The following is a 57,671-nucleotide window of genomic DNA, read 5'->3' as shown; positions in this document are numbered from 1 at the left end:
TCATCATCGAAATGATTGCCACAGGGCCAATCGATAAGGTTGAGCTTCCACCAATGAGGGCGTAGACAATCATCGGTAAAATACTGGCATATAAACCCATGATTGGAGGTAAACCTGCAAGCATGGAATAAGCCATACCTTGAGGAACCAACATGGCAATCACGATCAGCGAAGCAAGTACATCAGATTTAAATTTCACAGTGCTGTAGTGCTGTAACCACTGCCAAGCTGGAAATTTCTGTAAGAAATGAGGTTTTAAATCTGACATAAACTTATCTAAATCACAATTTCATATATATTATGCATAAAAAATGCTAAGAAGTCTTGTGCAATAAATTTGACCGTACAATATTGCAGTACATTTGTGGGATATATAAGAAACCATCATTTTAAATGAATTAATGAAAAGTATGAGCTGATTTAAAGCTTTGGATATTCGAAATAGATATAGATATTTTGAAGAAGTATTGCGGTAAATTAAGGTATTGAATTGCTGTCCATTGCGATAATTCATCTGTAGTAGTGCAAGAACAGCATGTCTGGCTTGAAATTTTAAAATAACTGAATGTTATTTATAAGATTGGTTGCAATACAATTGGTAAAGAGTATTGAGAACTTGAACTAAATTTGCATCTTTAATTGAATAATAAATTTGCTTACCATCACGACGCGTAGTCACAACATCACTTTTGCGTAACATCATCAGTTGTTGTGAGAGGGTTGGCTGTTTAATATCAGTGATTTCTTCAATCTGAGACACATTCAATTCTTGCTGTGCTAGATGACATAAAATTAGTAGACGATCCGTATTTGCCAGCGACTTTAAAACGCCCACGACTAATTCGGCAGAATCACGCATAGTAGTGATTTCCAGATCGGTATTCATTGGATATGTCCATACGATTAACAACAGCTCAAGTATACGGATATCACGGCTTAATACATTGAATAAATAAGACAATTTCTATGGTTTTTTATGAAATCAAATATCATTAATTTTTATAAGTTTAAATTTAGTTAATCAGTTAAATTTATTGCTTGATTTTAGTGCAAGCTTTCACAAAATGCACATAAATATAAGACATTAGCTTAAAAAATCATGCACACTTTGAAAATAATTGTATCATCTAAAGATCGTATTCAATAAATACACAAGGGATAAATAGTCATGACAACAGATTCAGCTTTTCCAGCAACGAGTAATTTAGGTATCGCAGTATATGGTAATAACGCTGAAGCGATTGGTAATACACCTTTAGTTCGTATTAATCGTGCGATTCAGTCAGAAGCAACGGTCTTGGCTAAAGTTGAAAGCCGTAACCCAGCATTTTCTGTGAAATGTCGTGTGGGTGAAGCTCTCATTGCAGATGCAGAAGAAAAAGGTTTATTAAAACCGGGTATGCATATTGTAGAACCTACAAGTGGTAATACAGGGATTGCTTTGGCATTTGTTGCAGCTGCGAAAGGTTATGCAATTACATTAACCATGCCAGCAAGTATGAGTATTGAACGCCGTAAGGTGTTGAAGTCTTTTGGTGCAAATCTCGTATTGACTGAACCTGCTAAAGGCATGAAAGGTGCAGTCGAAGAAGCACAGCGCCTCGTTGCCGAACATCCTGAAACGTATTATTTACCACAACAGTTTGAAAACCCTGCAAACCCTAAAATTCATGAATTGACCACTGGCCCAGAAATTTGGGAAGCAACTGGTGGTAAAGTGGATATTTTAGTATCGGGTGTAGGTACAGGTGGTACGATTTCTGGCATTTCAAGTTATTTTGAAAAAGTGAAAAATCAGCCGCTTTATTCTGTTGCGGTAGAACCGGCTGAATCTCCGATTATCGCCCAAGCGAAAAAAGGCGAAACACTGACTCCTGGGCCGCATAAAATTCAGGGGATTGGCGCTAACTTTATTCCGGGTAACTTAGATCTAGACCTTGTTGATGAAGTGATCGGTATTGAAAGTGCTGAAGCAATTGAGTGGGCGCGTAAAACGGCTACTCATGACGGTATTTTAGTGGGTATCTCTAGTGGCGCGGCAATGGCAGCTGCGGCAAAACTTGCTGCACGTCCTGAGAATGCAGGCAAAACCATTGTGGTCATTTTACCGGATGGTGGTGAACGTTACCTTTCTTCAGTTTTATTTGAAGATATTAGTGCTGACTAATAATTCTGACATGAAAAAAAGCCCGTTCAATTGAATGGGCTTTTTTATTGATGATTTTGTTATTTATAAGTGTCTTAAGCCGCGTCTTGATCATCGTTTTTGGCGCTTTGTTGTTTTATTTTTCGTTTAGGCGGTTCATGTCCTAACTTTCGAGCGATGTATTTAAACAGGAAGCCTAAGAGTATGCATATCGTGACAGCAGGGATAACCACTTGAGTGAGCCAAACATCAATATGATCTAGACTCCAACTTAAAATTAAAAATAAAAAAGCACACAAATATGCGCAGTTAAAGCAAATGTTCGACAGTTTGTACATGCGAAAGAGAGTAATTCGTTTGGTGGTCACGAATCTCTATCTTACTGAATAATGAGGAAAGGTGTAGTTTTAATATCAGAAAAATAAACTAATTGAATAATCATTATTCAATATTATTGATTATGTTTTTAAATCTTCGCAATTCTTTATACCTTAAAGAAAAGCCTTGCTGTGAGTCAGAAAAACTTGACCTTCCCATTGTGGTAAAGTTTAAGCTATAGCCTAAAACAAGCACATATGATTGGGATGTTGCCATGACAGATTCGACAGAACACAAACTTTTTGATGGCACACTTGCTATTGAAGGGATGACCTGTGCTTCTTGTGTGGCACGGGTGGAAAAAGCCTTAAAAAAAGTCGATGGCATCACTGATGCTCAAGTGAATTTAGCCACTGAAACAGCACATGTTCAGAGTGATAAAAATGTGGATTATTCTGCTGTAATTCAGGCCGTTGAAAAGGCAGGTTTTGGTGTTGCACAGAAGCAGATTGAGCTTGAAATTGAAGGGATGACTTGCGCATCGTGTGTTGCACGTGTTGAAAAAGCATTAAAGACAGTTCCAGAAGTCATCGATGCAAAAGTGAATTTGGCAACTGAAAAAGCCACGATTACGGCATTGGCAACTGTTGAAAATTCTGCATTGGCGAAGTCTGTAGAAAAAGCAGGTTTTCATATTGCACAGCCCAATATTGAATTAAATATTGATGGAATGACCTGTGCTTCATGTGTGGCACGGGTTGAAAAAGCCTTAAATGCTGTTGATGGTGTCAATAAAGCAACGGTAAATTTAGCCAGTGAAAAAGCTTTTGTTCAGGCGCCAGTTTCAAAAACACAGGAATTGATCGCGGCAGTTAAAAAAGCGGGATACAGTGCGACCGTTGCTACACAACTACAACCGACAATGGCAGAAAAAAAAGCCGATGAAGCTCGGTTACTCAAACGTGATTTAATCATCGCATTGGTACTCGCTGTTCCTGTTTTTATCTTGGAGATGGGATCACATATGATTCCAGCTTTTCATCATTTTATTGCGCATAATTTAGGGACACAAAATAGTTGGTATATTCAGTTTATATTAACCACTTTGGTCTTAATCCTACCCGGAAGACGCTTTTATCAGCATGGCATACCAGCACTTGCGCGACTTGCCCCGGATATGAATTCCTTGGTCGCAGTCGGGACTTTATCTGCTTATAGTTTTTCTTGTGTTGCAACATTTGCTCCGCAATTATTACCGCAAGGTACCGTTCATGTGTACTTTGAAGCAGCTGCAGTAATTGTGGCGTTGATTCTTTTGGGGCGTTTTATGGAGGCGAAAGCCAAAGGTAAAACATCGCAAGCTATTCAATACTTAGTCGGCATGCAACCCAAAACAGCACGTGTTGAGCAATCTGGTAGCTATATAGATTTGCCGATTAGTGATGTTAAAACAGGTATGTTGATTGAAATTCGGCCTGGTGAACGTTGTCCGGTCGATGGTACTGTGGTGTCTGGGAATAGTTATATTGATGAATCCATGATCAGTGGCGAGCCGATTCCGGTCGAGAAAAAAGCCGGTGATGAAGTTGTCGGTGGTACGATTAACCAAAATGGGGCATTGAAAATACAAGCCACTGCGGTAGGTCAAGATTCTGTTTTGGCACAAATTATCCATATGGTTGAACAGGCTCAGGGTTCAAAATTACCGATTCAAGCTTTGGTGGATAAAGTCACGTTATGGTTTGTACCGGTGGTAATGGCGTTGGCCTTGATCACCTTTTTAGTTTGGTATGTAGTTGGATCTGAACCGAGTTTAACCTATGCCTTAGTCAATGCTGTAGCAGTACTGATCATCGCATGTCCATGTGCAATGGGTTTGGCAACACCAACGTCTATTATGGTCGGTACAGGGCGAGGTGCAGAGCTTGGAGTATTGTTCCGTAAAGGTGAAGCCTTACAACAACTCAAAAATACTCAAGTGGTTGCAGTCGATAAAACAGGGACATTGACGGAAGGTAAACCGAAACTGACAGATTTTGAAGTCACTGAAGCTTTTGATAAAGATCGCGTATTTCAGTTATTGGTCTCTGTAGAGCAGAAATCTGAGCATCCGATTGCATATGCCATTGTTCAAGCTGCAAAAGAGATGCAAGTGCAACTTTTAGAGGTTGAGCATTTTGATTCTGTGACTGGTGCTGGGATTCAGGCCGTTGTTGAAGGACAAAGCATTTTTATCGGTGCAGATCATTTGATGCATAAACTTGGTTTAGATACACAAATCTTTTCATCACTGGCGGAACGCATGGGCAATGAAGGGAAAACCCCGCTCTATGTATCGATCGATCAACAGCTTGCTGCCATTGTTGCTGTTGCCGACCCGATCAAAGCCACAACCTATACAGCCATTCAAGCTTTGCATGATTTAGGGCTGAAAGTGGCGATGATTACAGGCGATAACCGACATACTGCCACTGCCATAGCACGACAGTTGAAGATTGATCATGTGATCGCTGAAGTAATGCCAGACCAAAAAGTGCAATCTGTACAACAATTGCAAAAAGAACATGGTGTTGTTTGTTTTGTCGGCGATGGCATTAATGATGCGCCTGCACTTGCGCAAGCAGATGTGGGCATGGCGATTGGTACAGGGACAGATGTGGCGATAGAGGCTGCGGACGTTGTGCTTATGTCGGGTAATTTACAAATGGTACCGACAGCAATCGCACTGAGTACTGCGACGATGAATAATATTCGCCAAAACCTATTTTGGGCATTTATTTACAATGCAGCATTGATTCCTGTCGCTGCAGGTGTGTTATATCCATTCTTTGGCATATTGCTTTCACCGATGTTCGCAGCAGGTGCAATGGCACTTTCATCGGTGTTTGTTGTGTCAAATGCCTTACGTTTAAAAGCATTTAAAGGGCCAGTTTTTCAGGAGTCTTGAGATGAATATTGGACAAGCAGCGAAAGCATCGGGCATTTCTGCAAAAATGATCCGCTATTATGAATCGATTGGGCTGTTAAATAATACGCAGCGCACCGATGCCGGCTATCGAGTTTACTCGGAAGCCGATATTAAAACCTTGAGTTTCTTAAGACATGCGCGTGATTTAGGTTTTTCTTCTGAACAAATGAAAGATTTACTTGGGCTTTGGAAAAATCAAAGTCGGCAAAGTGTAGAAGTTAAAGCATTGGCGTTAAAACATATCCAGACCTTAAATCAAAAAATCGCAGACTTACAGGCCATGGTTGAGATCTTGCAACAGTCCGTCGATGGCTGTGCCGGTAATGATCAAGCCGATTGTACGATTTTAAATCAAATCGAAACGGGCATGGCTGAGTGCTGCCATACAGCAAAGGTTTAAATCCGCTTGACCTTACAATCGTGGCAAGGTTTATAGTGTTGTTATTAGAAAAGAAGGATGAATATCATGAAATTTCGTATTGATAATATGACATGCGGTGGTTGTGCCCGTAGCGTAACAGCAACGATTAAAGACTTAGACGAAAATGCAACGGTCACTATTGATGTAGCTACAAAATTAGTTGACGTTGAATCTAGTGCCAGTGCAGAGCAATTGATTAGCGCTTTAACCGAAGATGGCTTCCCACCTGTGATTGCATAACCTAGATATTGTTTAATGAAAAAAAAGCCGAACAATTGTTCGGCTTTTTTTTATTTATAAATCAATTCTATACGGCTGAAATTTTATCTGGCGTCATCAGCGCCTGATTAATATATAGCTTGATTAAGCGTTCACGTGAACCGATTGATTTTTGATAATGCGTTGAATTGAGGAGTAGGGATGCACCATAAGTGACCGTCCAAATATAAGATAAATAATCACGTATCGACATTGCGCTTTCAAGTGATTTTAGGTAATCACTGGTCATATCCTTAATTTCAATAATACGTTCTTCACGAACACGATAGAGCTCTTCAAATAACTCTTTTAATTTACGTTCATTATTGGTTAAGCGTTCTTCAATGACATGTAATAATATAGTTCTATTAGAATTCAACATATTATAAAGCATATATTGTGAAACATAAGTTTTAATATCATGATTATATTTTTTTGAAATTTCTAATAATCGTTTTTCATTTAAGATAATCAGTTCTAAATATAATTGGTTTTTACTTTTAAAATGTTTATAAATCGTGCCTTTGGCAATATCTAGTTCACAAGCTAACTCACTTAAGGTGATGTCTTGATTATTATCTAATAGCAGGGTTTCTGCCATGGCTAAAATTTTTTCCTTGCGAAGGATAAAATTTTGTTGGCGTACTGAACTCATGATAACTGTTCCATAAACATCTTGAGGGTGAACAAGCCTAGCTTAAGCTAAATCTTGTGAATCTTACATTCCACTATGGTCTCAAATATTACATAAATTGGTTTAAAAATAAACACATTAGTAGAGTGCGTAAAACATATAGAATTCATAGCATAAAATTAATGTCAATAAAACTGAACCCTTGAGGTCATTTTTTTGAAATAAAATTCCATTTTTATTTTTTTTAATTTATTGTCTTTTCGCTTTTACAACAAAAGCAGCATTTAACAAAACGGTCTTGGTTGTTATGTTATTAATACAACCTAAATTAAACATGATTATGGGTATTATTATGTTTGGTTTTAATCAATTACCAATTGTAAATTTAGTTAACTCAATAAATTTATTTAAGTGTAATAAAATAATGCTGCTCAAAATATCAGGTGGTTATTTTCCACTTGTCGGTAAAAACACATTATCTATATCCATTTTAGATATCTATCTGAAAAAACAGATCTTTAAAAAATCCACACAAAATTGATTTGATGATTTTGTGCGGGAGCGTGCAACTTTAAAAAAGTACTTTGTCAAAGACGCTGACAAAGCCTGTAGAAAAGGAAAGTACAATGCCAATATACAATGCGCCGTTAAAGGACATGGACTTCATCTTAAATGATGTATTCAATGCAGATGAGTTCTGGCAGTCAAATGAAAACTTAGCTCATATTGATATGGCGACTGCAAATGCCATTTTAGAAGAAATGGCTAAGTTTTCTAAAAACGTTATTCTAGACTTGAACCGTACTGCAGATGAAGAAGGTGGTGCGCAGTTTAGTAATGGTGTTGTTACTACGCCTACAGGGTTTAAAGACGCTTTTAAACAATTCGCTGAAGGTGGTTGGGTTGGGTTAGGCGCTTCTGAAGAATGGGGCGGCCAAAACATGCCGAAAATGTTGACAGTACTTGCTGACGAAATGATTTGGAGTACCAATCCATCATTTATGTTGTATCCACTACTGACTGTGGGTGCAGGTATGGCGATTAATGACCGTGCTTCGCAAGAGCAAAAAGAAACCTATCTTCCAAAATTTTATACGGGTGAATGGTCAGGCACTATGTGTTTAACTGAACCACATTCAGGGACTGATTTGGGGATCATTAAAACCAAAGCAGAGCCGAATGAAGATGGTTCATTTAATATTACAGGCACGAAAATTTTCATCACTAGTGGTGAACATGATCTGTGTGAAAACATCATCCATCTTGTGTTAGCAAAAACGCCAAATGCACCTGCGGGTTCACGTGGTATTTCATTGTTTATCGTTCCAAAATTCCATGTCAATGCCGATGGCTCAGTCGGAGAACGTAATGCTGTTTCAGCGGGTTCAATTGAACACAAGATGGGTATTAAAGGTTCTGCAACGTGTGTTATGAACTTTGATGGTGCCAAAGGTTATATCGTTGGTAAAGAAAACGAAGGTCTTGCGGCGATGTTTGTCATGATGAACTATGAACGTTTATCGATGGGTATCCAAGGGATTGGCGCCGCAGAATTTGCTTACCAAAATGCTGCACAGTATGCGACTGATCGTCTACAAGGTCGTTCTGCTACAGGTGTGAAATCTCCTGAAAAACCAGCCGACTCTATTTTGGTACATGGTGATGTACGTCGTATGTTGTTGAATGTACGCGCCAACAACGAAGCATCGCGTGCATTTGCTGTGTATGTTGGTCAGCAACTGGATATTACAAAATATTCAACTGACGAAGCTGCAGTGAAAAAAGCCAATGACCGCGTGGCTTTATTGACACCTATTGCAAAAGCCTACCTAACAGATACAGCCCTACAAGCTACTTTAGAAGCGCAAATGTGCTTTGGTGGTCATGGCTATATCCGTGAATGGGGCATGGAGCAATGCATTCGTGACTTACGTATTTCGCAGATTTACGAAGGCACAAATGGCGTACAAGCGATTGATTTAATTGGACGCAAAACCACGAAATGTAATGGTGCATTTATTGCCGAATACATTGCTGAAATTCGTGACTTTGCTGCAACCATGGCTGATTCAAAAGTTAAATCTGCAGCATTGCAAGTTTCTGACGAAGTTGAAGCATTAACGCAATTCATTATTGAACAATCTAAGACCACCCCAGACTTTAGCAGTTCGGTGGCAGTCGATTACCTGCACGCTGTTGGTTTACTCAGCTTCGTTTATATGTTTGCGCGTATTAGCAAAGCTGCGGCTGCAAAACCAGAGAGCTTCTTCCAAAACAAACTGGTACTCGCAGATTTCTATGTTGAGAAAGTTCTACCTGACCTTGCTGCCCGTGCTCAACGCATTAAAGCAGGTTCTGAACTTATCATGCAGCTATCTGAAGAATACTTCACCGCTCAATCTTAAAGTTTCATCGAAACCACTGTGAAAAACATTAAGATGGAAAATCTGAGGAACCAGTCATGGTTCCTTGGGGTTAAAAGATTTAAAACAGGATGAAATAAGAAATGATTGTAATTGTAGATGGCGTACGTACAGCGATGGGTGGTTTTCAGGGTTCACTTTCATCTTGTACAGCCCCAGACTTAGGTGCTGCAGCGATTCAGGCTGTTGTTGCACGTGCAGGTTTAGAACCTACAGATATTGACGAAGTTATTTTTGGCTGTGTATTACCGGCTGGTCTTAAACAAGGTCCTGCACGCCAAGCGATGCGTCAAGCAGGCTTACCAGATACAACGGGTGCCACCACGATTAATAAAATTTGTGGTTCAGGCATGAAGGCAGTGATGCAAGCAGCTGATGCGATTAAAGCCGGTTCGGCCAATATTGTGGTTGCAGGTGGTATGGAGTCGATGTCAAATGCGCCATATTTACTTGAAAAAGCGCGTTCAGGCTATCGTATGGGTCATGGTAAAACCACAGACCACATGTTCCAAGAAGGCTTAGAAGATGCTGAGACAGGTTTATCGATGGGTATTCTGGCACAAGATATGGCAGATAAAAAAGGCTATACCCGTGAACAGCAAGATGCTTTTGCCATCAACTCACTCAATAAAGCCGTTGCAGCGATTCAAGGCGGTTTCTTCAAAAATGAAATCGTGCCAGTTACTGTTAAAAGCCGTAAAGGTGACGTCGTTGTTGACACAGATGAACAGCCATTAAGTGCTAAGCCTGAAAAAATCCCAACACTGCGTCCTGCATTCAAAAAAGACGGCACGATCACAGCCGCCAATGCCAGCTCAATTTCTGACGGTGCATCTGCTTTGGTGGTTACATCAGAAGAAACGGCTCAAGCGCGTGGTTTAAAACCACTAGCAAAAGTCGTTGCTTATGCCACAAATTCACAGCATCCGTCAGAGTTCACGATTGCTCCAGTCGGTGCTATTGAGAAAGTGCTTGCACAAGCAGGTTGGGATGCACAAGAGGTTGACTTGTGGGAAGTCAATGAAGCATTTGCCATGGTTACAATGCTGGCGATTGATGGATTTAACTTAGATGAAGCAAAAGTGAACATTCATGGTGGTGCTTGCTCACTTGGTCACCCACTAGGTTCATCAGGTTCACGTATTATTGTGACGCTGATTCATGCCTTAAAACGCACTGGCGGTAAAAAAGGTGTCGCAGCACTGTGTATTGGTGGCGGTGAAGCAACTGCAATTGCGGTTGAACTGATTTAATTTGCCTCAATTTATATAAGTAAGCTTTTAGATAAGTACGTTTTTAGATAAGCAATAACAAACGCTATCTCAGTTCGCTGGGATGGCGAAAAAAGATGTTTATTTTGAGATATTTATTTTTTGAGATTTAATTATGAATGGTTTAGATCGCATTCGCTTACTCTCCCTTCGCGACAAAGTAATGTCTGCTGAAAAAGCGATTGAGTTAATTCAAGATGGTTCAGTGGTTGGTTTAAGTGGTTTTGGTGGTGCAGGTGAGGCAAAGACGGTTCCATTGGCACTTGCAGATCATGCAGTTTCACATCCTCTTCGTATCACGTTGGCAACGGGTGCTAGTTTAGGAAATAGTATCGATGGTCGCCTCAATGCGGCGCATGCGATAGAACGTCGTTATCCGTATCAGGCAGATCCTGGTTTACGTAAAGCCATTAACGCTGGCGAGGTCATGTATATTGACCAACACTTGTCTGAAATGGCCGATAATATTCGTCATCATAATTTACCGCGCATTAATGTGGCCGTTATTGCAGCGACTGCAATTACAGAAGATGGTCAAGTTATTCCGACAGGTTCATGTGGTAACTCAGCCAATTTCATTGAAATGGCAGATCATGTGATTATTGAAATTGATAATACGATTAACCCAGTGCTCGAAGGTGTACATGATATTTATGTGCCGAAAGCGCGACCAAACCGTGGGCCAATTCCACTGACTCAGGTCGGTGAACGTATCGGTACGATTGGGATCAATGTCAGCCCCGATAAGATTTCAGCCATTGTGTTGAATGATCTGCCAGATACCCAGTTTAAAATGGATGAACCTGATGCTGAAACCCTAGCGATTGCTCAGCATCTGATTGATTTCTTTGAAGGTGAAGTAGCAGCAGGGCGTTTGCCTGAAAATTTAGGGCCGCTACAGTCAGGTGTGGGTTCGATTGCCAATGCTGTATTTGCTGGTTTTGAGCATTCTAATTTCCATGATTTGGAAATGTATTCAGAAGTACTACAAGACTGTACTTTCCAGCTAATTGATTCTGGAAAAATGAAATTTGCCTCAGGCTGTTCAATGACGTTATCTGAGCCTTGTGCACAGCACGTGATGAACAATTTTGATCAGTACAAAGACAAAATTGTGTTACGTCCACAAGAGCTATCCAATAACCCTGAAATCATTCGACGTTTAGGCATTATTGCGATTAATACGGCGCTTGAGTTTGATATTTACGGAAACGTAAATTCGACCCATGTGACGGGTACGAAAATGATGAACGGTATTGGCGGTTCGGGAGACTTTACTCGTCATGCGCACATTGCCATTTTCGTAACCAAGTCGATTGCAAAAGGTGGTGCGATTTCATCTGTGGTGCCAATGGTGAGTCATACCGACCATACTGACCACGACGTTGACATCGTGGTTACAGAGCAGGGCTTGGCAGATTTACGTGGTCTTTCACCACGTGAGCGTGCACGTAAAGTCATTGAAATCTGTGCACATCCAGATTATCGCGCAGCATTGTTGAGCTACTTTGAACGCGCATGTGAGCTTGGTGGTCAAACGCCGCATATTTTAAAAGAGGCTTTGTCTTGGCATGCCACTTTTGAAGAAACCGGTTCAATGCGTCAAATCGTATAAATCTAAAGATTGAAAATTTTTAAATAAGCCCACGATCAAGTGGGCTTATTTTTTATGAAAGACTACAAATGTTTCAAAACATGACAAAAGAAAAACAGCAGGACTTGGTTTGCAACTTTTGCACAACATGAACGGTCTTAAGTTCTCTTCAAGGCTTTCTATAATGCAAAACTCATTGACAAAGAAGGTCAGTATTTTGAAAAAGATTCAATTTTTTTCTGCGATGTTGTTCGCAGTTCTCCTCAGTGCATGTAAACAAAGTCCAGCGCCTGATTATGCAGGAACATGGCAAAATACCGCAGTAGATCCGCAACTTGAAAATGCGCTGATTATTAGTAAAAATGGTGAAAACTATTTCATTACTAATACTTTAAAAGATAAACAAAGTGGTAAATCTGAAAAGAAAAATCCTGTACCTGCATCTGTCGCTGAATCTGGTTTACTGGCTGTAAACTCTGGGACAGGTGCTGTTGAATTTGCGATTGACGAAAAAACTGGAAATTTAGTTGGGTCTGGATCCATTTATAAAAAAGTAAAATAGATCAATTATCTATATATGCAAAAATATCAAAAGCAGCCTCTAAGTTGGGCTGCTTTTTAACTTTTAAGCGAACGCTTATTTACTTTAACTTAGTTCAGAACCGAAGAGAAATCATGGATAAAATAATCCGCTTTATTTTTGATTTGCTCAATTTCGTGCTCTGAATATGCATCATACACGGCAACGACTTCAATACCCGCAGCATTTGCAGCTTCTACACCAATGAGTGAATCTTCAAAAATTAAACATTCTTCAGGTCGAACTGCAAAATGTTCAATCGCCTGTAAATAGACTTCAGGATGCGGCTTAATATTTTTGACACTTTCACGGGTCAGGATCAGATCAAAACTATTTTCAAAATGCAGCTTTGGATAAATGTTGATATTTTTTTGATATCGATAAATATTTTGCAAGCTGGTCGTGGTGGTAATTGCCACCTGAATGCCTTGCTGAATGAGCTGTTGAACAAATAACGCTGCATGTGGTTTAAGCAAGATGATATGTTCTAAAAAATGCTGTGAAATGGCATATCGTTGCTGTTTGATTTGATCTGCTGTGTGTTGTTCAATCTTATAAGTATCTTTTAGATAGTTACAGTACATTAAGTAAGGGTCTGGTGTGTTTTTAAATAATTGCAGCTGAATGTCACGTTCACGTTGAATTAAATCCAATTGGATGGTTTGTCCAGTCAACTGTTGAATCAAATCTGCATCAACCTGATTCCACACGCCAACAGAGTCGATAAGTGTGCCATCTAAATCAAAACAAACCAGTTTTTTTCCTTGAAGCATGTTGATATCCAAATTCGTGCTGGGTCTATTATGCGGACTGATTGGAGTGTTGAAAAGCCAAATGCAACTGAGCAGGCTAAACTGGCGTTTCATCTGCAATAAAAGTAATATTTCGTTATTGGCTTTTTGTATAATTCAGCAGATGATGCACAGCATAACTTGCAATATTTAATTAGGGATTAAATCTTTCGTGTTTGAATTGGACTGTAAACTTCTTAGCATTTTTTTTCATGTTTATAAGTACAAAAATGTGTCACAAGCTGCTGAACACTTGCAGATGAGTCAGCCTACAGTCAGTAATATTTTAAATAAAATACGACAGCATTATAACGACCCCTTATTTTTACGTATCGGCAATGAAATGGTGCCTACGGAGTTATCGCGTCAATTATTTCCTTTAGTTAGCGAAGCCTTGAGTAAAGTCGAAGCCATTAATAATTTTACGATTAATTTTGATCAAGCCATTTCAGATCAACAATTTACTTTGGCCATGACCGATGTTTCGCATTTGGTTTTATTGCCTAAAATCAGCCAATATCTAAAAAAACACGCGCCACAAATACGTCTGAATGTACGCCCGATTACCACTGAAACCAGTTATCAAATGGCGAATGGTGAAATTGATTTAGCATTGGGGTTTTTACCACATTTGGAAAGCGGTTTTTATCAACAAAAACTGTTTGAGCAATATTATGTGGTGATTGCAGCTAAGGATCATCCACGATTAACGGGTGACACCATTACAACTGAGCAATATTTATCAGAGTCGCATATTGATATTGATGCTGGGATGGGGCACTACCATATTGAAAATGAGTTGCTTAACCTTGATTTAAAACGTGATATTTTGATGCGATTACCTAGTTATTTAGGTGTGGGCTTGGTTGTACAAGACACTGATGCGATTGCTACTGTGCCGTACTACTTGAGTGAAGTATTGCTTTCGCGCGGCAACTTAAAAATATTTGACGCACCGATTGCATTTCCAACCTATGGCGTGAAGCAATATTGGCATATGTCCTGCCATCATAAAACCAGCCATCAATGGCTACGTCATATGTTCCATGAAATCTTAGTGAAGTAAAAAATATCATTAAAAGATCTCGCACAGAAAATTGATTGCTAGACGTTTAGTGAATAAAAGCATAAGTATTCCACTAATCGGTAAATGCAATTTTGTGATAAATATTGTCAATTAACTTATTTTTCATCATAAAGCTGACTGATTAGTATGTGAATTAGTTATCATTTTTTATGAAAAAAATATGAGCGGCAAATCTAAACCTTTAATTATTACGGCGATCGTCATTGTGGCGATCGCTGCTTTCGTATATTTCCAAGCTAAAAAATCTACTCCTGACACTTCAACGGCTGCAATTGCGCAAAAAGATCAGAAAGCGGTAGTCATTGCCTATCAAACTGGTGTTGATCCGAGCAAAGTGGCGCAGGCCAATGGCGATTATGAAAAAGACAGTCAACAAAAAATTGAGTGGAAAAAATTTGATACGGGCGCAGACGTTGTAAATGCTTTGGTATCAGGTGATGTCGGTATTGGCAATATTGGGACAAGTCCTTTAGCTGCTGCTGCCAGCCGTGATTTACCTATTGAAGTATTTTTTGTGGCAGCCAAACTTGGTGCTTCAGAAGCCTTAGTGGTGAGCAATAAATCAGGCATTGAAAAACCTGAAGACTTAAAGGGCAAAACCATTGCTGTCCCTTTTGTTTCTACAGCACATTACAGCCTGCTTTCTGCATTGAAGCATTGGAATCTGTCAGAGTCTGACGTCAAAATTATTAACTTACGCCCACCTGAAATTTCTGCGGCGTGGGAACGTGGCGATATTGACGCGACTTATGTATGGGAACCTGCTTTAAGCAAGGCGAGTGCCACAGGTAAAGTTCTGACCGATTCTAAGCAAGTTGCAGAATTGGGCGCACCAACCTTTGATGTCTGGGTGGTTCGTAAAGACTTTGCAGAGAAAAATCCAGAGTTTTTAAAGTCCTTCGTTCAAACCTCTCTTAAGAAACTAGATGAATATAATCAAGATCCGAAAGCGTTTGAAGCGAATACAGCTTATATCAATAGCATTGCGCAATTAACCGGTTCTGATGCGAAAGATATTCCATTGCTGCTATCTGGCAATATTTATTTGAACCAGCAGCAGCAAGCTCAAAGTTTCAGCACAGATTTTGCCAAGAATATTTTAGATACAGCGACCTTTTTAAAAGCCCAAGGCAAAGTAGATAAAGTCAAAGCCGACTATAAAGGCAATGTAACAGCCTTATTTGTTCAGCCTTAAGGATGTGCAAATGAGTATCTTAAAAGCGGAAAATATTAGCCTGACCTATCCTGAAAATGAGGTGGCTGTACTAAAAAATATCAATTTGGACGTGCCTGAATCGACTTTAACAGTTGTACTTGGCGAGTCTGGCTGCGGCAAAACGACGCTTTTAAATATTTTGGCGGGTTTTCAACAGGTGAGTGCAGGCCAAGTCAAAATTGATGATGAAGTTCTAACTGGCCCAGATGCAAGACGTGCTGTAGTTTTTCAAGAACATGCTTTGCTGCCGTGGCTTAATGTGTTAGATAACGTGGCATTTTCCTTGAAATTAAAAGGCTTAAAAAGTACAGATATAAAGTCACAAGTTGCATCTATTTTAAATACCGTAGGGCTGTCGTATGTGGCAAATGCCAATATTTGGGAACTTTCAGGCGGTATGAAACAGCGCGTCGGTATTGTACGTGCCTTGATTAGTCATGCACCGTTTATTTTGCTGGATGAACCCTTTGCTGCACTCGATGCATTTACCCGAGAAAGTATGCAGGAGTTTGTGCTCAATTTATGGATTAAAGAGAAAAAAGGTTTCTTCCTCATTACCCATGATATTGAAGAGGCGCTTTTATTAAGTAATCAATTGGTACTGATGACAGCACGTCCAGGTACGATTGTTGAAACGCTCAAGCTGGATTTTGCTGAGCGCTACCGTAAAGGCGAATCTATACGTGCGATTAAATCTGATCCGCAGTTTATTCAGCTGCGTGAAATGTTGTTTGAACGCTTAAAAGCGCAAAAATTACACGCGGTGGAGTCTTAATATGAATACGCAAATTCAAAAATTAAATAAGGCTCATCTAAGCGAAAATCGTGCAGAAGCAGCAACATTAAACAGAAGTTCCTCTATTTCTAAATTTAGAAAAAATTTGCCACTTATTGTAAGCATCGGCAGCGTGCTGAGCTTGCTGGTACTTTGGTTTGTCGTAACCACTTTGAAAATTATTCCTGAGCTATTTTTACCAAGCCCAGCAGCGGTTTGGCAGAAGTTTATTGAAGTCAGCCAGCAAGGTTTTATGAAAGCCACGCTTTGGCAGCATTTGGCTGAAAGTATTGGCCGTGTGTTTAGCGCACTCATTGGTGCTATTGTGATTGGTGTGCCTTTAGGTTTATGGATGGGACTCAACAAATGGGTACGTGCTGTATTTGATCCACTAGTGGAGCTACTCCGTCCCATTCCACCGCTTGCATACTTACCGCTATTGGTGATTTGGTTTGGTATTGGTGAAACCACCAAAGTGCTGCTGATTTTCTTTTCAATTTTGGCGCCGATTATTATCAGCAGTGCCCATGGTGTGATCAGCCATCAAAAAAACCGTGAACGCGCAGCATTATCTTTAGGCGCAACGCGCTTGCAGGTTTTGCAATATGTGATTTTACCAACAGCTTTGCCGCACATATTAACGGGTGTGCGTATTGGCTTGGGTGTGGGCTGGTCAACACTGGTGGCTGCAGAATTAGTTGCTGCTGATCGCGGTATTGGTTTTATGGTGCAGTCTGCGGCTCAGTTCCTAATTACTGATACCGTGATTCTTGGAATTATTGTGATCGCGATTGTCGCAGTAAGTTTTGAGCTATTTTTACGTTGGCTGCAAAAGCAGTTGGCGCCTTGGTATGGCCAACAGCTGTAAACAGATCTAGAGATTGAAGAAGATTTAATTATGTCATTGCAAGCAAAGCAAATTAATCCAAATATTGGCGCTGTTATTGAAGGTATCGATTTAAACCATGCCGATACACCGGTGCTGCTGGAAATAAAACAAGCACTATTGCAGTATCAAGTGATCTTTTTTAGAAAGCAGGCGCTTAGTGCACAGTCGCAAGTGAGGTTGGCAAAAACCTTTGGTACTTTGCATATTCATCCGATTTACCCTGCGATGGATGATGCACCGGAAGTGATTGTACTGGATAGCCACAGACAAGATTTAAGAGACAATGATCTTTGGCATACTGATGTGACCTTTAGTCAAACACCGCCGTTGGGCTGTGTGCTGCAAGCGATTAAAATCCCTGAGTTTGGTGGGGATACGCTGTGGGCCAGCGGTACAGCTGCTTTTAATGCGCTCAGTGAAGATTTAAAACAGCAACTACGCGGTTTGACAGCGACACATGATATACGTAAGTCTTTTCCATTAGAGCGCTTTGGCACAACAGCAGCAGACCGCGAAAGGCTTGAAAATAGTTTCCGTAAAAACCCGCCAGTGGTACATCCGGTCGTACGTACACACCCTGAAACAGGTGCTGAAGTGTTGTTTGTGAATGAGGGATTTACAACACAAATTAATGAATTAAATGCACAAGAGAGCGATGCATTGCTGACATTCTTGTTTGAACATGCAGTGAAGGAAGAATTTCACTTGCGCTGGAAATGGCAAGAAGGTGATGTCGCTATTTGGGACAACCGCTGCACGCAGCACAAAGCGCTGTTTGACTATGGCGATGCGCACCGCATTATGCATCGTGCAACCGTGAATGGCTCGGTACCATTTTATAAAGTAGCAAGTTAAAAGCGATAGCAGCTGTGTGCAAAAAACACTGGAAAAGCCCAATGCTGACATTGGGCCTTTTTATTTTGAAGCAATCTAAATTAAACCTTCAAAAATACTGAACCATGATTGCACATGCACAAGGATGATGCATACCTAAGCAGATGGACAGTTCAAAAATAGCGCAATTTAAAACCAATACTGCAGCTTAAGCATCAAAAACTAACCCTAAAAGCCTTAGTATTACGTTTTACTCAAACCGTAATACCAAATTGGCACAGCCTTTGCATTTCTACATACATCATAAAGTGATCTAGGGTTCCGATACATTTCTATGTATGACTGCGACCGAGAGTTCACGGCTTCGTTTTAATTCAAAGCAAAGCTGCACGGAGGGATAAAAGCCCGGGAGGTAAATAGTTAAGAATTAGGCAGAGGCTGCAATGAGCACAACACATTATCATGAAGATAAAGCACTATGGACTGAACTTTTACCGGGTGGACACCACTGGTCAGCGCGTATTCAGCGTGGGGCAGTATTACAGCTTAAATCGCTAGGGCAAAATGCCAATGTGTCGCTGTACTGTGTAAATAGTGAAGATAAGCTTGAACGTTACAACATGCCAGATAGCCTCAAAGGGCAGCACACGGCTTATTTAAGTACAGGTCATATTTTGGCGTCGGATTTAGGCCGTGCCATGATCTCGATAGTCAAAGACGATCACGCTTGGAATGATGCGTTTTGTGCACCAAGTACCGCATCACAAATTGAAAACCAATTCGGCAGCAAAACTTTCCAAGATGCCTGTAACGATATGTACCGTAATGGCAAAGATAGCTTATTGCTTGAAATGACCAAATTTGGCTTATCTGCAACCGACTTAAGTTCAACACTTAATCTCTTCTCTAAGGTTGCGCCTGATGATACAGGTAACTTGTCTTATATCGACTCCGATAACACCGATCAAATTATTGAACTGCGCTTTGAAATGGATTGTTTAGTCTTTTTATCTAGTGCACCACATGGATTATCTCAAGCAGAAGAATATAACCCTGCTGACGTACAACTAAGTTTATTTAAGGCGTTACCTTTGGCAGACACCGATGTTTGCCGTGATTCTTGCCCGCAAAATCAACGTGCTTTTCAAAATAATAAACGCTATTACGCTTTAACGGCTTGAGGGGAATGATCATGACTGCATTAGTAAATCCAACACAACATTCTGAAAAATCAGTGTTAAGCGAAGTATGTTCTGCCGGTGAAGCATGGATGTGCGAAGTCAAAAAAGGGCAGTATTTCCGTATCGTGGATTTAGAGGGCAATCAAGCGGTGGATACGCTCTTTATCTCGGCATCAAACCCTGAAGAGCGTTATAGCGCCACTGATACCTTAGCGATTAATCAACAAATCTATTTAGAAAAAGGCACAGCTCTATACACCAACTTTGGCAACAAAATTGCCAGCATTCATGATGATAATTGCGGTCGTCACGATACTTTAGGCGGTGCATGTTCATGTGAAAGTAACACCGTTCGTTATGCACATGACAAATATCCAATGCACAGTTGCCGTAACAATTTCATGATTGCATTGTCTCAGCATCCAATTGCCAAAAAACATGGCTTAAACGTACGTCACATCGGTCCAAACATTAACTTCTTTATGAATGTGCCTGTGACTGCGGATGGTCATTTGAAATTTGATGACGGTATTTCTGCGCCGGGTAAATATGTCGAAATTAAAGCCGAAATGGATTTAATCGTCCTCATTTCTAATTGCCCACAATTAAACAATCCATGTAATGCCTATAACCCAACAAAAATTCAACTGATCATCCGTGAAGGCGAGGAGTAATAGCATGTTCAATAAAGTCCTCATTGCCAACCGTGGTGCAATCGCGTGTCGTGTGATCCGTACACTCAAAAAATTAGGCATTCAATCTGTTGCGGTGTATTCAGAAGCAGATCGTGATTCTTTGCATGTGACCTTGGCGGATGAAGCGGTATTTATTGGTGATAGTCCTGCCAGCCAAAGTTATTTAAATGTCGATAAAATTTTAGAAGTCGCAAAACAAACAGGTGCACAAGCGATTCATCCGGGTTATGGTTTCTTATCTGAAAATGCTGAATTTTGTGATCTGTGTGAAGCGCAAGGCATTGTATTTTTAGGGCCAAATTCGGCACAAATGAAATCATTTGGTTTAAAACATACGGCACGAGAACTTGCGATTCAAGCCAATGTACCTTTACTGCCGGGTAGTCAATTATTGGCAGATGAAGCCGAAGCACTGCTTGAAGCCAAGCGTATTGGTTATCCTGTCATGCTGAAAAGCACCGCAGGCGGTGGTGGTATTGGTATGCGTTTGGTATGGAATGAAGAAGAGCTGAAAGATGCTTATTCTACAGTGTCATATCTTGCCCAAGCGAACTTTAAAGATGCGGGTTTGTACCTTGAGAAATTCGTACAAAATGCCCGTCATATCGAAGTGCAAATTTTTGGTGATGGCAAAGGTTTAGTTCTAGCACTCGGCGAGCGTGATTGTTCGGTGCAGCGCCGAAACCAAAAAGTCGTGGAAGAAACGCCTGCACCGCATATCAATGATGAGCAACGTGCCTATATTCAATCGGTTGCGATTGGGTTGATGCAGTCGGTGAATTACCGTTCGGCAGGCACAGTAGAATTTGTGATGGATACCGACACACAAGAATTCTACTTTTTAGAAGTAAATACCCGCCTGCAAGTTGAACACGGCGTGACAGAGCAAGTGTTTGGTGTAGACCTTGTGGAATGGATGGTGACTCTCGGTAGTGGCGATTGGATTGCACCAACAGCAGAACTTGAATCGAGAGGTCATTCGATTCAAGTACGTTTGTATGCCGAAGACCCGATCAAGAACTTCCAGCCAAGTGCAGGTTTACTTACACATGTCGAGTTTGATAGCCATGCCCGCAATGAAACTTGGGTGGAAACAGGTTCCAATGTATCGTCATTTTATGACCCGATGATTTCTAAAATCATTGTCACAGCAGATGATCGTGCTTCTGCGATTCAAGCCATGCTTGAAACTTTGGCGAAAACCTCAGTTGCAGGGATTGAAACCAATCTTGAATATCTACAAAACATCATCGACTGCGATGTGTTTAAAGCCGGTACGCAAACCACACGTTTCTTAAATACTTTTGAGTGGAAAACCCAAAAGATTGAAGTCCTGCAAGCCGGCATTCAAACCGCGGTGCAAGATGTCACAGGTCGTTTGGGCTACTGGGATGTCGGTGTGCCACCATCAGGTGCGATTGATCCATTATCACTCAATGTTGCAAACCAGTTACTTGGCAATGCCTATAACACAGCAGGGCTTGAATGTACGCTACAAGGGCCGACTTTAAAATTCCACTGTGACAGCCAAATTGTACTTGCCGGTGGGGATATGCCATCAACACTAGATGGTGAGTCTGTACCGATGTGGCAGACTGTTAATGTCCGTAAAGGTCAGGTGCTCAAATGTGGCAAAATTGCCACAGGTTGCAGGACTTATATTGGGATTAAAGGCGGTTTGAATGTGCCCGAGTACTTAGGCTCTCAAGCAACCTTTACCTTAGGTCAGTTTGGTGGTCATGCCGGGCGTAACTTACTGATTGGCGATATGCTCCCAATTACAGCATTCACAAGCGATGAAATTAAAGCTCTTGCACCTGAACAAGTGCCTTCATTTAGCCATGAATGGGAAATTGCGGTGATGTATGGCCCACATGGTGCGCCTGATTTCTTTACCAAAAATGACATTGATACTTTCTTTGCCAATACTTTTGAGATTCACTTTAACTCAAGCCGTACCGGTATCCGCCTGATTGGGCCAAAACCTGAATGGGCACGTGAGGATGGTGGTGAAGCAGGTCTGCATCCATCAAATATTCATGACAATGCTTATGCCATTGGTGCGATTGATTTCACTGGTGATATGCCGATTATTCTCGGTCCAGATGGTCCAAGTTTAGGAGGCTTTGTTTGTCCTGCCGTGGTGATTAATTCTGAGCTTTGGAAACTCGGTCAATTGAAAGCAGGAGACAAAGTCAAATTTATCCCTGTGAGTTATCATCAAGCTAAGCTCTTAAATGAAAAATATCATACGCAATTAGAAGCAAATGATACGCAGGCTGTGGCATTTGATGAGTCATTTTATCCTGAACTTTCCACCTTAAAAAATGCAGTGCTTGATACTTTAAAAGGTGAAAATGGTGCGCCTGATGTGGTGTATCGTCCTGCGGGCAACAACTACATGTTAGTGGAATATGGTGAGTTAGTTTTAGATCTGAACTTACGTTTCCGTATTCATGCACTCATGCAATGGGTTCAAAAGCAAAATATCACAGGGATTATTGATCTCACACCGGGGATTCGTTCGCTGCAAATTCATTTTGATTCGATCAAGCTTGATCAATTGGATTTATTGCATTTACTGCAAGTCGCTGAAGCTGAACTGCCTGATGTGACCCAAATGCAAGTACCTTCACGGACTGTGTACTTACCACTCGCTTGGGAAGATTCACAAACCCAGCTAGCAACAGAGCGTTATATGCAAACGGTACGTCCAGATGCACCATGGTGTCCTGACAATATTGAGTTTATCCGTCGTATTAATGGTTTAAAAGACAAACAAGCGGTCAAAGATGTGGTTTATGACGCGAGTTATTTGGTCATGGGTTTGGGCGATGTGTATTTAGGTGCACCTGTGGCAACACCACTTGATCCTCGCCAGCGTTTAGTGACGACTAAATACAACCCTGCACGGACATGGACACCTGAAAATGCTGTCGGTATTGGCGGTGCGTATATGTGCGTGTACGGTATGGAAGGTCCGGGCGGTTATCAGTTTGTCGGTCGTACCACACAAATGTGGTCACGTTACCGTAAAAATGCCGACTTTGAGCAAGCTAAACCATGGTTACTACGTTTCTTTGACCAAATTAAGTTTTATGAAGTCTCTGAGTCCGAGCTTATGCAAATGCGTGAGGACTTTAAAGCTGGTCGCTTAAAACTCCGTGTAGAAGAAGGTGTATTGAACCTAAAAGAATACAATGAATTCTTGACTGAAAATGCAGAATCAATCTCAGCATTTAAATCCGTCCAACAAGCCAATTTTGATGAAGAACGTCGTCGTTGGCATGAAGCTGGGCTTGCAGAGTATGTTTCTGAAAGCTTAGATGCTGTAACTGATGATAGTGATGTTCAAATTCCAGAAGGTGGTTGTGCTGTGGAATCACACATGCCGGGAAGTATTTGGAAAATTGAATGCAAGTCAGGTGATATTGTTGAAGAAGGTGCAACGCTTGCGGTGATTGAAGCGATGAAGATTGAGATTCCAATTGTTGCACCTGAACGTATGAAGGTTTCTGAAATTACCATTGAAAAAGGGCAAACAGTGAAAACGGGGCAGGTGTTGTTTACGTTGTCGCCAGTGGCATAAAAATCCTCCCTAACCCTCCTTTGAAAAAGGAGGGAATTTCCCCTCTTTATTAAAGAGGGGTTAGGGGAATTTAAGAATTACATTTTTCGATATGTTTATAAATCCGCTCACACAATGCTTTCGCTTTTGGTGTCAGTTTCCAACCAGAGTTTTCATCAAAATCTTTAATAATTTCACGGCAAAAATCTAATTTGTATTTAATAGTACCGACACCTTGACCATCGGCAAACAAAGATTGTGTGGTTTTTGATGAAGGTTTTTTTAATTTAATATCTAGGAGTTTACCAATACCATATTCTTTGTGATCAAAGTAATTTTCACTCGTTATATTGTTAGTTAAAGAAATATCATAGCTATCTTTAGTTTTAGATTTCATACGCTTGAATCTTTGAGTCGCGACTCTAATAATGGAATCCTTAGGTAGAGTATTCTCTGTTTCTTTACACTCTAAAATCAGATAATTGCCTTTCTTTAATTCACTTTTTAAGACTTGAACACGATCAGCCTTACTTTGAATATCACCATCAGCAATGAGTAACATTTCACTTGCAACAGCTTTAGCGCTCAATCCCTTATCTTCTAATTGGTCAGTATAATCATCGCTAAAAGACCAATGTATTAAATTACTGCCAGCATATTCCACGAATGTATAGTGATAGTTCGGCATAAATCTACGGTATTTTTTATAAAGCTCCATATCAGCTGACTCTAGTTCAGCTAAATATTTTTCCATATATTTAGTGATATAAAGCCGATCTGTAATGCCCTCTACCCAAATGGTGCAATTTGCTAAATAGACAGAAGATGGACGTACGCCTAATGAAGCAAGTAAATCTCGATCTCTGTCACAACGGTAAATTTTAAAATCAAATTTCGTAGGATCTTCTTCTTTAGGTTGCTTTACGAACTTTTGAATCATGACTTGGTCAGATTCATCTGCCATATCTAGTAAATGGTTGGAGTGAGTAGTAAAAAAATAATAATGCGGTGTTTCATTAAGATAAAAGTTCATCAATTGACGGACCATACCTGCATGCATGTGCAGTTCTGGTTCTTCTATGAAAAAGGCATGCGTTTCTGGTTTGCCTTCTTTGTCTTTACTTTTTATATAAGCTTCATAAGTTAAGATTATCGCTTGTTGTAAGCCATCACCCAACTGTGAAATAGGGAATTGTTGATCGTTACCAATTTTAATATTTACAACATCTTGATCATGCTTAGGGATAAGTGAAACAGTCTCATTATCAAAAAAATATTGACTTAATTTTTCTTCATAATCTTTAATTAGTTCACGTTGTTCAGGTTCACCTAAAAGATGAATTTTAAGTTCATTGTATAAGCATTCACCAGTAATAATATTATTAGAGTTAAATTTATTCGTATCTGAAAAATAATCTTTTTGGGCTCGTTTAATATAAGGCTGTGTATTCTCTTGTTCTATGACAGGACGCATACCGCGTAGGATAGGGATATAAGATTTTGATTTTTCATAAACTATATTATTTTCAAAATCATTAACATATTTCTGAATTTCAGAAACTTTATATGTAAATTCTTGTGTATATTCAATTCTCACTTTACTTAATTGATCTATTGTACGCTGATAATTCTCTTTATATCTATTTCTAGGAAAAATAGGACAGTCTATGGCATCATTTATCAATTTAAATAGTGTAGTTCGATTTTCGCCTGAGCTCATCGCCCCAAGCCAAATAGTACCTTGACTTGATTCAATGATGGATTTTAATTCAGTAAAAAAATTAGATAAATTAGGAAAAGAAAAGTCTGGTATCGTATGTGTACTATTTATGAACAAGTTTCTTAAGAAACGGCTTTTACCGGCATTGTTTTTACCAATAAAAAAATTGAGCCTTTTTATCTCAATTGAATAAGGAAAATCGTTGTCAATATCGGAATTATAGCCTTCTAAATTTTCAGCCCAATAGTATAATTTTTCTGTCATAAAGCCCCCAAAATATAGAGCTAATTTAGCAATAAAACACTGCTTTTAAAAGATAATTTATAAATACATAAAGCAATTTTATCGTTATTGATTCAACACTTCATTGTCCAAATGCTCTCTCAAAATTCTTCGCAATTCTAAAATGGCATCTGGAGACTCATGGATGGAATGTCCACCATTGAAAATCTTTTCAGACACCGCACCATCTAAATGAGAACTTGTATAGGGAACAATGCCATCCGACATTTTGCTCGGTTCAGTACTTTGCGTCTGATTCCCCATAATAGAATAATAAGGAATATCTTTATTTGGCATGATGTCTGTAGTCAGCAGCATAAAACGTGATTTTTGACTTAAATCTGCTGGCCCAGACTTAATTAGGCCCATAGTTGAATTTTTTGCATTCGGGAGTTCAACATTGACATCATTTAAAAAACTTAAAGGCAACACCACGATTTTTTTTGCCAAATTGGTAAACCAGCGGTCTGCATAGTCAGTACCATGATGCGGTGCGGCAATGAAAATTGCACGACTAACTGGCTTCAAGGCTTTAAAGACAAAACGATCGCGGATAATTGGATGACGTTGTAACTGTGTATTTTGTTCATAGTTCATGAGTGGAATAGCTTGAGCGGAAATATCTGCATCACTAACCAATAAACGACTGATGATGCCGCCCATACTATGTCCGATAATGACAGCATCTTGAGCCGAAGGCGTATTGGGCTGAACAGTTGCAAATGCCTGTTTGAGTAAAGCATTGATTTGAAAGCGACTCTCAAATATTGGCATATTGGTTGAGTAAAACACTTGCCAAACTTGGTAATGATCACGTAGTTTTTGATCACCCATGATGTTATTGGTCAAACCAATCCACGTTTCAGGACTGCTGGCTAAACCGTGAACCATGACAATAATCTTTTTATTGGGTTGATACGGCTCTAACATAAACACATGTGGCATGCGCAAATGTTCTTCCTTATTCAATAGTGTCCAATAGCCAGATCGTCCTAATTTATTTTCGGCTAACCAAAGACCATAAGGCACAGAATAATTGGCTGTTAGCGTATAGGACTGAGATTCAATTTTTGCCTTTTTAAATTGATAGGGATTAAATAATTCAACCTTAAAGTCTGATTGCGGCGACAAAATTTCACTAATGCTGCTATTGGTCTTGGCAGGCTCGGCGATCGCACTAACAGATAAATAGCGTGCAGTATGGATATTCGGGTTGGGTTTATTTGAATAATATTGTTCAGGGTCTAGTACAAAAGGCTGGGCAGCAGACAGATCCGTGGCTTTTTTGACTAAGACAAATTCAGAACCAATTCCTTCCTGACGGTTAATGGTTTTTAGGCCTGAAAAATTATAATTATAGCTCGACAGTAATTTATCAATGCCCGCATTCTTGATTTCAGGATAATGCTCATAGTTAAAATGATAAAGCGATGAACCCAGCATTAAACTTTCAGGCATTTGCTGATAGTCAAAACGGGTGAATGATGAGGTGATCAGACGTGATAAAGCCACATTATAAAAGGTGCGGACTTGTCCCTGACGCAAATCAAATAAGCGTTCTTCAGGGGTTTGAGTGGATTTAAATAGATAGACATAGCTGTAACGCAGACTGAAATCAAAGTCTGCAAGCTGCTGATCCATACACATTTTTATTTTGCTTGAAGCTAATTTTCCGCTGTGTTGTTTTAAGCTTTTTTTGCATTGTGGATTTTGATCGGCGCTTAAAGCACGTGCCATGTACAGCTCACTTGCTGCTGCATAGACTTGAGCAATATCTAAAGTTTCATTATTACGCATTTTGTGAATACAGCTTTCAAGCGCATTTAAACAAGATTGGTCGCTTTCATTCACCATTAACAGGATTTGATGGCTAAATGTACTGAGCTTCTGATGGGTTAATATGCTATCTGTTTTATTATTTAGTGACGCACTGAGTTGATTTTCTTGTAATTTGACCAATTGGCATCCACTGAGCAAACTCAGGCTGATGATACACATAAAACGAGCGGGTAAATGCGTGAAAGGCATCATTGGAAAGGTCACAGGCATCTATTTTTTGTTATTTTAACCTTTATAAAATAGTAAAAATAGGGCAGGTGTTACAGCGCTCAATCCAAGAAAATTACTACGTATACATCCTTTCAAACTAAGCTAATGTACGAATACTGTGATACCGAAAAGTTGATTTGAGATTCAAACACTGTCACGTGTTAAATTTAATCTAATTGTGCTGCTGGTTTTTTAAGGTCATGTTGAGCAGTTTGTGGTGAATGAATCGTAATTTATCCAATACTGGATTCGACAATGTAAATGGATATGCATCATCTAAGCCCATGCTGCGGTTCAACGCATTTAAATTAAAGGTCAAGGTCATCCAGTGTTGCAGTAGTAGGTCAAAATCCTGAGCGCCAATCGGGTTTTCTTTCAGTTCTAAATTATTCAAATCCGACTTATTGGTTTTGACCACTAATCCTGCATAGTAGGCTGTTTCTAGGGTGTCCATCATATGCAAATAATGCGCCCATGTTTCCGCCCAATCTTCCCAAGGATGCGTACTGGCATATGAACTGACATAGTAATCCGCCCAATTTTGCGGCGCACCATCATTATAATGCCGTTTCAAAGCTTCACTATAATCTTGTCGTTCATCACCAAACAGTTCTCGAAATTCCTCAATCAGTTCAGGGTGTAAATGTTTAATCAAATCAAAATAATAATGACCGCTTTCATGTCTAAAATGACCTAGAAGTGTACGGTAGTTTTCACCCATTTTTATACGCGTTGTTTCGCGGTAAATCACATCTGCTTCACTGGCATTTAAGGTAATAATGCCATTGGCATGACCGGTCATGACAGGTGTATTTTCTGTTGGCATGAGAAAATCAAAACGCAGCCCAAAACGGTCATCTTGACTGCGTTTAGGACGCGGCATGGTATTCAGTTGCTGCATTAAATACAAAAAACGCCGTTTGGCATGTTCCAATCGTGCCCAGTACACAATATGGTCTGGGTTATCTAAGTTGGGAATGGTATGTGTCAGTAGGCAAGATTCACAATAAATTTCTTCACTGTCGGCAGGCACCATCCAGTTACATACCTGATGATGCTGATAATTATGACAAGGTTTAAAGCGTTTTCCCTTTATTTCAGGATTTAACGCAAGCCATAACGTGCTGCTATGCTTTTCAAAACAGCCCATTTGCTTTTCAGAGGCAATATAACCCAGTGCAGTCTGACAATTGACACAGTGTGAATTGGCAAAAAAGATTTGGTTAGAACATACCGCGCAGCTGAAATACTTCATAGGCGTTGAGTGATGAATAGAAAGTTTAATCAGTATAAATGATGTTCAATGTTGATGAAATAAGTTGAACTTCGAGTTTGTTGCATATCGGTCAATGCTCTTGGTTAATAAGTCTAATAAGTTTTAGAAATAGTCCATCATAAAATCACCCATCGCAGCAATAGTGCAAAGGGGGTCTCGATGAGTGCATTTATTGCACAAATAACGAACAATAAAATCTATAAGAAAGTTAAAAGAAGAAAATAATCGATCATTTTTTGTATTTCTCACTTGGCACAGATTCTGCATTTCTATCGATATTACGAAATAAATATTTTGTATTACTCAAACAGGAGATGCATATGAACCGCCATCAATCTGCAACATTTCTGCATCAATTAAAGCAATTTTTTATTGAGTTACTGAGCGCCCGTGCGGGTTTCTATATTCAGCAAAAAAAATAAGGAAAAACAGTGCCTAAACAAAAGCTGGCGCGTATCAGTATTACCGTGCCTGAAAAAACAGTCGATGCTTTGGATCAAAAAATTGTCGATCAGCATTATGAAAGCCGTTCTCAGGCCATTGTCGACATGATCAATAAGCATCTGATTGCCGATCAGGAGCAGCGCAACGAAGTGATGGTTGGCACATTTACCTTACTTTATGACGCAAGTAGTACGGCGCTACGTATTCAGCTTTTAGATTTACAGCAGCAGTTTTTAGAACAAGTGGTGAGCTCACTGCATATTCAACTCGATGACCACAAGATTTTAGAAGTCATGATTCTGCAAGGTGTCAGTTCAGAGCTCAAAGTCATCAGTCAGCATTTTTCAGCACTTAAAGGTGTGATTAAAGGACATTTGGAGTTGATGGACGCTGTAATGCCGCCAATTCCGCAAAATGCAAAGGATTTAGGAGTTTAAAATGGGCCAATTATATCGATCACAAGATCAGTTTAAAGATCAAATCACAAACCAAAAGCAAGCACATGCTAATGCGGCCAACCATAGACCAAATCGTGCAAAGCGTAATGCTCAATCTGTCAGTAATCCGAATACACCATCGTTTTTGAACACCAATACCAAATTTAACTGTAATGCCATCGGGGAAATCGAACTATGATCAAAAAAGCCTGCTTATCTGCATCCGTTGTGACCGCTATCTTACTTGGGGGGTGTGACAATACAGCCAAAATACCTGAACCAAACGCGCAAGCGGAAGGCACAGTCAATACAAAAGCCATCACGATCGGCTATAGCGACTGGCCTGGTTTTGTCGCATGGCAAGTTGCTATTGAAAAAGGCTGGTTGAAAGAAGCCGGTGTCAATGTAGACTTTAAATGGTTTGATTATTCAGCCTCACTATCTGCATTTGCGGCTAATCAGTTGGATGCTGTTTTAGTCACCAATGGTGACAACTTAGTCACAGGTTCTGGCGGCACAAAAGGCGTCATGATTATGGCGACGGACTATTCTGCGGGTAATGATGTCATCATTGCTAAAGATGGCATCAATAGTCTTGCCGATCTAAAAGGAAAAAGTGTCGCGACAGAAAAAGGCTTGGTTGATCATTTGCTTTTGACGATGGCGTTGGATGATGCAAAAATTCAAGCCTCTGAAGTAAAGTTGGTCAACACCATGACTAATGAGCTACCACAAGTATTTGCAAGTCCTGATATTGCTGCGATTGCCGTGTGGCAACCGGTTGCAAATCAAGCGCTGAAAGCAGTTGCTGGCTCTAAAATCATTTATACATCGAAAGATAAACCCGGTCTGATTTATGACACATTAACCGTCAACATGACGCATTTATCTGCCAACAAAGAAGAATGGAAAAAAATCATTCAAGTTTGGGATAAAACAGTTAAATATATCAACGACCCAGCAACGCATGCCGATGCAGTGAAAATCATGTCAACCCGAGTTGGTGTTGACCCTGCACAATATGAACAGTTTATTGGAGGCACACATTTATTGGACTTGGCTGCCAATAAACAAGTCTTTAAAAAAGGTACAGGATTTGATTCACTTTATGGCTCGAGTTATCACGTGAACAAATTTAATGTTGCCAATGGCATTTATAAAACCGAAATGGATGTCGATGGATCAATCTATCCAGCTTTGGTTGAAGAACTGCAATAAGTTGCAATATAGCTAAAAAAGCCCTGAATGTTGCAAATACTTCAGGGCAACATCAAATCAATATCAATGAAAAATAACGAATTGCAGAACTCAAGCTTCTTCATCCATCACATTGGAATAAAACTTTACCCCTAATTTGATTCGGTCACGGCCTTGGCTCATGCGCCAGCGGTTGGTATCGCGCAGTGAATAGACACAGCCGCAGTATTCCTGTTGATAAAATTCTTCTTTCTTACTGATTTCCAGCATACGCACAGCGCCGCCATTTTTACGCCAGTTATAGTCCCAATATGTAATTCCGTTATAATGTGAAGCCGAACGATGTCCGCAGTCATTAATCTGCTGCATATTTTTCCAGCGTGAAATTCCCAGTGAACTGCTAATCAGGCTAAAGCCATGTTCTGCTGCATATAATGCTGTACGTTCAAAGCGCATATCAAAACACATGGTACAGCGTATACCTTTTTCAGGCTCATTTTCCATGCCTTTGGCGCGTTCAAACCAGTTGTCTGTGTCGTAATCACAGTCGATAAACGGAATATTGTGTTTTTCTGCAAAGCGGATATTTTCCTCTTTACGGATTTCATATTCTTTTACTGGATGAATATTGGGATTGTAAAAAAAGATCGAAAAATCAATACCAGATTCAATTAAAGTTTCCATGACTTCGCCAGAACAGGGCGCACAGCAAGAATGCAATAAAAGCTTGTCATGACCTACTGGGAGAGTCAGAGTCTGACGTTCTAATTTATTAGACATGATTTTAAGAAGGTATAAGTATAAACCGAATATTTGAGCGATTCCTTAACATACCAAAGCTCGAATATGCTGATTTTTTCTAAGTACAAGTTGAGTCATATTCAGTATATTGACTAAAAAGCTGAAACGACATGAATATATGCTTATTTCATATTTTGTTTATCTATTTATGGCAAGGTTTAAGAACTTTATAGCTCAGGACAAAAGTATATTAGTGTTACAGATTCAATATTAAAACAATTAGTGATTTGATCTTTTTTCATTTTAAAGTTAGAAAAATTCACCCTAATGAATAAATCGCTAAATTTTGAGAGTTGAGATATTGAGCCAATCTGTACGATTCGACACATTTCAGATGTGTGTTTGAATGAAAAAATTTTCATTGAATTTTTTTTAAGCCCTTATTTATATTAAATAAAATTTAAATACTACCTGGGTGGCAGTTTTTTTATCGCCAGTTGAATGATGCATAGTTGAAGAAAATTCATTGTATTTAAATCTTAAACATGAATTTATCTCACTTTGAGTTGAGGTTAAATCATTTTTATTCATCTTAAGTTTCACGTATAAATTACTTCATACAGAAATTTTGATTATTTTTAATTTTAGGGTAGTGAATCTCCATGAGTCATAAATTTGCATGTTCAATCAAACGTATCCGCTTTGATGAAAACTATAAACCAGCTGACAATACACGTTTAACAACGAACTTTGCCAATTTGGCACGTGGTGAACACCGTGAAGAGAATCTGCGCCGTACTTTGGCAATGATTAATAACCGTTTCAATAGTTTAGCTACTTGTGACAACCCAAATGCAGATCGTTATTCACTTGAAATTGACATCATTTCGGCTGAACTCGATGTGGAAGGCAATGGTCAAACTTTCCCATTTATTGAAACTTTAAAGAGCACCATCATCGACCATAAAACCAATGAACGCATTGAAGGCATGATCGGCAACAGTTTTTCATCGTATGTACGTGACTATGACTTCAGCGTGGTATTACCAGCACTCGGCTGTAAGTTCAATGAAAAACCTGAAAATTTTGGTGATTTACACGGCAAGCTATATCAACACTTGATCAATTCTGACGTATTCAAAGCTGAATTTAAAAAACAGCCTGTCATCTGTTTAAGTATTTCAACGACAAAAACCTATTACCGTACTGCAAATGTGCATCCGATCTTAGGTGTGGAATACACTAATGATGATCACTCCCGTACAGATGATTATTTTGCAAAAATGGGCTTAAGCGTTCGTTACTTCAAACCTGAAAATGCGACTGCACCATTGGCATTCTATTCAGCAAATAACTTGCTCAGCGACTATACAGATTTCGAATTGATCAGCGCGATCAGCACCATGGAAAGCTTCCAAAAAATCTACCGTCCTGAAATTTACAATACCAATGCGACAGCAGGTTTAGTGTATCAACCAAGCTTAAGCTTCGGTGATTATTCATTAACTCGTATTGTGTATGACCGTGTTGAACGTGGTCAGTTGGCGGTTAAACAGGGCAAATGGACAGAAGAGAACTTTATCCAGCCATATAAAGACATTCTGAATGAGTGGGCTGCTAATTTTAGTATTGAAAATGCAGACGCAGCTTAATTTTAAATCACGCAAATAGATGAAACACGGGTGAGTTAAAACACTCGTTTTAAAGAAAATAGAGATAGAAGATCGAATATGGCCATTTTACTCCCAACTTCAACTGCTGGCAGCTTACCTAAACCATCTTGGCTGGCTGAACCTGAAAAATTGTGGTCAGCATGGAAACTTGAAGGCGAAGAATTATTAGATGCAAAACGTGATGCGTTGAAATTATCTTTGCATGAACAAATCCATGCAGGCATTGATATTGTCAGCGATGGTGAACAAACCCGTCAGCATTTTGTAACCACATTTATTGAACATCTTGAAGGTGTCGATTTCGAAAAACGTGAAACGATGCGTATTCGTAATCGTTACGATGCAAGTGTACCCTCTGTGGTTGGTGAAGTATCGCGTAAGAAAGCAGTGTTTGTTGATGATGCGAAATTCTTACGCAGCCAAACCAATCAGCCGATTAAATGGGCTTTGCCAGGCCCGATGACGATGATTGATACTTTGTATGATGGTCATTACAAGAGCCGTGAAAAATTGGCTTGGGAATTTGCTAAAATCTTGAATCAAGAAGCGCTAGAGCTTGAAGCGGCAGGCGTGGACATCATTCAATTTGATGAGCCTGCGTTTAACGTATTTTTTGATGAAGTCAATGACTGGGGTATTGCGACATTAGAGCGTGCGCTTGAAGGTTTGAAATGCGAAACAGCCGTTCATATTTGCTATGGTTATGGCATTAAAGCCAATACCGATTGGAAACAGACTTTGGGTAATGAATGGCGCCAATACGAAGAATCATTCCCGAAACTGCAACAATCGAAGCTCGATATCATCTCACTTGAATGCCAAAACTCACGTGTACCAATGGATTTGATTGAACTCATCCGCGGCAAAAAAGTCATGGTTGGCGCAATTGATGTAGCAACCAATCAGGTTGAAACAGCAGAAGAAGTAGCCAATACATTACGCCAAGCATTGCAATTTGTAGATGCCGACAAGCTATATCCTTCAACAAACTGCGGTATGGCGCCTTTACCTCGCCAAGTGGCGCAAGGCAAACTAAATGCGCTAAGCGCAGGCGCTGCCATTATTCGCCAAGAATTGACCGCATAAATTCGAGCTGACTCGGTTTCATGTAAGGGCAATAAGGAAATTAAATTTGCTATTGCCCAAACCTGAGAAAGAGATAAGCCATATAGACCATTGAGATTGAAGAGATGATTGAAGCAACTGATTTTAGAAATGCAATGTCTTTATTGACGACTGCAGTCAACGTGATTACGACTGAGGGCGAAGCAGGCATGCATGGATTTACAGCATCAGCAGTATGCAGTGTGACAGATACACCGCCAACTTTGCTGGTTTGTATGAATCAATCATCTCGTTCTCATGCGCATTTTCTTGAAAATAAAGTTCTGTCTGTCAATGTTTTGGGCGCACAGCATGAGCAGATTTCCAATGCTTTTGCTTCAAGCAAATTCAATTCGGAAGAGCGTTTTAAATTGGGTTCTTGGACTGTATTAGAAACAGGTTCACCAATATTAAAAGATGCTTTGGTCAGTTTTGACTGTCAGATTGAACAGATTCAAGAAGTGGGTACGCACAGCGTGTTTATGTGCCGTGTGGTCGCAATCAAGCAAAGTCAGCAGGAGGAAAGCTTGGTGTATTTCAACCGTGCTTATCATGCTGTGGGTCAAGTGGAGTTGGCTTAAACCAGTCAGACTTCTTCAATACATCTTTTTTAAAAGTATCTATTTCGTGGAACTCATTACTTTCTTAATTATTGGTGCATTTGCTGGTTTTGCTGCAGGGCTGTTTGGCGTTGGCGGCGGTACTATCATTGTGCCATTGCTCTATATTGTTTTTAGCCAAATGGGCTATAGCCCTGATGTGATTATGCATTTGGCGCTCGGCACATCTTTAGCTACGATTGTGGTGACGTCGATCAGCTCATTGATGGCGCACGATAAAAATGGCGCAGTGATTTGGCCTGTATTTAAAAATTTAGCTCCGCCAATGACGATTGGCTGTTTTGCAGGCGCAGGTATTGCAGGCTGGCTGTCAGGCTTACATCTGCAAATGATTGTCGGTGTGTTTTTACTTTGGGTGGCTTATACCATGTTTATAGGAGCAAAAAAGCCAGTCGATCCCAACAAAACACTGCCATCTACAGGCAAGCAAATTGCAGCAGGTTCGGGCATTGGTGTGGCATCGGCCATCTTCGGTATTGGCGGCGGCAGTATTACGGTACCGTATTTAACGGCAAATGGCGTGGTGATGCAAAAAGCGGTCGGGACGTCTGCCGCTTGCGGTTTACCTATTGCCATTGCTGGGGCATTGGGCTTTATGTTCTTTGGCATGCAACAGCAAATTGAAATTCCAAATACCATTGGCTTTATTCATATTTATGCCTTTTTGGGCATAAGTGTGATGAGTTTCTTTACGGCTAAATATGGTGCGAAAACTGCGCATGCGCTTTCACCAGCAGTACTGAAAAAATGTTTTGCTGTGCTGTTGTGTATTGTTGGATGTTTTTTTCTAGTGAAAGGCATTTTATAGAAGCCGACAGATTACAGTTGCTTCATTCGAAACGTATGCTCTAGTGTGCAACAGCAAGCTAGAGCATTTTTATCTATAGCAATTTAAGTCTTTAAAATTTCAGAGATATTATTTAAAAACTTCATTTTAAAACTGACATTTCAAAGCTCTGTGCTTTTAGAAAAAACATTAATAATCACAATACCCAATAAAATAAAGGCCAAACCAATCATGGCAGGCAGGTCTAAATTTTGTTTAAACACAATCCAGCCCACGCATGAAATAAGCACAATGCCTGCAGCGGACCACATGGCGTAGGCCAATCCCATAGGAATCGATTTAAAGGTCAAACCTAAAAAGAAGAGCGCAATGGCATAGCCCAATACGGTAAAAATAATCGGCACAAGTTCAGTAAAGCCATTACTGGCTTTTAAGGCGGATGTAGCAATCACTTCGGCAATGATTGCGATGAGCAAATATATAAACGACATTGATTTCCTATAGACATTCTATTGCATGGTGCAAGAGGTGCTGTTTTTCATTTCGTAACCAATCTGTACTTTCTGTCGTGGTATCAGTGTGATGTTGAAATGCAAAATGTGGAACATAAATATCCACCTCAAATATCAGCTGTACTGCTTGACCGTTAATAATGACGTTTTGCATCAAATGTGTTTCATCAATAACTTTAAAATGATCAAAGTTAAGTGATTGATCTTGCTGAGAGGAAGTCGTTGTAAGGTGCTTATGCAGACCATCTACAGCGATGGATACTTCAAAGCTTTGAATCACCGTTTCATACATAGTAGGTGCAGATGATATATCGATGCTGGCAACAGTTTGCTGATCTGCAGGTAAACGACTCAGTGCGAAGGCCACATGCTTATCACAAATAATTAAACCGCCATCCATCTGCAATGGTTCATGACTTTCTACATCGAGGGCTGACTGCAACCGCAGGCCTAAAAATAGCCCTTCATGAACTTGCTGACGCCAGTCTTCGACATACACATTGCTTGGAGAGAATTCTAAAATACAGTTGCCAATCGCATGTAGTTTTGCAGGTTCTGGCCATTGCACATAATTTTGATAATTTGAGTGTGCTTTAACATCCCAAGACAATAATTGCTGTTCAGCATCCCAAAGAGTATTTCCAATCCAGCCTTGACGCTCATTCACTGGCGTATTTTCTTGGCTTTTTAAACGTAGATCGATGGTAAAACTACGTGACTGAAACCAATACACAATGTTTTTTTCATCCGTTAATCCATTCGAAAAACTAATGCTTTTACGGCGAAAAGCACCATACAAATAGTCTGGAATAGGGCCTGAAACCTCTTGGCTTGCTGGAAGCTGTACTAAAGCCTGAAATAGATTCATGCGCTTGCTCCTTGTACTTCTGTATTTTCATCCATACCAAATGAGGACAAAGGCACAGCATTTCTAAGACTTAGCTCTCCTGAAGCGATACGTTTTTTGAGATAACTAAAGGTTTGCGCGGTTTGATTAAATAAATGTTCGCCACCAATTAAGGGCTGATATTTGGGCGCTTCAGTAGAATGTACTGGCTCAATAATTGTGTCGTAATTACAGGTACAGAACAGAGGGAAAGAGTAGCGTTCTTCAGAGACTTTTTTAACACGGTGCTTGGTGGCCAAATATTTGCCATTCGACAAAATTTCCATCATGTCGCCAATATTCATCACCAAGGTATTTTCAATCAATGGAATATCCATCCATTCACCTTGTTTATTTAAAACCTGCAAACCTGGTGCAGTCGGCAAGAGAAGTGTAAAGCATTCATAGTCTGTATGTGCGCCAATGCCTTCAGCATCTTTCATTTCAGGGTTATAGGGATAATGGATTAGACGCAGTTGGCTGGTCGCATGGGTAATTTTGCGATCAAAAAAATGCTCATCGACATTCAATGCTAAAGCAAAGGCCTGAAAAATCTGCTCGCTAATACTGCGTAAATGGTGGTAATAATCACTGACTGTACTTTTAAATGTGGCATCATCTGGCCATAAAGTAGGGCCAAGTAAAGGAAATGCCGTAGTTTCGCCGTGGTAATCATAATTGACGTCATAGGCTTCTTTTAAGTCATAGCTGTTGCCTGCAAACTGTTCTTCACCAATTGGCACATAGCCACTGTGATTTTTCGACAGTCCAATATAGTGTTGCATTTTACTGGCGGTATCTTGTTGGAAATAGCGCTTTGCCACCTGAATTAGTGATGTCGCAAAATCAAAATTGAACTGATCACCTTTTAAATAAAGAAAACCAACATCTTTACAGGCTTGATCCAACGCAGAGGCTACTTCTAAACGCTCTGACAATACCGTGCTTTGCATTTTTGAAATATCAACAAGTGGCAAAACATAAGATTCATTCATCTTCGATTCCTATAATGTTGGCCGTCCAACGCTGTAGTACATCATTTAGGCCGTCCTAAAGATGAAGAGGGATTAATCCAGTTATTTTTGCGTACTGACTTGGGTCATACGCGGAATTTTCGGTAGGTTTTCCATCGCTGGGTCGAGCTCGTCTTCCTGCGCATGTACCAAGAAATCCACCCGTTCGCGCAGTTGTTTAAATTCAGGACTCAGCATGAGTTCAGGATTACGGGGACGGGGTAAATCGACCTCAATTATTTCTTTAATTTCACCAGGATTGGCTTTGAGCGCCACAATACGATCCGCCAATAAAATGGCTTCATTCATATCATGTGTCACAAAAATAATAGTGATATCAATGTTTTGCCAAAGATCCATTAAATGTTTTTGCATTTTTTGACGGGTATGCGGGTCAAGCGCGCCAAACGGCTCATCCATCAATAATATTTTGGGTTCATTGACCAATGCGCGGGCAATCGCAACGCGCTGTTTCATTCCGCCAGACAGCTGATGCGGGTACTGATCTTGGTATTTTTCTAAACCAATAATATCAATCCATTCGCGGGCGCTGGATTCAGCCGAGGCATTGCTGGCACCTTTCATTAAAGGGCCAAACATCACATTTTCTTTGACCGTTTTCCATGGAAAAAGCGTGTAGCCTTGAAACACCATGCCACGCTCAGGGCTTGGGCCTTCAATGACTTGGCCATCGACCAGCAATTCACCGCTACTGTAAGGGTCAAGTCCAGCCACAATTCGGCTAAAGGTCGATTTACCGCAACCCGATGGGCCAATCACACAGATAAATTCACGTTTATGAATCTTTAAATCCAACTGATTTAAAATAGTGCGTTCAGTTTTGCCGTGCTTAAAACTTTGTGTAAGTTTTTTTGCTTCTAAAATGACAGGGCGTGCATAAATTGCATCGAAATAAGTGCTGGCATTAAACTCTGTGCTGTTCATTATTTTGCTCCTGCTTTCCATTTAAATAGACGTTGACCGAGTTTCATTAGCACCACATCGCACAGCAAGCCAATCACCCCAATGATGAGGATCGCGGCATAGACATTGTCAAAATTTTGGTAACGCGCTTGTTGAGTAATAAACCACGTAATCCCAGAGGTTGTGCCGATCAGTTCAGAGACAATAAGATAGGTCCAAGCCCAGCCCAGTAATACACGCAAGTCGCGGTAAATGTCAGGAAGCGCTGCCGGAATCACCACATGAAATAAGCTTTTCATTTTATTGGTGCCTAGCGTAAAACCTGCTTCGATCAGGCCACGGTCAACCATCCGTGTGGTATTGGCAATAATTAGAATTTGCTGAAATAGCGTACCAATCACGATAATGGCGATTTTAGGTGCGTCATTAATGCCTAAAATTGCAACGGCTAAGGCACCAAAAGCAGGAGCGGGCAAGTAGCGAAAAAACTCAACAAAGGGTTCGGTCAGTTGTGATATTTTTTGAGAAAAACCGCAAAGAATACCCAGCGGAATACCGATGAGAGAGGCAATAAAAAATGCGCTGAACACAATTTTAATACTGTGCCATAAGCTTTGATGAAACCATGGGGCATCAGGTTGGGCAGGTGGAGTTATAAAAGCCGTAACTAATGCTTTTGCTACTTCGTGCGGTGCAGGTAAATAGATTGGATTGACCAGTTTACCTTGAGGTGGTGCTAAACCTGCATTCACTGCAGATTGTGCTTCGGCATAAAACACCGCTTTGTCTACACGGCTATCGACCTGAAAATATGGCACACTGCCAGACTGCGTAATTTGCACCTGTGAATGCCATAAAAATGGCAAATAACTCACTGCACACCAAATGAGCACAGGAATTAAAAATGATCCGAAGCCGAGCAATAGCTTGCTTTTCGGACTGAGCTCTCTTGCGACATAACCCATACTGACCAAGCCCCAATATTACTTTTTTAATAAAACGTAATACTGTAAAGCAATTAGAATGCCAAAGGCCTGTATGCCGTGATTTATTGGCCTTATGCAAAGTTAGATAGGCTATAAACAGCAAAAAGCCTGCAAAAGAAGCAGGCAATATTAGTTTTTTTGATCGATACTGATGCCAAAATGTGTTTTTATGGCGCAACCAATTGCAAAAAAAGTTTTTTCATTCCTTCACTCGCACCCGCTTTAATCAATTGATACTGCTCAGGTACACGCTGATAATCTGCTTTCGGGTCGATATAAAATGCACGGCAGTTGGCAGGGATTTCGTGAATCAATCCAGCCACAGGATAGACAGCCAGACTCGTGCCAATCACAATAAAAATATCTGCCGTTTGTACACTTAAACTGGCATCTTCATAGGCAGGAACTGCTTCGCCAAACCAGACTACATGTGGCCGTAAAGGATATCCTTCAGGGCATTTGTCGGTGTCTAAGTTTAAATCTGCACCTTCAATGGGGAAAAATTCTTGCGTATATTGCGCCTGAGGGCCGGAGCTTTTTGCGTAACGAATATTGCCATGCAGATGCAGTACATTGTGACTGCCTGCACGTTCATGTAGATCATCAATATTTTGTGTGATGACTTGTACATTAAAAAAATCATCGAGTTCAGCAATCAATTTATGCGCTGCATTTGGCTCTGCGGCTAAAATATGTTTACGGCGTTCATTATAAAAACGCTGTACTAAAGCAGGGTCACGTGCCCAAGCTTCAGGTGTAGCCACATCTTCAATACGATGCTGCTCCCAAAGACCATCACTGTCACGGAAGGTATTGATGCCGCTTTCTGCACTCATGCCAGCACCTGAAAACACCACAATTTTTTGCATAGATATTTAGCCTTATATTTTAAGTTATGAGTCCATTGCCTACGGTTGCATGTATTGAACGAATAATTCAGCGAATTTACTGTACTCAAAATATAGCGATTACTTCAACTCAGCTGATGCAATTCTTGTAGCACCCAATCGACAAATTTTTGTATTTGTGGTGAACTGTCTTGTCTCGAGTGGACTAAATAATATTTTCGGCTACCGTGCAATTTTTTATTTGATGCAATCACCAATTCTTTTTTTCTCAGTTCAGCTTCAATCAGCATTTGTGGAATCAGTGCCATACCCATGCCATGACTGGCTGCCACAGAAAGCATAGAAAATAGTTCATGTCGCTGACCATCAAATGGTTTGGGATGCTGAAGCTGATGGGCTTGAAACCATTCTTGCCAAATACTTGGACGGGTGGTTTGCTGTAATAAGGGCAATTGAAGCAATTCATCATCGCTTAAATTAAAACTGTGATCATCTGTCATTTCCGCAAGTGGAAAGTTGTTTTCAATCAATTTGGGGGAGCAGACGGGAACCACTTCTTCATCCATTAAATAATGCGCTTGAATACCCGGCCAATGCTCAATTTGTTGTTGCGTTCCTGCAAAAATAGCCGCGTCAAAGACATTTTCATTAAATAAAAAAGGTTTGGTACTGGTTTCCAAATGCACGGTAATTTCAGGATGCTGTGCATTTAATTTATTTAATTTTGGCAACAGCCAACGTGTGGCAAAGGTTGGCACAACGCCCAGTTTTAAAGTACCGCCTAAGCCTTTGTGCGTCATGATATCAGAAGTGCTTTTTTCGATACCTTGCAAAAAGGGTTTAATACTTTTTGCATATTGTTTGCCTGCTTCTGTGAGATCGACACCGTGACGCGTTCGGCTAAATAGCGTGACACCTAGATATTCTTCTAGCTGTTGAATTTGGCGTGACACAGCACTTTGAGTAATAAATAACTCTTGAGAAGCGTGCGTATAACTTGCGTGTTTTGCAGCAGATTCAAAGCAAATTAAGCTTTGCAAAGACGGAATATTGCGCCGCATAGATAAAGTCCTTTTTATCGATAGGTATCACAAAATGGCATATAAGAATGATTTTCATATACCACTATAGTCTATAAATAAAGCAATCCGTAGTTCAAATCAGTGGCTAAAGTGCTTAACACGCCGTGAACAAAGCTCAGGTATGCGAAAGGCGCATATCTACATGCAAATTAATCGTTTGAATGAATCACTTTTCACACATAGCATCAAATAAAACAAAGAAAGCCCGAAAAAGCAGAGGATGCGATGAATCAAATGGTCAATGTAAAAAAAACCAAAGTACAATTTAACTGGCAAGATCCGTTTCTTTTGGAACAGCAATTAACTGAAGAAGAACGCATGATCCGTGATACTGCACACGCTTACTGCCAAGAGCGTTTACAGCCACGTGTACTCGAACAATTTCGCCATGAAAAAACTGATGCATCTATTTTCCGAGAAATGGGCGAACTTGGCTTACTTGGCCCAACGATTCCAGAGCAATACGGCGGCGCAGGTCTAAACTATGTTAGCTACGGTCTAGTTGCGCGTGAAATTGAATATGTGGATTCTGGCTACCGCTCAATGGCCAGCGTTCAAAGTTCTTTGGTGATGGTGCCCATTAATGAATTTGGCTCTGAAGCGCAAAAACAGAAATACCTACCAAAACTGGCAACAGGTGAATACATTGGCTGTTTTGGTTTAACTGAACCAGATCATGGCTCTGACCCAGGTAGCATGATTACTCGTGCAAAAAAAGTCGAAGGTGGCTATCGTCTCACGGGTGCAAAAATGTGGATTACCAACAGCCCAATTGCCGACGTGTTTGTTGTTTGGGCGAAAGAAGTATCGCCTGAAGGTAATGTTGGTGACATTCGTGGTTTTATTTTAGAAAAAGGCTGGGAAGGTCTATCCGCTCCTGCAATTCACGGTAAAGTTGGCTTACGTGCATCGATTACCGGTGAAATTGTGATGGACAATGTCTTTGTCCCTGAAGAGAATGCTTTTCCAGAAGTACGTGGTTTAAAAGGTCCATTTACCTGTCTAAATAGTGCTCGTTATGGTATCGCTTGGGGCGCAATGGGCGCCGCAGAATTCTGCTGGCATACAGCGCACCAATATACTATGGACCGTAAACAGTTTGGCCGACCATTGGCAGCGAATCAGCTGATTCAAAAGAAACTGGCAGATATGCAAACTGAGATTGCCATGGGTTTACAAGCTGCGCTTCGATTTGGACGTATGAAAGATGAAGGCATTGCTGCTGTAGAAGGCACATCACTCATTAAACGTAACAACTGTGGCAAGGCTTTAGATATTGCCCGTGTTGCGCGTGACATGATGGGTGGTAACGGCATTTCTGATGAGTTTGGTGTTGCCCGCCATCTGGTCAATCTCGAAGTCGTCAACACGTATGAAGGAACGCATGATGTACATGCACTGATCTTAGGTCGTGCGCAAACAGGCATCGCGGCTTTTAGTAACTAATTGAATTCAATATCAATAGGGCGCTCTGCATAGAGTGCCTTAGAGACTTTTTATGCAAAAATAAACTTAATCAATAAAGGATTCATCGTGAAACACTCTTGTAACTCTGTGCAATAGCCTGAGCAGTGATGAAATAAAAAGAATAAAAAAGGCAAATGTACAGACATAGGAATGCCGATGACTCATTTGGGAAAATGAGGAACAAGGAAATGAATAACGAAATGCAAAACGGAGCAGGAACGCTCAAATTGCCTTCTAACGTGGGCACGATGCATCGGATTACCAGCAACACTTGGAAAATGGCTTTTATTTTTGCCTTTATTTCCTTGGTGATTGATGGTGTAGACATCATGTTGCTGTCATTCAGTCTCACCAGTTTAAAGGCTGAATTTGGTTTAAGTACATTTCAAGCAGGTATGCTTGGTAGCTCTTCTTTAGCAGGGATGGCGCTGGGTGGTATTTCGGGTGGATGGGCGTGCGATAAATTCGGCCGTGTGAAAACCATTGCTTGGTCGGTCGTATTTTTCTCGATCATGACCTGTATCTTAGGCTTTACCCAAAGCTATGAACAATTTTTAATTTTACGTTTTATTGGCGCTTTTGGACTGGGTTCTCTTTACATGGCGTGTAATACGCTGATGGCAGAATATGTGCCAACCAAATATCGCACAACGGTACTTGGGACTTTGCAAACCGGTCAAACCGTGGGTTATATCGTTGCAACGCTGATGGCGGGTGCCATTATTCCAGATCACGGCTGGCGCATGCTATTTTATGTCACCATTATTCCTGCTGCTTTTGCCCTGATCTTTATGCGTTTTGTTCCTGAACCAAAATCTTGGCAGGAAGCAAAAATTGAGCAGATAAAACGCCGTGAATTAAAGCTTGAACCTGTACAGCAGCAAGCTGCAGCCAAGCAAAACTCACCTTCTGAAAGCATTTATAAACGTATTTTTGGACATACCAATCATCGTAAAATGTTCTTCTTTTGGATGTCGACCGCTGCATTTCTACAATTCGGTTATTACGGTGTCAACAACTGGATGCCAACGTATTTAGAAACTGAACTCAGCATGAACTTTAAAGCCATGACTGGCTATATGGTAGGTGCATATACCGCCATGATTTTGGGTAAAATTTTAGCCGGCTATGCCGCTGACAAATTTGGACGTCGTATTACCTTTGTGTTTGGTACGGTAGCTACGGCAGCATTCTTACCGATCATCATTTTCTATAACACACCAACCAACATCGCCTATTTACTCGTAACTTTCGGTTTCCTATACGGTATTCCATACGGTGTAAATGCAACGTATATGGCAGAAAGTTTCTCTACGGATGTACGCGGTACGGCTATTGGCGGTGCTTACAATATGGGACGTTTAGGCGCAGCCATAGCACCAGCAACCATTGGTATGATTGCCGCTGGCGGATCATTCACCATGGCCTTTATTGTAATGGGTGCTGCGTACTTTATTGCAGGTGTTATTCCGGGCTTGTTCATTCGTGAACGTCAATATGATCCCCAGCAAGCATCACTTTCTTCAGATGCGGAAAAAGAAAAACTGGCAAGTGTAGAAACATATGTTGATGATGCAGAACAAAAAGCATCTGAAAAAACTGCAACAGTAAAATAATTAAAAGATCTGTGCCATAGCTCAATACTATGGCACATCTGGAGTGAACTATGGGTGCATTAAAAGGAATTCGCGTATTGGACTTAAGCCGTGTTTTAGCAGGTCCTTGGTGCGGTCAAATTTTGGCTGATTTAGGTGCAGACGTAATCAAAATTGAGCGTCCAAAAGTGGGTGATGATACACGTATGTGGGGACCACCTTGGATGCCAAATCAGCAAGGTCAAGCGACGAAAGAATCAGGCTACTACCAATGTGCGAACCGCAATAAATATTCTGTAGCCATTGATATTGCTAGTGAAGAAGGGCAAGCGCTAGTCCGTGAAATTGCTAAAACGGCAGATGTCGTGATTGAAAACTACAAAGCAGGCTCACTTGCCAAATATGGTTTGGATTATGCATCGCTCAGTGCGCTAAATCCAAATATCGTATATTGCTCAATTACAGGTTTTGGTCAGGATGGTCCACGTGCGGAAGAACCAGGCTATGACTTTATTATTCAAGGCATGTCAGGTCTGATGAGTATTACTGGTGAATCTGATGATGTAATCGGTGGTGGCGCACAAAAGGTGGGGGTCGCTGTAGTCGATATTCAGACCGGACTGTACTCAACGATTGCCATTCAGGCGGCATTGTTGGCGCGGCAGCATACAGGACGCGGTCAATATATCGATATGTCATTACTCGATGTACAGGTGGCGGCTTTGGCCAATCAAGGTATGAACTATTTGACCTCGGGTAAAGCACCTAAACGTATGGGAAATAATCACCCGAATATCGTACCCTATCAAACCTTTAAAGCTAAAGATAAAGAATTTATTATTGCCTGTGGTAATGACAAACAATTTAAAGATTTGTGTATTGCGATTGGCTATAAAGAACTGCTAGATCAGCCGAACTATTTACGTAATCAAGATCGAGTGAAGCACCGTGAGGAATTAATTCCATTATTGAGTGCCTATTTTCTGACTCAAGATGCTCAAGTTTGGGTTGATGCGATTCATGCGGTAAAAGTGCCAGTGGGTGTAATCAACTCTGTAGAAGACGCATTAAATGAACCGCAAATTCAACATCGTCAAATGGTGGTAAATATTCCACATGCTTTAAATCATGATTTTAAAGTGATTGGATCACCGATGAAATTATCTGATACGCCTGTAGAATACCGTCATGCACCGCCGCAGTTAGGGCAGCACACAATCGAAATTTTGTCCCAATTTAAAACTGAAGCTGAATTAAATGAATTGGCTGCACAAGGCATCATTGATCAACTCAATCATCCTGCAGCTTAAAATTCCATGGGATTATTCTTCAAACTATTCTTCAATATCTGGTCTTAAACGCCTATGTGGAATGAGTGGAGTTAAAAGTTTAGACCGAAGGACTCCAATACTTCGGTCTTTTTCAATATCAATATTCATTTACGGAGTGCTTTTAATGTTAATTTTCTAGATAAAGTATAATTATTCATTAAAGCTTGGGCCTGCAATACGGTCTTTATTTTTCGTATGAAAGAGATGTCCATACTTTTGCGCCTTGATATTTTTTCTTTAAGCTATAACTTTAAAATTCTGGAATCCACAAACCAATTTCCGCAATGCTGCAGGCAATAAGCATTTATATACCTATTTTTCAAGTCTACTAATTGCACAGAAAGATCTCGATACCACCTCCATTGGCGAGAGTATAAGTCTTTATATCCTTAATACGCTGAGTTGTAACATCTGCATTAGAAATCGTAGAACTAAAGCCAATGATTAAACTAAAAAGTAATATTGATCCGTTTTTTATATAGATGAATCATTCTTCTAATTGTCCATTTATTTTAAGAACGGACATTAAATCAAAGCCTTCAAACGAAATAAAGCCCTGCACAATGGCAAGGCTCTATTTTAATAACATTACATTGAATTTGTTCAGCTGCTTATTATTGCTGTATAAAATTCTGCAAAGCCTGATTAAATGCATCTGGCTGTTCGATGTTTGAAATATGCGATGCATTAATTTCAAATAATTGGCTATTTGCAATGCGTTCTTGCATGAATTGACCATCTGCAACTGTAGTTACAGGGTCTTGTTGACCTGCAATAATCAATACTGGGATGTGAATAGACGAGATTTCATTGCGTAAATCCGCTTTAGCCAAAGCTTCACAACAACTTGCATAACCTTCTGGGCTGCCAGCTCCGAGGTCGTTACTCAAAGATTGTACAGTTGCCGTGTTACTTTGGATAAAGGGTTCTGTAAACCATCGTGATGCTGCTGTTTCTGCAATTGGTTTCAAACCTTGTTGACGGACTAACTGCGCACGTTCATTCCAAGCTGATTCTTGCCCAATTTTTGCAGCGGTATTGCATATAATGACATGGTTAAAGCGTTTAGGATGATGTATTGCAAGCCATTGGCCTGTTAAACCACCCATCGATATTCCACAAAATGCGGCTTGTTGAATACTTAAATGATCCAATAAATGGATGACATCTGTACCCAATTGATCAAGGCTATATGGCCCTTGGGGGGAAGAAGATGCACCATGGCCACGTGTATCATAACAAATGACAAAATAATCCTGCTGCAGCGCCTCTATCTGAGGCTGCCACATGCTGAACTTTGTGCCTAAAGAGTTAGAAAAGACAATCGCAGGTTGTGTGTGGTCACCAAAAGTTGCGTAATTAATCGTTGCATCATTGGATATAAATGTAGGCATGTTTTGAATCCTTAATTTTATAAATCCCCTAAATCCCCCTATAAGAAGGAGGACTTTTATTGAGGATTAAACACGTTCAATAATCAAAGCGATGCCTTGACCGACACCAATGCACATCGAACAGAGGGCATATTGACCTGAAATTGCCTCAAGTTGATTTAACGCAGTCGTCACTAAACGAGCTCCAGATGCACCTAAAGGATGCCCCAAAGCAATAGCGCCACCGTTTGGATTGACATGTTTAGCGCCATCTTCTAAACCTAGTTCACGGGTAACCGCTAAGGCTTGAGCCGCAAAAGCTTCATTCAGCTCGATCACATCCATTTGTTCAAGGCTTAGACCTGTTTGAGCTAATAGCTTTTTGATGGCAGGCGCAGGACCAAAGCCCATGATTTTGGGTTCAACACCCACCACCGTTGCCGCAATAATTTTGGCTCGTGGCTTTAACTTAAATTTGTTAACAGCATCATCTGAAGCAATCAGTAGTGCAGCCGCACCATCATTGATCCCTGAAGCATTGCCCGCTGTTACCGTCCCATCTGCTTTCACCACAGGTTTGAGTTTTGCCAAACCTTCTGCTGTCGTCGATGCGCGTGGATGCTCATCTGTATCGACTATCAGTGGGTCGCCTTTACGCTGAGGAGTGACGACAGGGATGATTTCTTTCTCAAAAAAACCATTGGCTTGTGCAGCGGCTGTACGGCGCTGACTTTCTAAGGCAAAAGCATCTTGATCTTCACGGTTAATATTGAATTGTTCTGCCACATTTTCAGCGGTTTGAGGCATGGTTTCCACGCCATACATTTGCTTAAGGATTGGATTGATAAAGCGCCACCCCATCGTGGTGTCTTCAATCTTTTGGCTGCGTCCATAAGCACTTTCCGATTTACCCATAACAAAGGGTGCACGGGACATACTCTCAACACCGCCGGCAATAATTAAGTCTGCTTCATTTGCCTTAATTGCACGGGCTGCCATCGCAATTGCATCAAGTGATGAACCACAAAGTCGGTTCACAGTTGTAGCAGGAACTTGAAAAGGTACACCTGCGAGTAGCGACGACATTCGTGCAACATTACGGTTATCTTCACCGGCTTGGTTCGCACAGCCGTAAATCACGTCATCAACAGACTCCCAAGCAATACTTGGATTTCGCTGCATCAGTGCCTTAATGGGTAAAGCACCTAGGTCGTCGGTACGCATTGCTGCTAAACCGCCCGCATAGCGACCGAAAGGGGTGCGGATTGCATCAATAATATAGGCATTTTTCATTTTATAAATCCTAAAAAACTCAGCTCCTCCCTTTTAACGGGAGGTTGGGAGGGATTTACAGGAAGTTAATTTTTGAATATTAATCCTCCCTAAATCCCTCCTTTAATCAAGGAGGGACTTTTTGCTTTAAGCAGTCGCATCAATCAGCTTCGCACCTGTCATTGACTGTAATTCGTCAAAGCTCAGGCCCTCAACTTTTTCAATGACTTTCATGCCTTCAACCGTCACATCAATGACGCACAAATCTGTGTAAATACGATCGACACATTGCAGGCCTGTCGCAGGGTATGACAACTCAGCGACAATTTTCGGTTCACCTTTTTTGGTCACATGGTCTGTAGTAATAAAGACTTTTTTCGCCCCAACAGCCAAATCCATTGCACCACCTACAGCAGGAATTGCATCTGGCGCACCAGTATGCCAATTTGCTAAGTCACCATTTTGGGCAACCTGAAAAGCGCCTAATACTGCAATATCTAAATGCCCGCCACGCATCATGGCAAAAGAGTCACCGTGATGAAAAAAGCAGCCACCCGTTTGCATAGTGACAAACTCTTTTCCTGCATTAATTAATTCAGGGTCTTCTTCGCCTTTAGCCGGAGGAGGACCAAAAGCCAAAAGTCCATTTTCTGAATGTAGAAATACATCTTTGTCTGTTGGTAAATAATTTGAAATTTTAGTGGGTAAGCCAATGCCTAAATTGACATAAGCACCATCTGGAATATCCTGTGCAACACGTTCTGCAATTTGATCACGGGTTAATTTGGTATAGCTCATGGTTCTTTCCTCACGTGATTTATGCAGATTGCTCAAGCTGTGCAGATTGAACAGCCACGACATGTTGTACAAAAATACCAGGGGTAATAATGTGCTCTGGGTCCAATGCACCAAGTTCAACAACTTCAGAAACTTGAGCAATTGTCACATCTGCTGCCATAGCCATAATGGGGCCAAAGTTACGCGCTGATTTGTTGTAAACCAAGTTGCCCCAGCGGTCGCCCTGATGAGCTTTGATTAAAGCAAAATCAGCTTTAATTGGATTTTCGAGGACAAAATCTTTGCCTTCATAATTGAGTGTAGGTTTGCCTTCTGCCAACAACGTACCAAAACCTGTTGGTGTATAAATTGGACCCAAACCCATGCCTGCCGCCTGAATACGGCAAGCCAAATTACCTTGTGGTACAAGCTCAAGTTCTATTTTTCCTGCACGGTATAGCTCATCGAACACCCAAGAGTCCGATTGGCGAGGGAAAGAACAGATCATCTTACGGACAGCACCAGCTTTGAGTAATTTAGCCAATCCATAGTCACCATTACCTGCATTGTTGTTGACGATGATGAGATCTTTGATGCCAAGTTCTATCAATCCATCAATCAGTTCAGCAGGCTGACCAGCCGTACCGAAGCCGCCGATCATAATGGTTGATCCATCCTTAATTTGAGAAAGTGCTTCTGTTAAGGAAGCGGTACTTTTATCAATCATGCTACGATCCTTCATCAAGAACGATAAAACTATTTACCTGACTAACCACTTCAGTCATGTAAGGCAGATAATCTTTTATTTCAAACATTTACAAACTTAAAAATGCAGATCAATGGACTTCAATCATGTGCTACACAATTGGAATCCAATCGCATCAGCTATCATCACTACGAACAGAAGAGGGATGACGATTTAAAGCCATAACTTCAATATTCATATACGGGTAAAGGGGTAATCCTTGTAAAATGTTGTGTAACTCTTCATTGCTTTCAACATCAAAAATACTGATATTTGAATATTGACCAGTAATGCGCCAGATATGGCGCCATTTACCTTGACGTTGTACATCTTGTGAATATGCCTTTTCTACAGCTTTAATTTCATTGGCTTTTTCGACTGGCATATCTAATGGAATATTGACATCCATGCGTACTTGGAAAAGCATTTCTCACTCCTAGCTAAATGTTATTTGCGACGTAAGTCATCAATTTTGTTTTCATCAATTTCAATCCCTAAACCCGCTGTGGTCGGAATCTTGAGTTCGAAATCTTGATATTGAAGTGGGGTTTTTAAAATTTCTTCAGTTAGCAGCAATGGACCAAAAAGCTCTGTGCCATAAGCTAAATTGTCAAATGTAGAAAATGCATGTGCCGATGCAATAGTGCCCACAGGGCCTTCAAGCATGGTTCCACCATATAAATCGATACCCGCAAGTTTGGCGATTTTAGAAACCTCACAACCTTCGATTAAACCGCCAGACTGTGCAACTTTGACTGCAAAAACAGATGCAGAATTGTGCCGCGCAAGTTGATATGCCGTTTGCGGGCCCATCAGTGATTCATCTGCCATAATGGCTATATCAAAACGACGAGTTAAACGGCGCATCGCGTCAATGTTATCGATCGCGCAAGGCTGCTCAATCAGATCAACACCACCATCTTGTAACAATTGAATGCCTTTAATGGCATCTAGTTCAGACCATGCACGGTTGACATCCACACGAATAGAAATGTCCGAACCTAACGCTTTTTTTATGGCTAATACATGCTCAACATCAGCTTCAACGGGGCGTGAACCGATTTTAAGTTTGAAAATATTATGTCGTTTTGCCGCAATCATTTTTTGTGCTTCGGCAATGTCTTTTTCTGTATTGCCAGACGCAAGTACCCAAAGAACAGGTAAGCTGTCACGTAAGCGCCCGCCCAATACTTCGCTTAAAGGCAAATTTAAACGCTGCGCCAAAATATCGAGTAGCGCCGTTTGAATGGCACATTTAGCAAAGCGATTGCCGTTAATATTACGTTTAATGGCTTGCATGGTTTGAGCAACATTCAAACCAGTGAGGGTTTTCAGTAAAGGACTAAAATAAGTTTCAATATTGGTACGAATGCTTTCAGGGCTTTCTTCACCATAGCCTAGACCACCAATCGTCGTCGCTTCACCCCAACCGATATAACCATCTTCGGTAGTGATTTTAATCAAAACAAGGGTTTGCGTTTGCATGGTTGCAACAGCCATCTTGTGCGGACGGATTGTTGGGATTTCCACGAGCAGGGTTTCAATCGACTTATACATCTTGCATATTTCTTATCTATCCAACTATTTATATACCCTAATTTAATGTAATATCTTTAACTAGAGCGATTTTGGTATTTTTAGATACTTAAAAGGTATATAAATGGAATTAAGGCACTTACGTTACTTTGTCACCGTGGTTGAAGAGCAAAGTATTACCAAGGCAGCAGAAAAATTATGTATTGCTCAGCCACCTTTGAGCCGCCAAATTCAAAAACTTGAAGAAGAACTGGGGATTACCTTGTTTGAGCGTGGTTCTAGACCCGTGAAAACCACAGAAGCAGGTATGTTTTTTTATGAGCATGCTGTACAGATATTGACGCATACCGCCCAGGCCACAACCATGGCACAGCGAATTAATGCCGTCGATAAAACTGTCCGTATTGGTTATGTCAGTTCGCTTTTATACGCATTATTGCCGAAAATTATTTATTTATTTCGACAACGCAACCCAGATATTCATGTTGAACTCATAGAATGTGGTACACGCGACCAGATTGAAGCTTTAAAAACCGGTCGAATTGATATTGGTTTTGGACGACTTCGCTTAACCGATCCGTCCATTAAACGTGTTTTATTAAGAAAAGAAGCGCTACGTTTAGCTATTCATAAAAACCATCATTTGGCTGAATTTAAAGACAAAGGCATTTATCTTTCTCAAATTTTAGATGAACCAATTTTTGCCTACCCTACGACACCTAAACCGAATTTTTCCACCCTCATCCAATCCATTTTTACCGAATTAGGACTTGTACCTAAACATTTAACCGAAGTGCGTGAAATTCATATGGCTTTGGGCTTGGTGGCGTCGGGAGAGGGCATTTCTCTGATCCCTGAAAGTGCCAGTGATATTGGCATGAAAAATTTGATGTATATCCCAATCTTAGATTTGGAAGCCTATAGTCCAATCTCTTTGTCGGTGCGCAATATGGATCATAGTAATTACATTCCAAAGATACTGGATTGCATTCGTGAAGTCTTTGTTGAAGAAAATATCGATCTGCGCGCCATCGATGCAGATGCATAACTAAGTCAAGGTTTCATGGTCGATGTAACACAAGATCCACTATTCAGATGATAGGGTCTTATGGAATATCAATCACTTCAGCCCAAAGCATCCTGATAAATACAAGACTGAGCTATTTCAAAAACCTTTTCATCTTCAATATTCAATTGATCATATTGCTGCATTTTTTGAATCATCCATTCAAAATCTGACGTTTGTGGCGCTTGGCTCTTGCCAAAATTTTGAATGATTCTTTTGATCCGATGAAAAGCCTCGACGTGAATCTGCTCAGAACAATCAAAACGGATGATGTGATATTGCTTTAACAAAGAAAATATTTCAGAAAAATGCGTTTGTTGAAGCAGATCGTTTTGGGCTTTTTGGATGGCAAGATTGATTGCGTTTAAGGTATTAGGATGTTTTTCTGCCCAATCATGGGTAAAAGCTAAAACCTTATCAGGAATATGATCAATAATATCTTGGCTATTGACGATAATACGACTATAGCCTTGTATTTCAGCTTGCGTATTCCACGGCTCTCCGACACAGAATACATCAATTCGTTGCGTTGATATTGCTTCGACCATATAAGGCGGTGGTAAAGTTGAAAACGTTTGCGTTTGAGCAATTTCTGTGTCTGCAAGTGCCAGCCATTCTCTTAGAATATAATGATGAATCGAATGCTGAAAAACATGCGCCAACTGAATCGTTTGATTCTGTTTTATCGCCGATGCAATTTTCTCTGCTGAATTTTTTGGTAGATCTAATGCATGGATATTTAATTCATAGCACAGCTTTTGACTCAAACTAATATAAGCACAATTAGTACTGAGCGTCATTGATGTTTGCAAAGAGATGCCGAGATGGTCTTTGCCCGTCACAGACGCAGGCAGCATGGCCGATAAACAATGGGCAGCATCTAAAAAACCAAAAGCTAGACGGTCGCGTAAACTTGCCCAAGACGGTTCTTGAGTCAGTGTGACATTTAACCCTTGTTCAGCAAAATAACCTTGATGTTCTGCCCAGAGCAAAGCAGCACAGTCAAGTAAAGGAATATAGCCCAATTGAATATCTGTTTTTTCAAGCTTTTGCATGGTTTATTCCTTAAATTGAGACTGTAACAGCGCTTGCGCATCAAGCAGTCGGCGCGCCATTTCACCCATCGTCATACGGTGACTCATGGCATTTTTTCTCAGCAAATTAAATGCTTGATCTTCGGTTAAACCATGCATTTGTATTAAAAGCACTTTGGCTTTTTCAATATCTTTTCGATCGGCCAGTTTGCACTTGGTTTCAGCCAAATCATTCAGTAGTTTTTTATGCTTTTTATATTGTTCAATCGAAATTTCTAAAATGCTATTCAAACGTGCAGGGTCAATACCATCGACAATATATGCTGTCACACCCGCATCAATCGCGCTTCGGATAATTTCGAGACTCGAATTTTTAGTGAATAGAACAGTCGGTAAGTCAAATTGGCTGACACAGCTTTCAATGACATCGCGATGCGGATGATCCATATCCAATAAAATCACATCTGCCTGAATATTTTGCAGATATGACATATTTAAATGATCAATCATAAAACTGGCGACCACATCAAAGTCATGCTGAATTAATGAGGCTTGAATAAATTCAGCGCGTTCTTGATCATCATCAATCAGGGCTATTTTTAGTTTTGGCATGCAAACACTCAGACAGAGCCAAACAAATACGTATTGAGCTTGCTAAGCAAATTAGATGCCAAATCTAAAGGCAATACAAAATTTAAATCAGCTTCTAAGTTTGAGCAAAGTTATATTCGCATTTTCAAATTGAACCATTTCCGTGCACTGATCTTGTGCAGGACTGAACCACGCTTGAACATTTAGCTGCATCTCTATAGGCACATTGACTATCTATTTACCTTAATTCGCTTAATTTCTGACAAGTCGGCGTTCAAAGCTGCAATGTAAAGATGAATTGAAGTCGAAAATAAAAACTTGGCATGGCTCGTGCTTAATACTTGTTGAGTCAATGAAGACTCTAAAAATTTGTTAGACGGCCAACGACGTCCGTTCTGATCGACTCTGTTATGTGTTAGCGACATAACCGAGTAATTCATGCGTTCAGTTCAGTCAGGAGAAGGTTATGTCTTCAAATTTAAATGCCAAAAAAGCCACAAAAATAAGTCTATTTAATTTTTCTTCAGCAGCAATGCAGGCCTTCCACATGAGTTGGCTCGCATTCTTTGTTTGCTTCTTTGCATGGTTTGCCTGTGCGCCTTTGATGCCAGTGATTGCAGGTGAATTTAATCTAACAAAAGACCAAATCGCTAATATTAATATTGCTGCGGTTGCAATCACCATTTTAGTTCGTCTGATCGTTGGGCCTTTATGTGATAAATACGGCCCGCGTAAAACATATACAGCATTATTAATTGTCGGCAGCATCCCAGTCTTTGGGGTTGCATCTGCGAATAGCTATGAATCTTTTCTTTTCTTCCGCTTGCTGATCGGTGCGATCGGCGCAAGCTTTGTCATCACGCAATACCACACTAGCATTATGTTTGCGCCTAATGTGGTGGGTACAGCCAATGCGGCAACCGCAGGCTGGGGTAATGCAGGCGGCGGTGCAACTCAAGCCCTCATGCCTTTATTGCTTAGCGCACTCGTTATGTTTGGTGTAGAGCAAGCGATGGGCTGGCGCATTGCGCTGATTGTACCGGGTGTGATGATGTTGATCGTAGGCGCGCTGTATTGGAAATTTACCCAAGACTGCCCGCAAGGCAACTTTAAAGAACTGCGTGAACAAGGCGTTGCAGTCGGTTCAGATAAAAAAGGCGGTGTAGCCATTCTCATGCACGCTGCACGTAACTATCGCGTATGGATTTTATTTGGCGCTTATGCAGCTTGCTTTGGTATAGAAATCTTTATTCACAACATTATTGCGCTGTATTACGTCGACAACTTCCAATTTGGATTAAAAGAAGCGGGTATGGCAGCAGGGATCTTCGGTCTATTGGCACTGTTTGCCCGCGCGCTCGGCGGCATTGTTTCAGACAAAGTCGCGACTACCAAAGGCTTGGATGGCCGTACCAAAGTTCTGTTTGCGATGATTCTGCTAGAAGGACTGTTTTTAATACTGTTCTCGCAAATGAGCACGCCAATCTTCGCCATTCTTGCCATGACAGTCTTTGCGCTCTTCACCCATATGGCGTGCGGCGCAACCTATGCCTTGGTGCCATTCATTGACCGTGATGCTTTAGGCGGCGTGGCAGGCATTATCGGCGCAGGCGGTAACGTAGGTGCAGTGGCTGCAGGTTTTTTGCTTAAAGGCATGCTGGATATACAAACCACGCTAATGGTGCTTGGCGGTTTGGTGGTGATTGCAGCCAGCTGTGTACTGATGATCCGCTTCTCTGTAGAGCATAAAGAAAAAGAACAGCGTTTGTTTGAACAAGCTGTGAATGAAAGAAATCTAGCTGAAGCTCAAAACTAATACTGAAAGTTGCCTCTAAACAAAACATAGCGCTTTAGGGGCAAACAAAAAAAATATTGCGGAGTAAGAATATGAAAATCATGATGATTGGACATGGCATGGTTGGCCACAAGTTTATCGAATCTGTACTGGAACACGCAGGTGATGATGTTGAATTAACCATTTTAGCTGAAGAGCCGCGTCTTGCTTATGACCGTGTGCATTTAACTGAATACTTCAGCGGCAAGTCAGCGAAAGACTTAACCCTGTGCCGCAGCGACTTTGCTGATGCATACGGTATAGATTTACGCCTGAGCACCAAAGCGGTTGAAATTGATCAGCGTAATAAAACGGTCACGACCAATCACGGTGATATTCTTTCTTTTGACAAGCTGGTGCTCGCAACAGGTTCATATGCATTTGTGCCGCCAATTCCAGGCAATGAGCGTGAAAACTGCTTTGTGTACCGTACCATTGAAGACTTGGATGCCATCCGTGCCGCAAGCTTCAATGCTAAAACAGGTGTGGTGATCGGCGGCGGTTTATTGGGTTTAGAAGCAGCAAAAGCGCTGCGTGATTTAAACTTAGAAACCCATGTTGTTGAATTTGCACCACGCTTAATGGCAGTTCAGATTGATGATCTAGGCGGTAAAGTTTTACGCTCTAAAATTGAAAATCTAGGTGTTAAAGTCCATACGCAAAAAGCGACATCTTGCATCGAAGATGGTGCAAATGCGAAGCACGTGATGAAGTTTGGTGATGGTTCTGAACTGGAAACCGATATCATCTTATTCTCTGCAGGTATCCGCCCGCGCGATGAATTAGCGCGCCAAAGCGGTCTAGCGATTGGTGAACGTGG

Annotated in this window: 52 protein-coding genes, 1 pseudogene and 1 riboswitch (2 of these 54 running past the window's edge); of the genes and pseudogenes, 30 read left to right on the top strand and 23 right to left on the bottom strand. The window is 40.6% G+C overall.

The window, feature by feature from the left end; translation table 11 throughout:
* Both FTU34_RS07825 and FTU34_RS07820 read right to left on the bottom strand, forming a co-directional pair.
* Positions 1–268: the beginning of a SulP family inorganic anion transporter gene (locus FTU34_RS07825; RefSeq protein ID WP_078193802.1), read on the bottom strand. The gene continues 1,469 nt to the left of window position 1, outside the view; only the first 268 of its 1,737 coding nucleotides appear in the window; it begins with the start codon at positions 266–268; its stop codon lies beyond the left edge, outside the window.
* Positions 269–568: 300 nt separating this feature from the next.
* Complete coding sequence (locus FTU34_RS07820) at positions 569–886, bottom strand: helix-turn-helix transcriptional regulator (RefSeq protein ID WP_078193801.1); 318 nt, start codon at positions 884–886, stop codon at positions 569–571.
* Between the two features lie 282 nt (positions 887–1,168).
* Between FTU34_RS07820 and cysK the strand changes: the two genes are divergently transcribed.
* The 5 genes and pseudogenes from cysK to FTU34_RS07800 all read left to right on the top strand — a co-directional run bounded on the left by cysK (position 1,169) and on the right by FTU34_RS07800 (position 6,093).
* Complete coding sequence (gene cysK / locus FTU34_RS07815) at positions 1,169–2,167, top strand: cysteine synthase A (protein ID WP_180035156.1); 999 nt, start codon at positions 1,169–1,171, stop codon at positions 2,165–2,167.
* 571 nt (positions 2,168–2,738) lie between these two features.
* Positions 2,739–2,948 (top strand): annotated as a pseudogene (locus FTU34_RS18115) (cation transporter); the annotation flags it as partial.
* Between the two features lie 24 nt (positions 2,949–2,972).
* Complete coding sequence (locus FTU34_RS07810; protein ID WP_373686487.1) at positions 2,973–5,411, top strand: copper-translocating P-type ATPase; 2,439 nt, start codon at positions 2,973–2,975, stop codon at positions 5,409–5,411.
* 1 nt (position 5,412) lies between these two features.
* The gene (cueR, locus tag FTU34_RS07805; protein WP_180035158.1) at positions 5,413–5,832 is read left to right on the top strand and encodes a Cu(I)-responsive transcriptional regulator; all 420 of its coding nucleotides are present in this window, start codon (positions 5,413–5,415) and stop codon (positions 5,830–5,832) included.
* 66 nt (positions 5,833–5,898) lie between these two features.
* Entirely contained in the window at positions 5,899–6,093 is a 195-nt protein-coding gene (locus tag FTU34_RS07800; protein ID WP_078190942.1) for a heavy-metal-associated domain-containing protein, read from the top strand.
* A gap of 67 nt (positions 6,094–6,160) precedes the next feature.
* Here FTU34_RS07800 and FTU34_RS07795 read toward each other — a convergent pair whose 3' ends face one another.
* Positions 6,161–6,766, bottom strand: coding sequence for a TetR/AcrR family transcriptional regulator (locus tag FTU34_RS07795; RefSeq protein WP_078190941.1), 606 nt, complete (start codon positions 6,764–6,766; stop codon positions 6,161–6,163).
* 605 nt (positions 6,767–7,371) lie between these two features.
* Here FTU34_RS07795 and FTU34_RS07790 point away from each other — a divergent pair.
* The 4 genes from FTU34_RS07790 to FTU34_RS07775 all read left to right on the top strand — a co-directional run bounded on the left by FTU34_RS07790 (position 7,372) and on the right by FTU34_RS07775 (position 12,595).
* Positions 7,372–9,150 (top strand): acyl-CoA dehydrogenase C-terminal domain-containing protein, encoded by a 1,779-nt coding sequence (locus FTU34_RS07790; protein WP_180011711.1) that lies wholly within the window; start codon positions 7,372–7,374, stop codon positions 9,148–9,150.
* Between the two features lie 101 nt (positions 9,151–9,251).
* Positions 9,252–10,421: a thiolase family protein gene (locus FTU34_RS07785; protein ID WP_180008861.1), complete on the top strand. Its 1,170-nt coding sequence runs from the start codon at positions 9,252–9,254 to the stop codon at positions 10,419–10,421.
* A gap of 133 nt (positions 10,422–10,554) precedes the next feature.
* Positions 10,555–12,054: a succinate CoA transferase gene (locus FTU34_RS07780; RefSeq protein WP_171319206.1), complete on the top strand. Its 1,500-nt coding sequence runs from the start codon at positions 10,555–10,557 to the stop codon at positions 12,052–12,054.
* Positions 12,055–12,277: 223 nt separating this feature from the next.
* Positions 12,278–12,595, top strand: a complete 318-nt coding sequence (locus FTU34_RS07775) for a hypothetical protein (protein ID WP_373686486.1) — start codon at positions 12,278–12,280, stop codon at positions 12,593–12,595.
* 89 nt (positions 12,596–12,684) lie between these two features.
* On the opposite strand, the gene FTU34_RS07770 is transcribed toward FTU34_RS07775, so the two are convergent.
* Positions 12,685–13,386 carry an HAD family phosphatase gene (locus tag FTU34_RS07770; RefSeq protein WP_180035159.1) on the bottom strand — a complete coding sequence of 234 codons (702 nt, stop codon included), beginning with the start codon at positions 13,384–13,386 and terminating at the stop codon, positions 12,685–12,687.
* Between the two features lie 190 nt (positions 13,387–13,576).
* Here FTU34_RS07770 and FTU34_RS07765 point away from each other — a divergent pair, with 190 nt between their 5' ends.
* The 8 genes from FTU34_RS07765 (at position 13,577) to uca (ending at position 23,670) form a co-directional block, all read left to right on the top strand.
* The gene (locus FTU34_RS07765) at positions 13,577–14,470 is read left to right on the top strand and encodes a LysR substrate-binding domain-containing protein (protein ID WP_078190935.1); all 894 of its coding nucleotides are present in this window, start codon (positions 13,577–13,579) and stop codon (positions 14,468–14,470) included.
* A 181-nt stretch (positions 14,471–14,651) separates the two neighbouring features.
* A complete protein-coding gene (tauA, locus tag FTU34_RS07760) occupies positions 14,652–15,686 on the top strand; it encodes a taurine ABC transporter substrate-binding protein (protein WP_180035160.1) in 1,035 nt (344 codons plus the stop codon).
* Positions 15,687–15,696: 10 nt separating this feature from the next.
* Complete coding sequence (locus FTU34_RS07755; protein WP_180035161.1) at positions 15,697–16,482, top strand: taurine ABC transporter ATP-binding protein; 786 nt, start codon at positions 15,697–15,699, stop codon at positions 16,480–16,482.
* Position 16,483: 1 nt separating this feature from the next.
* The gene (tauC, locus tag FTU34_RS07750; RefSeq protein ID WP_180035162.1) at positions 16,484–17,350 is read left to right on the top strand and encodes a taurine ABC transporter permease TauC; all 867 of its coding nucleotides are present in this window, start codon (positions 16,484–16,486) and stop codon (positions 17,348–17,350) included.
* A 30-nt stretch (positions 17,351–17,380) separates the two neighbouring features.
* On the top strand, positions 17,381–18,226 hold the full coding sequence (tauD, locus tag FTU34_RS07745; protein ID WP_180035163.1) for a taurine dioxygenase: 846 nt from the start codon (positions 17,381–17,383) through the stop codon (positions 18,224–18,226).
* A gap of 281 nt (positions 18,227–18,507) precedes the next feature.
* Positions 18,508–18,619, top strand: a riboswitch (guanidine-I (ykkC/yxkD leader).
* A 29-nt stretch (positions 18,620–18,648) separates the two neighbouring features.
* Positions 18,649–19,386, top strand: a complete 738-nt coding sequence (locus FTU34_RS07740) for an urea amidolyase associated protein UAAP1 (protein ID WP_180035164.1) — start codon at positions 18,649–18,651, stop codon at positions 19,384–19,386.
* A gap of 11 nt (positions 19,387–19,397) precedes the next feature.
* Positions 19,398–20,060, top strand: coding sequence for an urea amidolyase associated protein UAAP2 (locus tag FTU34_RS07735; protein ID WP_180035165.1), 663 nt, complete (start codon positions 19,398–19,400; stop codon positions 20,058–20,060).
* Positions 20,061–20,064: 4 nt separating this feature from the next.
* The gene (uca, locus tag FTU34_RS07730; protein ID WP_180035166.1) at positions 20,065–23,670 is read left to right on the top strand and encodes an urea carboxylase; all 3,606 of its coding nucleotides are present in this window, start codon (positions 20,065–20,067) and stop codon (positions 23,668–23,670) included.
* Positions 23,671–23,740: 70 nt separating this feature from the next.
* On the opposite strand, the gene FTU34_RS07725 is transcribed toward uca, so the two are convergent.
* The 3 genes from FTU34_RS07725 to FTU34_RS07715 form a co-directional block, all read right to left on the bottom strand.
* Positions 23,741–25,633: an AAA family ATPase gene (locus tag FTU34_RS07725; RefSeq protein ID WP_180035167.1), complete on the bottom strand. Its 1,893-nt coding sequence runs from the start codon at positions 25,631–25,633 to the stop codon at positions 23,741–23,743.
* An 84-nt stretch (positions 25,634–25,717) separates the two neighbouring features.
* On the bottom strand, positions 25,718–27,682 hold the full coding sequence (locus FTU34_RS07720; protein WP_180035168.1) for an alpha/beta fold hydrolase: 1,965 nt from the start codon (positions 27,680–27,682) through the stop codon (positions 25,718–25,720).
* A 190-nt stretch (positions 27,683–27,872) separates the two neighbouring features.
* Positions 27,873–28,955: a putative zinc-binding metallopeptidase gene (locus tag FTU34_RS07715; protein ID WP_180035169.1), complete on the bottom strand. Its 1,083-nt coding sequence runs from the start codon at positions 28,953–28,955 to the stop codon at positions 27,873–27,875.
* A gap of 452 nt (positions 28,956–29,407) precedes the next feature.
* Between FTU34_RS07715 and FTU34_RS07710 the strand changes: the two genes are divergently transcribed.
* From FTU34_RS07710 to FTU34_RS07700, 3 genes are read left to right on the top strand one after another with little or no spacing between them, the layout of a single operon-like run.
* Complete coding sequence (locus FTU34_RS07710) at positions 29,408–29,857, top strand: ribbon-helix-helix protein, CopG family (RefSeq protein ID WP_180023648.1); 450 nt, start codon at positions 29,408–29,410, stop codon at positions 29,855–29,857.
* A gap of 1 nt (position 29,858) precedes the next feature.
* Positions 29,859–30,056, top strand: a complete 198-nt coding sequence (locus tag FTU34_RS07705) for a hypothetical protein (protein ID WP_180035170.1) — start codon at positions 29,859–29,861, stop codon at positions 30,054–30,056.
* Positions 30,053–31,075, top strand: a complete 1,023-nt coding sequence (locus FTU34_RS07700; protein WP_180035171.1) for an ABC transporter substrate-binding protein — start codon at positions 30,053–30,055, stop codon at positions 31,073–31,075. Before FTU34_RS07705 ends, FTU34_RS07700 begins: the two co-directional genes overlap by 4 nt.
* Before the next feature lie 90 nt (positions 31,076–31,165).
* Here the strand turns inward: FTU34_RS07700 and FTU34_RS07695 are convergent, their stop codons facing one another.
* Positions 31,166–31,834, bottom strand: coding sequence for an epoxyqueuosine reductase QueH (locus tag FTU34_RS07695; RefSeq protein ID WP_180035172.1), 669 nt, complete (start codon positions 31,832–31,834; stop codon positions 31,166–31,168).
* A 623-nt stretch (positions 31,835–32,457) separates the two neighbouring features.
* Between FTU34_RS07695 and FTU34_RS07690 the strand changes: the two genes are divergently transcribed.
* From FTU34_RS07690 to FTU34_RS07675, 4 genes are all read left to right on the top strand, one after another.
* The gene (locus FTU34_RS07690; protein ID WP_180035173.1) at positions 32,458–33,447 is read left to right on the top strand and encodes a putative oxygenase MesX; all 990 of its coding nucleotides are present in this window, start codon (positions 32,458–32,460) and stop codon (positions 33,445–33,447) included.
* A 78-nt stretch (positions 33,448–33,525) separates the two neighbouring features.
* Entirely contained in the window at positions 33,526–34,554 is a 1,029-nt protein-coding gene (locus tag FTU34_RS07685) for a methionine synthase (RefSeq protein WP_180035174.1), read from the top strand.
* Between the two features lie 104 nt (positions 34,555–34,658).
* On the top strand, positions 34,659–35,153 hold the full coding sequence (locus tag FTU34_RS07680) for a flavin reductase (RefSeq protein ID WP_180023652.1): 495 nt from the start codon (positions 34,659–34,661) through the stop codon (positions 35,151–35,153).
* A 46-nt stretch (positions 35,154–35,199) separates the two neighbouring features.
* Positions 35,200–36,000, top strand: coding sequence for a sulfite exporter TauE/SafE family protein (locus FTU34_RS07675; RefSeq protein ID WP_180035175.1), 801 nt, complete (start codon positions 35,200–35,202; stop codon positions 35,998–36,000).
* 140 nt (positions 36,001–36,140) lie between these two features.
* Here FTU34_RS07675 and FTU34_RS07670 read toward each other — a convergent pair whose 3' ends face one another.
* The 7 genes from FTU34_RS07670 to FTU34_RS07640 all read right to left on the bottom strand — a co-directional run bounded on the left by FTU34_RS07670 (position 36,141) and on the right by FTU34_RS07640 (position 42,209).
* Positions 36,141–36,470: a multidrug efflux SMR transporter gene (locus FTU34_RS07670; protein WP_168377505.1), complete on the bottom strand. Its 330-nt coding sequence runs from the start codon at positions 36,468–36,470 to the stop codon at positions 36,141–36,143.
* 7 nt (positions 36,471–36,477) lie between these two features.
* Positions 36,478–37,359, bottom strand: coding sequence for a hypothetical protein (locus tag FTU34_RS07665; RefSeq protein WP_180035176.1), 882 nt, complete (start codon positions 37,357–37,359; stop codon positions 36,478–36,480).
* A complete protein-coding gene (locus FTU34_RS07660) occupies positions 37,356–38,372 on the bottom strand; it encodes an isopenicillin N synthase family oxygenase (protein WP_180035177.1) in 1,017 nt (338 codons plus the stop codon). The genes FTU34_RS07665 and FTU34_RS07660 overlap by 4 nt, the downstream gene beginning before the upstream one ends.
* Before the next feature lie 81 nt (positions 38,373–38,453).
* Positions 38,454–39,335: an ABC transporter ATP-binding protein gene (locus FTU34_RS07655; RefSeq protein ID WP_180035178.1), complete on the bottom strand. Its 882-nt coding sequence runs from the start codon at positions 39,333–39,335 to the stop codon at positions 38,454–38,456.
* Entirely contained in the window at positions 39,335–40,279 is a 945-nt protein-coding gene (locus FTU34_RS07650; protein ID WP_180035179.1) for an ABC transporter permease, read from the bottom strand. Before FTU34_RS07650 ends, FTU34_RS07655 begins: the two co-directional genes overlap by 1 nt.
* A 188-nt stretch (positions 40,280–40,467) precedes the next feature.
* A complete protein-coding gene (locus FTU34_RS07645) occupies positions 40,468–41,169 on the bottom strand; it encodes an NAD-dependent deacylase (RefSeq protein WP_180035180.1) in 702 nt (233 codons plus the stop codon).
* 104 nt (positions 41,170–41,273) lie between these two features.
* Entirely contained in the window at positions 41,274–42,209 is a 936-nt protein-coding gene (locus tag FTU34_RS07640; RefSeq protein WP_180035181.1) for a LysR substrate-binding domain-containing protein, read from the bottom strand.
* Between the two features lie 246 nt (positions 42,210–42,455).
* On the opposite strand from FTU34_RS07640, the gene FTU34_RS07635 reads away from it, so the two are divergent.
* The 3 genes from FTU34_RS07635 to FTU34_RS07625 all read left to right on the top strand — a co-directional run bounded on the left by FTU34_RS07635 (position 42,456) and on the right by FTU34_RS07625 (position 46,602).
* On the top strand, positions 42,456–43,676 hold the full coding sequence (locus FTU34_RS07635) for an acyl-CoA dehydrogenase (protein ID WP_180035182.1): 1,221 nt from the start codon (positions 42,456–42,458) through the stop codon (positions 43,674–43,676).
* 209 nt (positions 43,677–43,885) lie between these two features.
* Positions 43,886–45,313: an MFS transporter gene (locus FTU34_RS07630; RefSeq protein ID WP_180035183.1), complete on the top strand. Its 1,428-nt coding sequence runs from the start codon at positions 43,886–43,888 to the stop codon at positions 45,311–45,313.
* Positions 45,314–45,363: 50 nt separating this feature from the next.
* Entirely contained in the window at positions 45,364–46,602 is a 1,239-nt protein-coding gene (locus FTU34_RS07625) for a CaiB/BaiF CoA-transferase family protein (protein ID WP_180035184.1), read from the top strand.
* Positions 46,603–47,237: 635 nt separating this feature from the next.
* Here the strand turns inward: FTU34_RS07625 and pcaD are convergent.
* From pcaD to FTU34_RS07595, 6 genes are all read right to left on the bottom strand, one after another.
* Entirely contained in the window at positions 47,238–48,017 is a 780-nt protein-coding gene (pcaD, locus tag FTU34_RS07620) for a 3-oxoadipate enol-lactonase (protein ID WP_180035185.1), read from the bottom strand.
* A 66-nt stretch (positions 48,018–48,083) separates the two neighbouring features.
* Complete coding sequence (gene pcaF / locus FTU34_RS07615) at positions 48,084–49,289, bottom strand: 3-oxoadipyl-CoA thiolase (RefSeq protein WP_180035186.1); 1,206 nt, start codon at positions 49,287–49,289, stop codon at positions 48,084–48,086.
* 126 nt (positions 49,290–49,415) lie between these two features.
* Positions 49,416–50,066, bottom strand: coding sequence for a 3-oxoacid CoA-transferase subunit B (locus tag FTU34_RS07610; protein WP_078190888.1), 651 nt, complete (start codon positions 50,064–50,066; stop codon positions 49,416–49,418).
* Between the two features lie 19 nt (positions 50,067–50,085).
* Complete coding sequence (locus tag FTU34_RS07605; protein ID WP_180035187.1) at positions 50,086–50,772, bottom strand: 3-oxoacid CoA-transferase subunit A; 687 nt, start codon at positions 50,770–50,772, stop codon at positions 50,086–50,088.
* Positions 50,773–50,926: 154 nt separating this feature from the next.
* Complete coding sequence (gene catC / locus FTU34_RS07600) at positions 50,927–51,217, bottom strand: muconolactone Delta-isomerase (RefSeq protein ID WP_180035188.1); 291 nt, start codon at positions 51,215–51,217, stop codon at positions 50,927–50,929.
* A gap of 20 nt (positions 51,218–51,237) precedes the next feature.
* Entirely contained in the window at positions 51,238–52,347 is a 1,110-nt protein-coding gene (locus tag FTU34_RS07595; protein WP_180023666.1) for a muconate/chloromuconate family cycloisomerase, read from the bottom strand.
* A 103-nt stretch (positions 52,348–52,450) separates the two neighbouring features.
* On the opposite strand from FTU34_RS07595, the gene catM reads away from it, so the two are divergent.
* The gene (gene catM, locus FTU34_RS07590) at positions 52,451–53,374 is read left to right on the top strand and encodes a cis,cis-muconate-binding transcription regulator CatM (RefSeq protein ID WP_180035189.1); all 924 of its coding nucleotides are present in this window, start codon (positions 52,451–52,453) and stop codon (positions 53,372–53,374) included.
* A 77-nt stretch (positions 53,375–53,451) separates the two neighbouring features.
* On the opposite strand, the gene FTU34_RS07585 is transcribed toward catM, so the two are convergent.
* Positions 53,452–54,447: an ABC transporter substrate-binding protein gene (locus FTU34_RS07585; protein WP_180035190.1), complete on the bottom strand. Its 996-nt coding sequence runs from the start codon at positions 54,445–54,447 to the stop codon at positions 53,452–53,454.
* A 3-nt stretch (positions 54,448–54,450) separates the two neighbouring features.
* Positions 54,451–55,038: an ANTAR domain-containing response regulator gene (locus tag FTU34_RS07580; RefSeq protein WP_078190882.1), complete on the bottom strand. Its 588-nt coding sequence runs from the start codon at positions 55,036–55,038 to the stop codon at positions 54,451–54,453.
* A gap of 445 nt (positions 55,039–55,483) precedes the next feature.
* Between FTU34_RS07580 and FTU34_RS07575 the strand changes: the two genes are divergently transcribed.
* Positions 55,484–56,833 carry an MFS transporter gene (locus tag FTU34_RS07575; RefSeq protein WP_180035191.1) on the top strand — a complete coding sequence of 450 codons (1,350 nt, stop codon included), beginning with the start codon at positions 55,484–55,486 and terminating at the stop codon, positions 56,831–56,833.
* Between the two features lie 71 nt (positions 56,834–56,904).
* Positions 56,905–57,671 carry the start of a nitrite reductase large subunit NirB gene (gene nirB, locus FTU34_RS07570; protein WP_218950048.1) on the top strand. It continues 1,780 nt past the right edge of the window, so 767 of the gene's 2,547 nt are visible here — the first part of the coding sequence; it begins with the start codon at positions 56,905–56,907; its stop codon lies beyond the right edge, outside the window.

Origin of the sequence: Acinetobacter sp. YH12094, assembly GCF_013419295.1 — a bacterium.
Lineage (GTDB): Bacteria > Pseudomonadota > Gammaproteobacteria > Pseudomonadales > Moraxellaceae > Acinetobacter > Acinetobacter amyesii.
The sequence above is the reverse complement of the archived record's forward strand: the minus strand, read 5'-3'. Positions and strand labels throughout refer to the sequence as shown.

What these genes read in the sequence shown, in the direction of transcription:
- FTU34_RS07820 (WP_078193801.1), bottom strand. Translation starts at nt 886, where the DNA reads ATGAATACCGATCTGGAAATCACTACTATGCGTGATTCTGCCGAATTA.
- cysK (WP_180035156.1), top strand. Translation starts at nt 1,169, where the DNA reads ATGACAACAGATTCAGCTTTTCCAGCAACGAGTAATTTAGGTATCGCA.
- cueR (WP_180035158.1), top strand. Translation starts at nt 5,413, where the DNA reads ATGAATATTGGACAAGCAGCGAAAGCATCGGGCATTTCTGCAAAAATG.
- FTU34_RS07800 (WP_078190942.1), top strand. Translation starts at nt 5,899, where the DNA reads ATGAAATTTCGTATTGATAATATGACATGCGGTGGTTGTGCCCGTAGC.
- FTU34_RS07795 (WP_078190941.1), bottom strand. Translation starts at nt 6,766, where the DNA reads ATGAGTTCAGTACGCCAACAAAATTTTATCCTTCGCAAGGAAAAAATT.
- FTU34_RS07790 (WP_180011711.1), top strand. Translation starts at nt 7,372, where the DNA reads ATGCCAATATACAATGCGCCGTTAAAGGACATGGACTTCATCTTAAAT.
- FTU34_RS07785 (WP_180008861.1), top strand. Translation starts at nt 9,252, where the DNA reads ATGATTGTAATTGTAGATGGCGTACGTACAGCGATGGGTGGTTTTCAG.
- FTU34_RS07780 (WP_171319206.1), top strand. Translation starts at nt 10,555, where the DNA reads ATGAATGGTTTAGATCGCATTCGCTTACTCTCCCTTCGCGACAAAGTA.
- FTU34_RS07775 (WP_373686486.1), top strand. Translation starts at nt 12,278, where the DNA reads ATGTTGTTCGCAGTTCTCCTCAGTGCATGTAAACAAAGTCCAGCGCCT.
- FTU34_RS07770 (WP_180035159.1), bottom strand. Translation starts at nt 13,386, where the DNA reads ATGCTTCAAGGAAAAAAACTGGTTTGTTTTGATTTAGATGGCACACTT.
- tauA (WP_180035160.1), top strand. Translation starts at nt 14,652, where the DNA reads ATGAGCGGCAAATCTAAACCTTTAATTATTACGGCGATCGTCATTGTG.
- FTU34_RS07755 (WP_180035161.1), top strand. Translation starts at nt 15,697, where the DNA reads ATGAGTATCTTAAAAGCGGAAAATATTAGCCTGACCTATCCTGAAAAT.
- tauC (WP_180035162.1), top strand. Translation starts at nt 16,484, where the DNA reads ATGAATACGCAAATTCAAAAATTAAATAAGGCTCATCTAAGCGAAAAT.
- tauD (WP_180035163.1), top strand. Translation starts at nt 17,381, where the DNA reads ATGTCATTGCAAGCAAAGCAAATTAATCCAAATATTGGCGCTGTTATT.
- FTU34_RS07740 (WP_180035164.1), top strand. Translation starts at nt 18,649, where the DNA reads ATGAGCACAACACATTATCATGAAGATAAAGCACTATGGACTGAACTT.
- FTU34_RS07735 (WP_180035165.1), top strand. Translation starts at nt 19,398, where the DNA reads ATGACTGCATTAGTAAATCCAACACAACATTCTGAAAAATCAGTGTTA.
- uca (WP_180035166.1), top strand. Translation starts at nt 20,065, where the DNA reads ATGTTCAATAAAGTCCTCATTGCCAACCGTGGTGCAATCGCGTGTCGT.
- FTU34_RS07725 (WP_180035167.1), bottom strand. Translation starts at nt 25,633, where the DNA reads ATGACAGAAAAATTATACTATTGGGCTGAAAATTTAGAAGGCTATAAT.
- FTU34_RS07720 (WP_180035168.1), bottom strand. Translation starts at nt 27,682, where the DNA reads ATGATGCCTTTCACGCATTTACCCGCTCGTTTTATGTGTATCATCAGC.
- FTU34_RS07715 (WP_180035169.1), bottom strand. Translation starts at nt 28,955, where the DNA reads ATGAAGTATTTCAGCTGCGCGGTATGTTCTAACCAAATCTTTTTTGCC.
- FTU34_RS07705 (WP_180035170.1), top strand. Translation starts at nt 29,859, where the DNA reads ATGGGCCAATTATATCGATCACAAGATCAGTTTAAAGATCAAATCACA.
- FTU34_RS07700 (WP_180035171.1), top strand. Translation starts at nt 30,053, where the DNA reads ATGATCAAAAAAGCCTGCTTATCTGCATCCGTTGTGACCGCTATCTTA.
- FTU34_RS07695 (WP_180035172.1), bottom strand. Translation starts at nt 31,834, where the DNA reads ATGTCTAATAAATTAGAACGTCAGACTCTGACTCTCCCAGTAGGTCAT.
- FTU34_RS07690 (WP_180035173.1), top strand. Translation starts at nt 32,458, where the DNA reads ATGAGTCATAAATTTGCATGTTCAATCAAACGTATCCGCTTTGATGAA.
- FTU34_RS07685 (WP_180035174.1), top strand. Translation starts at nt 33,526, where the DNA reads ATGGCCATTTTACTCCCAACTTCAACTGCTGGCAGCTTACCTAAACCA.
- FTU34_RS07680 (WP_180023652.1), top strand. Translation starts at nt 34,659, where the DNA reads ATGATTGAAGCAACTGATTTTAGAAATGCAATGTCTTTATTGACGACT.
- FTU34_RS07670 (WP_168377505.1), bottom strand. Translation starts at nt 36,470, where the DNA reads ATGTCGTTTATATATTTGCTCATCGCAATCATTGCCGAAGTGATTGCT.
- FTU34_RS07665 (WP_180035176.1), bottom strand. Translation starts at nt 37,359, where the DNA reads ATGAATCTATTTCAGGCTTTAGTACAGCTTCCAGCAAGCCAAGAGGTT.
- FTU34_RS07660 (WP_180035177.1), bottom strand. Translation starts at nt 38,372, where the DNA reads ATGAATGAATCTTATGTTTTGCCACTTGTTGATATTTCAAAAATGCAA.
- FTU34_RS07655 (WP_180035178.1), bottom strand. Translation starts at nt 39,335, where the DNA reads ATGAACAGCACAGAGTTTAATGCCAGCACTTATTTCGATGCAATTTAT.
- FTU34_RS07650 (WP_180035179.1), bottom strand. Translation starts at nt 40,279, where the DNA reads ATGGGTTATGTCGCAAGAGAGCTCAGTCCGAAAAGCAAGCTATTGCTC.
- FTU34_RS07645 (WP_180035180.1), bottom strand. Translation starts at nt 41,169, where the DNA reads ATGCAAAAAATTGTGGTGTTTTCAGGTGCTGGCATGAGTGCAGAAAGC.
- FTU34_RS07640 (WP_180035181.1), bottom strand. Translation starts at nt 42,209, where the DNA reads ATGCGGCGCAATATTCCGTCTTTGCAAAGCTTAATTTGCTTTGAATCT.
- FTU34_RS07635 (WP_180035182.1), top strand. Translation starts at nt 42,456, where the DNA reads ATGAATCAAATGGTCAATGTAAAAAAAACCAAAGTACAATTTAACTGG.
- FTU34_RS07630 (WP_180035183.1), top strand. Translation starts at nt 43,886, where the DNA reads ATGAATAACGAAATGCAAAACGGAGCAGGAACGCTCAAATTGCCTTCT.
- FTU34_RS07625 (WP_180035184.1), top strand. Translation starts at nt 45,364, where the DNA reads ATGGGTGCATTAAAAGGAATTCGCGTATTGGACTTAAGCCGTGTTTTA.
- pcaD (WP_180035185.1), bottom strand. Translation starts at nt 48,017, where the DNA reads ATGCCTACATTTATATCCAATGATGCAACGATTAATTACGCAACTTTT.
- pcaF (WP_180035186.1), bottom strand. Translation starts at nt 49,289, where the DNA reads ATGAAAAATGCCTATATTATTGATGCAATCCGCACCCCTTTCGGTCGC.
- FTU34_RS07610 (WP_078190888.1), bottom strand. Translation starts at nt 50,066, where the DNA reads ATGAGCTATACCAAATTAACCCGTGATCAAATTGCAGAACGTGTTGCA.
- FTU34_RS07605 (WP_180035187.1), bottom strand. Translation starts at nt 50,772, where the DNA reads ATGATTGATAAAAGTACCGCTTCCTTAACAGAAGCACTTTCTCAAATT.
- catC (WP_180035188.1), bottom strand. Translation starts at nt 51,217, where the DNA reads ATGCTTTTCCAAGTACGCATGGATGTCAATATTCCATTAGATATGCCA.
- FTU34_RS07595 (WP_180023666.1), bottom strand. Translation starts at nt 52,347, where the DNA reads ATGTATAAGTCGATTGAAACCCTGCTCGTGGAAATCCCAACAATCCGT.
- catM (WP_180035189.1), top strand. Translation starts at nt 52,451, where the DNA reads ATGGAATTAAGGCACTTACGTTACTTTGTCACCGTGGTTGAAGAGCAA.
- FTU34_RS07585 (WP_180035190.1), bottom strand. Translation starts at nt 54,447, where the DNA reads ATGCAAAAGCTTGAAAAAACAGATATTCAATTGGGCTATATTCCTTTA.
- FTU34_RS07580 (WP_078190882.1), bottom strand. Translation starts at nt 55,038, where the DNA reads ATGCCAAAACTAAAAATAGCCCTGATTGATGATGATCAAGAACGCGCT.
- FTU34_RS07575 (WP_180035191.1), top strand. Translation starts at nt 55,484, where the DNA reads ATGTCTTCAAATTTAAATGCCAAAAAAGCCACAAAAATAAGTCTATTT.